This is a genomic window from Arcobacter sp. s6, from assembly GCF_040884245.1.
Taxonomy (GTDB): Bacteria; Campylobacterota; Campylobacteria; order Campylobacterales; family Arcobacteraceae; genus Aliarcobacter.
Genome location: NZ_JBEVTN010000002.1, coordinates 57,672 through 115,342, shown reverse-complemented (window position 1 = coordinate 115,342; position 57,671 = coordinate 57,672). Strand labels below are relative to the sequence as shown.

The 57,671-nt window shown below is 27.6% G+C and carries 66 protein-coding genes and 1 tRNA gene (2 of these 67 cut by a window edge); 34 read left to right on the top strand and 33 right to left on the bottom strand.

Features of this window, described 5'->3' with window-relative positions:
* Positions 1-612, bottom strand: the 5' portion of a protein-coding gene (locus ABVS04_RS01570) for a hypothetical protein (protein ID WP_368028901.1). 27 nt of this gene lie to the left of the window's left edge; only the first 612 of its 639 coding nucleotides appear in the window; its start codon is at positions 610-612; its stop codon lies beyond the left edge, outside the window.
* 143 nt (positions 613-755) lie between these two features.
* Here ABVS04_RS01570 and ABVS04_RS01565 point away from each other — a divergent pair, with 143 nt between their 5' ends.
* From ABVS04_RS01565 to hisIE, 4 genes are read left to right on the top strand one after another with little or no spacing between them, the layout of a single operon-like run.
* Positions 756-1,676, top strand: coding sequence for a branched-chain amino acid transaminase (locus tag ABVS04_RS01565; RefSeq protein ID WP_368028900.1), 921 nt, complete (start codon positions 756-758; stop codon positions 1,674-1,676).
* A 45-nt stretch (positions 1,677-1,721) separates the two neighbouring features.
* Positions 1,722-2,807, top strand: coding sequence for an SPFH domain-containing protein (locus tag ABVS04_RS01560; protein WP_368028899.1), 1,086 nt, complete (start codon positions 1,722-1,724; stop codon positions 2,805-2,807).
* A 45-nt stretch (positions 2,808-2,852) separates the two neighbouring features.
* Entirely contained in the window at positions 2,853-3,140 is a 288-nt protein-coding gene (locus ABVS04_RS01555) for a hypothetical protein (protein WP_368028898.1), read from the top strand.
* A gap of 12 nt (positions 3,141-3,152) precedes the next feature.
* Complete coding sequence (gene hisIE / locus ABVS04_RS01550) at positions 3,153-3,836, top strand: bifunctional phosphoribosyl-AMP cyclohydrolase/phosphoribosyl-ATP diphosphatase HisIE (RefSeq protein ID WP_368028897.1); 684 nt, start codon at positions 3,153-3,155, stop codon at positions 3,834-3,836.
* 59 nt (positions 3,837-3,895) lie between these two features.
* On the opposite strand, the gene ABVS04_RS01545 is transcribed toward hisIE, so the two are convergent.
* Together ABVS04_RS01545 and thiC are read right to left on the bottom strand one after the other, a co-directional pair.
* Positions 3,896-5,071 carry a P-loop NTPase gene (locus ABVS04_RS01545; RefSeq protein ID WP_368028896.1) on the bottom strand — a complete coding sequence of 392 codons (1,176 nt, stop codon included), beginning with the start codon at positions 5,069-5,071 and terminating at the stop codon, positions 3,896-3,898.
* Between the two features lie 195 nt (positions 5,072-5,266).
* Complete coding sequence (gene thiC, locus ABVS04_RS01540; protein WP_368028895.1) at positions 5,267-6,619, bottom strand: phosphomethylpyrimidine synthase ThiC; 1,353 nt, start codon at positions 6,617-6,619, stop codon at positions 5,267-5,269.
* A gap of 186 nt (positions 6,620-6,805) precedes the next feature.
* On the opposite strand from thiC, the gene ABVS04_RS01535 reads away from it, so the two are divergent.
* Genes ABVS04_RS01535 through ABVS04_RS01520 form a run of 4 tightly spaced genes read left to right on the top strand, consistent with a single transcriptional unit; the run spans position 6,806 to position 10,187 of the window.
* Entirely contained in the window at positions 6,806-7,627 is an 822-nt protein-coding gene (locus tag ABVS04_RS01535; protein ID WP_368028894.1) for an HDOD domain-containing protein, read from the top strand.
* A gap of 59 nt (positions 7,628-7,686) precedes the next feature.
* Positions 7,687-8,811: a bifunctional 2-C-methyl-D-erythritol 4-phosphate cytidylyltransferase/2-C-methyl-D-erythritol 2,4-cyclodiphosphate synthase gene (locus tag ABVS04_RS01530; RefSeq protein WP_368028893.1), complete on the top strand. Its 1,125-nt coding sequence runs from the start codon at positions 7,687-7,689 to the stop codon at positions 8,809-8,811.
* Positions 8,808-9,701, top strand: coding sequence for a DNA-binding response regulator (locus tag ABVS04_RS01525; RefSeq protein WP_368028892.1), 894 nt, complete (start codon positions 8,808-8,810; stop codon positions 9,699-9,701). Before ABVS04_RS01530 ends, ABVS04_RS01525 begins: the two co-directional genes overlap by 4 nt.
* A gap of 9 nt (positions 9,702-9,710) precedes the next feature.
* On the top strand, positions 9,711-10,187 hold the full coding sequence (locus tag ABVS04_RS01520) for a phosphatidylglycerophosphatase A (RefSeq protein WP_368028891.1): 477 nt from the start codon (positions 9,711-9,713) through the stop codon (positions 10,185-10,187).
* A gap of 59 nt (positions 10,188-10,246) precedes the next feature.
* Here ABVS04_RS01520 and carA read toward each other — a convergent pair whose 3' ends face one another.
* From carA to ABVS04_RS01495, 5 genes are read right to left on the bottom strand one after another with little or no spacing between them, the layout of a single operon-like run.
* On the bottom strand, positions 10,247-11,365 hold the full coding sequence (gene carA, locus ABVS04_RS01515; protein WP_368028890.1) for a glutamine-hydrolyzing carbamoyl-phosphate synthase small subunit: 1,119 nt from the start codon (positions 11,363-11,365) through the stop codon (positions 10,247-10,249).
* Complete coding sequence (locus ABVS04_RS01510) at positions 11,365-11,916, bottom strand: DUF507 family protein (RefSeq protein WP_368028889.1); 552 nt, start codon at positions 11,914-11,916, stop codon at positions 11,365-11,367. The genes carA and ABVS04_RS01510 overlap by 1 nt, the downstream gene beginning before the upstream one ends.
* 6 nt (positions 11,917-11,922) lie before the next feature.
* Positions 11,923-13,173, bottom strand: a complete 1,251-nt coding sequence (locus ABVS04_RS01505) for an adenylosuccinate synthase (protein WP_368028888.1) — start codon at positions 13,171-13,173, stop codon at positions 11,923-11,925.
* Positions 13,174-13,175: 2 nt separating this feature from the next.
* Positions 13,176-14,021 carry an ATP phosphoribosyltransferase regulatory subunit gene (locus ABVS04_RS01500; protein ID WP_368028887.1) on the bottom strand — a complete coding sequence of 282 codons (846 nt, stop codon included), beginning with the start codon at positions 14,019-14,021 and terminating at the stop codon, positions 13,176-13,178.
* Between the two features lie 4 nt (positions 14,022-14,025).
* Complete coding sequence (locus ABVS04_RS01495) at positions 14,026-15,132, bottom strand: alanine--glyoxylate aminotransferase family protein (RefSeq protein ID WP_368028886.1); 1,107 nt, start codon at positions 15,130-15,132, stop codon at positions 14,026-14,028.
* A gap of 205 nt (positions 15,133-15,337) precedes the next feature.
* On the opposite strand from ABVS04_RS01495, the gene ABVS04_RS01490 reads away from it, so the two are divergent.
* The 16 genes from ABVS04_RS01490 (at position 15,338) to ABVS04_RS01415 (ending at position 33,112) form a co-directional block, all read left to right on the top strand.
* Positions 15,338-15,523 (top strand): hypothetical protein, encoded by a 186-nt coding sequence (locus tag ABVS04_RS01490; RefSeq protein ID WP_368028885.1) that lies wholly within the window; start codon positions 15,338-15,340, stop codon positions 15,521-15,523.
* Between the two features lie 216 nt (positions 15,524-15,739).
* Positions 15,740-16,306: a YceI family protein gene (locus tag ABVS04_RS01485; protein WP_368028884.1), complete on the top strand. Its 567-nt coding sequence runs from the start codon at positions 15,740-15,742 to the stop codon at positions 16,304-16,306.
* Between the two features lie 263 nt (positions 16,307-16,569).
* On the top strand, positions 16,570-17,127 hold the full coding sequence (locus ABVS04_RS01480; RefSeq protein WP_368028883.1) for a hypothetical protein: 558 nt from the start codon (positions 16,570-16,572) through the stop codon (positions 17,125-17,127).
* A gap of 83 nt (positions 17,128-17,210) precedes the next feature.
* Complete coding sequence (locus ABVS04_RS01475) at positions 17,211-17,939, top strand: hypothetical protein (protein WP_368028882.1); 729 nt, start codon at positions 17,211-17,213, stop codon at positions 17,937-17,939.
* Positions 17,940-18,058: 119 nt separating this feature from the next.
* Positions 18,059-18,802 (top strand): hypothetical protein, encoded by a 744-nt coding sequence (locus ABVS04_RS01470; RefSeq protein ID WP_368028881.1) that lies wholly within the window; start codon positions 18,059-18,061, stop codon positions 18,800-18,802.
* The gene (locus ABVS04_RS01465; protein ID WP_368028880.1) at positions 18,799-19,524 is read left to right on the top strand and encodes a hypothetical protein; all 726 of its coding nucleotides are present in this window, start codon (positions 18,799-18,801) and stop codon (positions 19,522-19,524) included. Before ABVS04_RS01470 ends, ABVS04_RS01465 begins: the two co-directional genes overlap by 4 nt.
* A complete protein-coding gene (locus ABVS04_RS01460; protein ID WP_368028879.1) occupies positions 19,521-20,273 on the top strand; it encodes a hypothetical protein in 753 nt (250 codons plus the stop codon). Before ABVS04_RS01465 ends, ABVS04_RS01460 begins: the two co-directional genes overlap by 4 nt.
* Positions 20,274-23,111: an RCC1 domain-containing protein gene (locus ABVS04_RS01455; protein ID WP_368028878.1), complete on the top strand. Its 2,838-nt coding sequence runs from the start codon at positions 20,274-20,276 to the stop codon at positions 23,109-23,111.
* Between the two features lie 11 nt (positions 23,112-23,122).
* Positions 23,123-24,781 carry a hypothetical protein gene (locus ABVS04_RS01450; RefSeq protein WP_368028877.1) on the top strand — a complete coding sequence of 553 codons (1,659 nt, stop codon included), beginning with the start codon at positions 23,123-23,125 and terminating at the stop codon, positions 24,779-24,781.
* A gap of 2 nt (positions 24,782-24,783) precedes the next feature.
* The gene (locus ABVS04_RS01445; RefSeq protein WP_368028876.1) at positions 24,784-25,800 is read left to right on the top strand and encodes a hypothetical protein; all 1,017 of its coding nucleotides are present in this window, start codon (positions 24,784-24,786) and stop codon (positions 25,798-25,800) included.
* Positions 25,801-25,810: 10 nt separating this feature from the next.
* Entirely contained in the window at positions 25,811-27,496 is a 1,686-nt protein-coding gene (locus ABVS04_RS01440; RefSeq protein ID WP_368028875.1) for a GspE/PulE family protein, read from the top strand.
* Positions 27,484-28,233, top strand: a complete 750-nt coding sequence (locus tag ABVS04_RS01435; RefSeq protein ID WP_368028874.1) for a hypothetical protein — start codon at positions 27,484-27,486, stop codon at positions 28,231-28,233. The genes ABVS04_RS01440 and ABVS04_RS01435 overlap by 13 nt, the downstream gene beginning before the upstream one ends.
* On the top strand, positions 28,230-28,724 hold the full coding sequence (locus ABVS04_RS01430; protein ID WP_368028873.1) for a hypothetical protein: 495 nt from the start codon (positions 28,230-28,232) through the stop codon (positions 28,722-28,724). The genes ABVS04_RS01435 and ABVS04_RS01430 overlap by 4 nt, the downstream gene beginning before the upstream one ends.
* On the top strand, positions 28,721-30,973 hold the full coding sequence (locus ABVS04_RS01425; protein WP_368028872.1) for a hypothetical protein: 2,253 nt from the start codon (positions 28,721-28,723) through the stop codon (positions 30,971-30,973). Before ABVS04_RS01430 ends, ABVS04_RS01425 begins: the two co-directional genes overlap by 4 nt.
* Before the next feature lie 24 nt (positions 30,974-30,997).
* Positions 30,998-32,032, top strand: a complete 1,035-nt coding sequence (locus ABVS04_RS01420; RefSeq protein ID WP_368028871.1) for a hypothetical protein — start codon at positions 30,998-31,000, stop codon at positions 32,030-32,032.
* Between the two features lie 9 nt (positions 32,033-32,041).
* Positions 32,042-33,112: a hypothetical protein gene (locus tag ABVS04_RS01415; RefSeq protein ID WP_368028870.1), complete on the top strand. Its 1,071-nt coding sequence runs from the start codon at positions 32,042-32,044 to the stop codon at positions 33,110-33,112.
* 26 nt (positions 33,113-33,138) lie between these two features.
* Here the strand turns inward: ABVS04_RS01415 and purT are convergent, their stop codons facing one another.
* Genes purT through ABVS04_RS01390 form a run of 5 tightly spaced genes read right to left on the bottom strand, consistent with a single transcriptional unit; the run spans position 33,139 to position 37,015 of the window.
* Positions 33,139-34,308, bottom strand: a complete 1,170-nt coding sequence (gene purT / locus ABVS04_RS01410; RefSeq protein WP_368028869.1) for a formate-dependent phosphoribosylglycinamide formyltransferase — start codon at positions 34,306-34,308, stop codon at positions 33,139-33,141.
* 12 nt (positions 34,309-34,320) lie between these two features.
* Entirely contained in the window at positions 34,321-35,085 is a 765-nt protein-coding gene (locus ABVS04_RS01405; protein WP_368028868.1) for a glucosaminidase domain-containing protein, read from the bottom strand.
* A gap of 4 nt (positions 35,086-35,089) precedes the next feature.
* Positions 35,090-35,830 (bottom strand): diaminopimelate epimerase, encoded by a 741-nt coding sequence (gene dapF, locus ABVS04_RS01400; protein WP_368028867.1) that lies wholly within the window; start codon positions 35,828-35,830, stop codon positions 35,090-35,092.
* Entirely contained in the window at positions 35,827-36,417 is a 591-nt protein-coding gene (coaE, locus tag ABVS04_RS01395; RefSeq protein ID WP_368028866.1) for a dephospho-CoA kinase, read from the bottom strand. Before coaE ends, dapF begins: the two co-directional genes overlap by 4 nt.
* A gap of 49 nt (positions 36,418-36,466) precedes the next feature.
* Positions 36,467-37,015 carry a spermidine synthase gene (locus ABVS04_RS01390; RefSeq protein ID WP_368028865.1) on the bottom strand — a complete coding sequence of 183 codons (549 nt, stop codon included), beginning with the start codon at positions 37,013-37,015 and terminating at the stop codon, positions 36,467-36,469.
* Positions 37,016-37,113: 98 nt separating this feature from the next.
* Between ABVS04_RS01390 and purM the strand changes: the two genes are divergently transcribed.
* Entirely contained in the window at positions 37,114-38,109 is a 996-nt protein-coding gene (gene purM, locus ABVS04_RS01385; protein ID WP_368028864.1) for a phosphoribosylformylglycinamidine cyclo-ligase, read from the top strand.
* Positions 38,110-38,148: 39 nt separating this feature from the next.
* Here the strand turns inward: purM and ABVS04_RS01380 are convergent, their stop codons facing one another.
* The 4 genes from ABVS04_RS01380 to ABVS04_RS01365 all read right to left on the bottom strand — a co-directional run bounded on the left by ABVS04_RS01380 (position 38,149) and on the right by ABVS04_RS01365 (position 41,129).
* On the bottom strand, positions 38,149-39,180 hold the full coding sequence (locus ABVS04_RS01380; RefSeq protein ID WP_368028863.1) for a glyceraldehyde 3-phosphate dehydrogenase NAD-binding domain-containing protein: 1,032 nt from the start codon (positions 39,178-39,180) through the stop codon (positions 38,149-38,151).
* A 281-nt stretch (positions 39,181-39,461) separates the two neighbouring features.
* A complete protein-coding gene (locus tag ABVS04_RS01375; RefSeq protein WP_368028862.1) occupies positions 39,462-40,010 on the bottom strand; it encodes a hypothetical protein in 549 nt (182 codons plus the stop codon).
* On the bottom strand, positions 40,011-40,361 hold the full coding sequence (locus ABVS04_RS01370) for a hypothetical protein (RefSeq protein WP_368028861.1): 351 nt from the start codon (positions 40,359-40,361) through the stop codon (positions 40,011-40,013). It lies immediately after the preceding gene.
* Between the two features lie 12 nt (positions 40,362-40,373).
* Positions 40,374-41,129, bottom strand: coding sequence for a TIGR04255 family protein (locus ABVS04_RS01365; RefSeq protein WP_368028860.1), 756 nt, complete (start codon positions 41,127-41,129; stop codon positions 40,374-40,376).
* 271 nt (positions 41,130-41,400) lie between these two features.
* On the opposite strand from ABVS04_RS01365, the gene ABVS04_RS01360 reads away from it, so the two are divergent.
* Positions 41,401-41,919 carry a hypothetical protein gene (locus ABVS04_RS01360; protein ID WP_368028859.1) on the top strand — a complete coding sequence of 173 codons (519 nt, stop codon included), beginning with the start codon at positions 41,401-41,403 and terminating at the stop codon, positions 41,917-41,919.
* 71 nt (positions 41,920-41,990) lie between these two features.
* Here the strand turns inward: ABVS04_RS01360 and ABVS04_RS01355 are convergent, their stop codons facing one another.
* Together ABVS04_RS01355 and ABVS04_RS01350 are read right to left on the bottom strand one after the other, a co-directional pair.
* Positions 41,991-42,215, bottom strand: coding sequence for a hypothetical protein (locus ABVS04_RS01355; protein ID WP_368028858.1), 225 nt, complete (start codon positions 42,213-42,215; stop codon positions 41,991-41,993).
* 85 nt (positions 42,216-42,300) lie between these two features.
* On the bottom strand, positions 42,301-42,741 hold the full coding sequence (locus tag ABVS04_RS01350; protein WP_368028857.1) for a hypothetical protein: 441 nt from the start codon (positions 42,739-42,741) through the stop codon (positions 42,301-42,303).
* Positions 42,742-43,271: 530 nt separating this feature from the next.
* Here ABVS04_RS01350 and ABVS04_RS01345 point away from each other — a divergent pair.
* Entirely contained in the window at positions 43,272-43,499 is a 228-nt protein-coding gene (locus tag ABVS04_RS01345) for an XRE family transcriptional regulator (protein WP_368028856.1), read from the top strand.
* Between the two features lie 365 nt (positions 43,500-43,864).
* Here the strand turns inward: ABVS04_RS01345 and ABVS04_RS01340 are convergent, their stop codons facing one another.
* The 14 genes from ABVS04_RS01340 to mqnP all read right to left on the bottom strand — a co-directional run bounded on the left by ABVS04_RS01340 (position 43,865) and on the right by mqnP (position 53,728).
* Entirely contained in the window at positions 43,865-44,149 is a 285-nt protein-coding gene (locus tag ABVS04_RS01340) for a VRR-NUC domain-containing protein (protein WP_368028855.1), read from the bottom strand.
* On the bottom strand, positions 44,146-45,360 hold the full coding sequence (locus ABVS04_RS01335) for a DEAD/DEAH box helicase family protein (RefSeq protein WP_368028854.1): 1,215 nt from the start codon (positions 45,358-45,360) through the stop codon (positions 44,146-44,148). Before ABVS04_RS01335 ends, ABVS04_RS01340 begins: the two co-directional genes overlap by 4 nt.
* Entirely contained in the window at positions 45,347-46,162 is an 816-nt protein-coding gene (locus ABVS04_RS01330) for a replication protein (protein WP_368028853.1), read from the bottom strand. Before ABVS04_RS01330 ends, ABVS04_RS01335 begins: the two co-directional genes overlap by 14 nt.
* Positions 46,163-46,167: 5 nt before the next feature.
* Entirely contained in the window at positions 46,168-46,383 is a 216-nt protein-coding gene (locus ABVS04_RS01325) for a hypothetical protein (protein ID WP_368028852.1), read from the bottom strand.
* A gap of 8 nt (positions 46,384-46,391) precedes the next feature.
* The gene (locus tag ABVS04_RS01320; protein WP_368028851.1) at positions 46,392-46,667 is read right to left on the bottom strand and encodes a hypothetical protein; all 276 of its coding nucleotides are present in this window, start codon (positions 46,665-46,667) and stop codon (positions 46,392-46,394) included.
* A 14-nt stretch (positions 46,668-46,681) separates the two neighbouring features.
* The gene (locus tag ABVS04_RS01315) at positions 46,682-47,005 is read right to left on the bottom strand and encodes a hypothetical protein (protein WP_368028850.1); all 324 of its coding nucleotides are present in this window, start codon (positions 47,003-47,005) and stop codon (positions 46,682-46,684) included.
* Between the two features lie 9 nt (positions 47,006-47,014).
* Entirely contained in the window at positions 47,015-48,244 is a 1,230-nt protein-coding gene (locus ABVS04_RS01310) for a DUF1351 domain-containing protein (protein ID WP_368028849.1), read from the bottom strand.
* A complete protein-coding gene (locus ABVS04_RS01305) occupies positions 48,241-48,954 on the bottom strand; it encodes a DUF1071 domain-containing protein (protein ID WP_368028848.1) in 714 nt (237 codons plus the stop codon). Before ABVS04_RS01305 ends, ABVS04_RS01310 begins: the two co-directional genes overlap by 4 nt.
* A gap of 202 nt (positions 48,955-49,156) precedes the next feature.
* Positions 49,157-49,345 carry a DNA-binding protein gene (locus ABVS04_RS01300; protein WP_368028847.1) on the bottom strand — a complete coding sequence of 63 codons (189 nt, stop codon included), beginning with the start codon at positions 49,343-49,345 and terminating at the stop codon, positions 49,157-49,159.
* Positions 49,346-49,452: 107 nt separating this feature from the next.
* Positions 49,453-50,445, bottom strand: coding sequence for a hypothetical protein (locus ABVS04_RS01295; RefSeq protein WP_368028846.1), 993 nt, complete (start codon positions 50,443-50,445; stop codon positions 49,453-49,455).
* Entirely contained in the window at positions 50,445-51,677 is a 1,233-nt protein-coding gene (locus tag ABVS04_RS01290; protein WP_368028845.1) for a tyrosine-type recombinase/integrase, read from the bottom strand. Before ABVS04_RS01290 ends, ABVS04_RS01295 begins: the two co-directional genes overlap by 1 nt.
* 196 nt (positions 51,678-51,873) lie before the next feature.
* Positions 51,874-51,950 (bottom strand) — tRNA-Arg (locus tag ABVS04_RS01285).
* A 58-nt stretch (positions 51,951-52,008) separates the two neighbouring features.
* Positions 52,009-52,812, bottom strand: a complete 804-nt coding sequence (locus tag ABVS04_RS01280) for a GGDEF domain-containing protein (protein ID WP_368028844.1) — start codon at positions 52,810-52,812, stop codon at positions 52,009-52,011.
* Positions 52,813-52,855: 43 nt separating this feature from the next.
* Complete coding sequence (mqnP, locus tag ABVS04_RS01275; RefSeq protein ID WP_368028843.1) at positions 52,856-53,728, bottom strand: menaquinone biosynthesis prenyltransferase MqnP; 873 nt, start codon at positions 53,726-53,728, stop codon at positions 52,856-52,858.
* A 91-nt stretch (positions 53,729-53,819) separates the two neighbouring features.
* Between mqnP and ABVS04_RS01270 the strand changes: the two genes are divergently transcribed.
* The 7 genes from ABVS04_RS01270 to ABVS04_RS01240 form a co-directional block, all read left to right on the top strand.
* A complete protein-coding gene (locus ABVS04_RS01270) occupies positions 53,820-54,023 on the top strand; it encodes a hypothetical protein (RefSeq protein WP_368028842.1) in 204 nt (67 codons plus the stop codon).
* Positions 54,020-54,895, top strand: a complete 876-nt coding sequence (miaA, locus tag ABVS04_RS01265) for a tRNA (adenosine(37)-N6)-dimethylallyltransferase MiaA (RefSeq protein WP_368028841.1) — start codon at positions 54,020-54,022, stop codon at positions 54,893-54,895. Before ABVS04_RS01270 ends, miaA begins: the two co-directional genes overlap by 4 nt.
* A 79-nt stretch (positions 54,896-54,974) precedes the next feature.
* Positions 54,975-55,178, top strand: coding sequence for a 50S ribosomal protein L31 (rpmE, locus tag ABVS04_RS01260; RefSeq protein ID WP_172124054.1), 204 nt, complete (start codon positions 54,975-54,977; stop codon positions 55,176-55,178).
* 9 nt (positions 55,179-55,187) lie between these two features.
* Positions 55,188-56,000: a 16S rRNA (cytidine(1402)-2'-O)-methyltransferase gene (rsmI, locus tag ABVS04_RS01255; protein ID WP_368028840.1), complete on the top strand. Its 813-nt coding sequence runs from the start codon at positions 55,188-55,190 to the stop codon at positions 55,998-56,000.
* An 80-nt stretch (positions 56,001-56,080) separates the two neighbouring features.
* Positions 56,081-56,770 carry a 23S rRNA (guanosine(2251)-2'-O)-methyltransferase RlmB gene (rlmB, locus tag ABVS04_RS01250; protein WP_368028839.1) on the top strand — a complete coding sequence of 230 codons (690 nt, stop codon included), beginning with the start codon at positions 56,081-56,083 and terminating at the stop codon, positions 56,768-56,770.
* Positions 56,771-56,785: 15 nt separating this feature from the next.
* Positions 56,786-57,595 (top strand): hypothetical protein, encoded by an 810-nt coding sequence (locus ABVS04_RS01245; RefSeq protein ID WP_368028838.1) that lies wholly within the window; start codon positions 56,786-56,788, stop codon positions 57,593-57,595.
* A 4-nt stretch (positions 57,596-57,599) separates the two neighbouring features.
* Positions 57,600-57,671: the beginning of an LL-diaminopimelate aminotransferase gene (locus tag ABVS04_RS01240; protein WP_368028837.1), read on the top strand. 1,143 nt of this gene lie beyond the right edge of the window; the window shows 72 of its 1,215 coding nt (coding positions 1-72); its start codon is at positions 57,600-57,602; its stop codon lies beyond the right edge, outside the window.

Genomic DNA, 57,671 nt, shown 5'->3' with positions numbered 1-57,671 from the left:
ATCAATTAGTGTTATATACCATTGTTTGTTTATTTTTGTAATATAAAAAACCATATTATGGGAAATAATTACTTCATAGCTTGTCTTTTCTATAAAATCAACAATTTTCAAATCTTCTTCACTATATGTATTCATAGCAAGCAAATTTGTTTGTTTCATAATATCTGATAAATATGTTTTTGTATTAACACTTAAAAAAACACCCTCTTTATCCCAACCATAATATGAATCATCATATGGACTGCAATTAAAAACAGTCTCTTCTTGTTTTATTTCAAAGGAATCTATTTCAGTACTTATTTCTTCTATTTGTGATTTTTTATTAAAATATATTTTATTGTTTTCACTATTTTTATAAATTTCAAATAATCCATATTTTTCATTAATAAATCTATTATTCAATGTAATTAAGTCATCATTTTTCAATAAAAATAGAATATAATTAATATCACTTAATAACATATCATTTACAGATTCTCTTTCTAACTCTTTTTCTTTATTCAATACTTTTTTTTGAGCCTCAAGCTTATTGTTTTCTATATATTGCTTTGTTGTACATGATGTTATAAATAAAGATAATATAACTATTATTAACGCATTTTTTAATATCATTTTTCTTACACCTATAGAGTTATTTTTTTTTAATATACCATTTATTTTTATTAAAAGTCTAACAGTCATTTTCTTAAGAGTAAATTTTAATAATATCTTAGATAAAATAAAGACTTAAAATTTAATCATTAGGAATTAATAAAATGACTGAAGCAAAATATATATGGATGGATGGAGAATTTGTAGCTTGGCATGATGCTAAAGTGCATGTTTTAAGTCATACACTTCACTATGGAAATGGTGCTATTGAAGGTACTAAAGCTTATAAAACAGTAGATGGAAGATGTGCTATTTTTAAACTTAATGAACATACAAAAAGATTATTAAACTCTTCAAAAATGACACTTATGAATGTTCCTTTTACGGTTGAAGAATTAAACAAAGCACAAATAGAATTATTACAAAAAAATGAATTATTTGAAGGTGCCTATATTAGACCTTTAGTTTATTTAGGTTATGGAGTTATGGGATTATATCATAAAGAAGCACCTGTAAAAGTTTCTGTTTCTGCTTGGGAATGGGGAGCTTATTTAGGAGAAGAAGGTCTTAAAAAAGGTGTTAGAGTAAAAATATCATCAATGACAAGAACTCCAAATACTTCAGGTATGGGGAAAGCAAAAGCAGTTGCAAACTACTTAAACTCTCAAATGGCAAAATATGAAGCTGTTGAAGCTGGATATGATGAAGCATTACTAAGAGATGACCAAGGTTATATCGCTGAAGCTAGTGGTGCTTGTTTCTTTATTGTTAGAGATGGAGTATTAATTTCTCCACCAAATGACAACTCTTTAGAATCAATTACACAAGCAACAGTAATTGATTTAGCTAATGACATGGGAATTCCAGTTGTTAGAAGAAGAATTTCAAGAGAAGAAATTTATATTGCAGATGAAGCTTTCTTTACAGGAACTGCTGCTGAAATTACACCAATTAGAGATGTTGATGCAAGAATTATTGGATGTGGTTCAAGAGGGCCAATTACAGAAAAAATACAATCAGCGTACTTTGATGTAGTTGCTGGAAAAAATGAAAAATATATTAAGTATTTAACATACGTTAACTAATCTTTATTATTATTAGTTAAATAAACAATTAAATCAAGGGAAATTATGCCAATAGATAACGACTATTTTAAAAACAGACAACAGAACAACGGTGGTGGTGGAAACAATAATAATGGTGGAGGAGGAAACTTTCAACCTCCATTTGAAACACCAGAATTTTTTAAAAACTTTGGTAAAAAAGCAGGAATGTTATACGTAGTAATCATTATTATTGCTGCTTTATTTATATTTAAACCATTTGTGATTATAGAATCAGGTCAAGTTGGTATTAAAGCAACAACTGGTAAATATGATGAAATGCCTTTAAATCCAGGTTTTCACTTATATATTCCTGTTTTCCAAAAAGTTATTATAGTTGATACAAAAGTAAGATTATTAAACTATAGAAGTGTTGAAGAAATGAGTGGATTTGATTCAGGTATTAAAATTAATCCTGCAATTAATATCTTAGATGCAAGAGGATTACCTGTTTCTATAGAACTTACTGTTCAATATAGATTAACAGCATCAGGAGCACCTGCAACAATTGCAACATGGGGACTTTCATGGGAAGATAAAATCGTAAACCCAGTAGTTAGAAATGTTGTAAGAAATGTTGTTGGAGGATTTAACGCTGAAGAATTACCAACAAAAAGAAATGAAATTGCAACTTTAATCGAAAATGGTATTAGAGCAGAAATTGAAGCACTTGAAGGTAGACCTGTAAGTATTGAATCAGTTCAATTAAGAGAAATTGGACTTCCAGTAAAAATTAAAGAGCAAATTGAAAGAGTTCAAATAGCAAACCAAGAATCTGAGAGAGTTAGATATGAAGTTTTAAGAGCTAAACAAGAGGCTGAAAAAAGAGCTGCTCAAGCAACTGGAGAAGCAGAAGCAAAAAGAATTGAAGCTCAAGGAAAAGCAGATGCTGTAACTATTGAAGCAAAAGCACAATCAGAAGCAAATAAAGCAATTGCACAATCTTTAACTCCAAGTTTATTACATATGCAACAAATTGAAGTTCAAGGTAAATTCAATGAAGCACTTAGAGAAAACAAAGATGCTAAAATTTTCTTAACACCTGGTGGTTCTACTCCAAATATTTGGGTTGACACTAAAGATAAATCAAGAGACGCAGCTATAAATCAATAAAAAAAGAAGCAGGAAACTGCTTCTTTATGACAAAGTAAAAATAATATGAAAAAATATTCTATTTCATCTATTTTTGTTCTATTTCTTTTAAGTAATCTATCTTTAAATGCAATTGATAATTTTATAGAACAAGAAACAAATATAGATTCAATCCTAAAAATAAAACCTCCTATTAAATATGATGAAAATTTAAAATATCAAGAAATAAATAAATATAGTGAATCAAAAAATAAAGATTCAAAATCAACTTATGATTTTGGAGTTAATGTAGATGTCAATAAAGAATTGATGACAATCGATAGTTTAAAATTAGATATTGGTACAAACTTTTAAAAGGAAAAGATTATGGAACAAGTAAATAAAATTGATTGGGAAAAGATGGATGGATTAATTCCAGTTATTACTCAAGATGCCACTACAAACGAAGTTTTAATGTTAGCATATATGAATAAAGAAGCCTTAGAATTAACAATCAAAACAAACTATGCTCATTATTATAGTAGAAGTAAGCAAAGACTTTGGAAAAAAGGTGAAAGCTCAAATCACTTACAAGAAATTGTAAATATATTAGTAGATTGCGATAATGATACAATACTTTTAAAAGTAAATCAAGAAGGTGTTGCTTGTCATACAGGAAGAAAATCTTGTTTCTTTACTGATTTAAATACTAATCAAACTATTAGTGATATTGAAATTGATACAAGTAGTGCATATGGAGTAATAGATACTTTATATCATACTATCTTAGAAAAAAAGAATGATGATCCAAGTAAATCATATACTGCAAAACTTCTTCAAGGTAAACAAAATTCAATGCTTAAAAAAATTGTTGAAGAATCAGGAGAATTTACATTTGCAATAAAAGATGATGATACAGAAGAAATCATCTATGAAGCAGCGGATATTACATATCATGTTCTAGTTGCACTTGCATCTAAAAATATAAGCCCAGATAGAGTAAAACAAGAATTGGCAAGAAGATTTGGGATTTCAGGAATTGAAGAAAAAAACTCAAGAGTAGAAAAGTAAAACTTTTTTATCTTATTAAAATTTAGTAAAAAGCCTAAAGGCTTTTTATCTAAATACTATTAGTGGCAACCACATCCAGTACCACAACTTTCTCCCGAACTTTTAGGTTGTTCTTTTGGTTTAGCAGCAGCTGTTGAGCATGCACTAACGCCTGGAGGTGTTGTTGGTTGAATTGCAGAGTTATCAATGTTATCATCAATACTTGCTAAAAATTGAATTAACTTATCAGCAGCCATCATATATCTTTTTGCAGAGATTGATTCAGGAGCAAAATAAACTATTGGTTTACCAACATCTCCACCTTCTCTAATTGCAGGTTCGATTGGTAAGTTCGCTAACACTTGAGTATTATATTGAGTAGCTAATGCTTCGCAAGTTCCCATTCCAAAAATATCAGATTCTGTATTACACGATGGACAAATAAATCCACTCATATTTTCAACAATTCCAGCAACAGGAATATGAAGTTTTTTAAACATATCTAATGATCTTCTTGAATCATCAAGAGCTACGTGTTGAGGAGTTGTAACATTAATACCAGCACTTACAGGTACACTTTGAGCCAAAGTTAATTGAGCATCACCAGTTCCTGGAGGCATATCAATAAATAAGATATCTAACTCTTCCCATAAAATATCTCTTAATAATTGTTGGATTGCTTTCATAATCATAGCACCTCTCCAAATAAGAGCTTGACCTTCTTCCATTAACATACCCATAGACATAACATCAACACCAAATGCATTTAAAGGTTTTGCTTTATCTCCTACAACTTCAACTTCTTTCCCATTTAAACCCATCATACGAGGAATGTTTGGTCCATAAATATCAGCATCTAGAATACCTACTTTTTTACCTTGCATTGCTGCTGCAACTGCTAAGTTTACAGTTGTAGTTGATTTTCCAACTCCACCTTTACCAGAACTTACCATTACAATTTTTTTAATTTGAGGTGCAATGTTTTTTCCACTTACACTATTACTAGATTGTTTTTGTTCTTGTGGCTTATTGAAATTTAATGTAACATTCATTCCAATAGCGCTTAGACAGGCAGTTATTTCTTTTCTTAGTTGTGTTTCAACTTCTGCTGCTGTTGATGTAATATCAAGGACTACTAAACAATTAGCTCCATTTACTTGAACATCTTTTACAAATCCAAATTCAACAATTGATTTTGCAAACCCAGGATATTTAACTTTTTCTAATTCTTTTTTAATATCTTCTACATTTACCATGTAAAATTCCTTTAATTTTTTAAATTTTCATTATTATAATTAAAATAGGATAATTCTTGTCTTAATTGACGAGCATTAATTTAATTTGTAAGTATTTTAGCAAAAGAATAAAAAGAATAAAAGAATAAAAATCAAGAATAATGAAGAATTTAGAAAATAGTAGATACAAAAAGTATCTACTATAAAAGAAGAAAATTATCCAGCAATATCAATCATCGCTTGACCGTGTTCTTTAACGATTTTTTGAGTTATTTTATATGAACAAAATTTAGGTCCACACATTGAACAAAACTCTGCTTCTTTAAATACATCTTGAGGAAGAGTTTCATCATGATACTCTTTAGCTCTTTCTGGGTCTAAACAAAGTTCAAATTGTCTATTCCAGTCAAATCCATATCTAGCATCACTCATTTCATCATCAATATCCCTCGCACCTTTTCTACCACGTGCAATATCAGCACTATGAGCAGCAATTTTATATGCAATAATACCATTTCTAACATCTTCTGCATTTGGTAAACCTAAGTGTTCTTTTGGAGTAACATAACAAAGCATTGAAGCTCCATGCCATCCACCAACAGCAGCACCAATTGCAGATGAAATATGATCATAACCAGCAGCAATATCAGTAGTTAATGGTCCTAAGATATAAAATGGTGCTTCATGACAATACTCTTTTTCAAGTTTCATATTTCTTTCAATTTGATTTAAAGGAACGTGACCAGGACCTTCAATCATAACTTGAACATCTTTTTCCCAAGCTCTTAAAGTTAATTCTCCAAGAACTTTTAACTCTCTTAATTGTGCTTCATCAGACGCATCTGCTAAACATCCAGGTCTTAATGAATCTCCTAAAGATAAAGATACATCGTATTTTGCACAAATATCTAAAATCTCATCAAAAGCTTCATAAAATGGATTTTCTTTATGATAATGCATCATCCAAGCCGCCATTAAAGAACCACCTCGACTTACTATTCCCATTTTCCTTTTTGCAACATGAGGCATAAATTCAAGTAAGAATCCTGCGTGAATTGTAAAGTAAGAAACACCTTGTTGAGCTTGTTTTTCTAAAACTTTTAACATAACTTCAATAGATAAATCTTCGATTTTATCTTTACAGTCATGTAAGATTTGATAAATAGGCACAGTACCAATTGGCACAGTTGAGTGCTCTATTACAGCTGTTCTAATCATATCTAAGTCACCACCTGTACTCAAATCCATGATTGTATCAGCACCATATTTTAAACAAACATCAACTTTTTCTATCTCACCTTCAACATTTGAAGCAAGTGCAGAAGAACCAATATTTGCGTTTATTTTGCATGAAGATGCAATTCCAATTGACATTGGAACTAAATGTTTATGATTAACATTTGCTGGAATTATTAGTCTTCCTCTTTCAATCTCAGCCCTAATAAGCTCAGGATCAAGTTTTTCAATTTTTGCCACATATTCCATATCTGGCGTGATAATTCCCTGTTTTGCATAATACATTTGAGTTCTAATTTTGTCATTTTTATGATTGTCTAACCAGTTTCTCATTTTTAAATCCTATAATTTATTATATGTTGAATGTCTAAAGATTATAGCTAAAAATATTTAGAGAAGCTTAATTCAAGTAATTACTTTTAAATTATTAATCATATAAGTTTCTTTTCTATATAATTATTAACAAAATAATTAAAAAAGTTAAATTTTCAAATTTATTTATTTGCACTTAGGGGAAAAATGAAAAAACAAATAATACATGAGATAAATTCTCTTCCGCCTCTTCCATCAAGTGTTATTGAACTTGATGATTATAAGAATGCGGATAATATAGATATTGAAAAATTAATGGAAATTATAAAAAAAGATCCATTAATGGTTGCAAATATTTTAAAAGTAGCAAATTCAAGTATGTTTGGATTTAGAAGTAAAATTGAAACACTTAGTCGTGCGATAAACCTTTTAGGTGTTAAATTTACAGTCTCAATTGCAATTGGTTCAGCAGTTCAAAATACAATGAAATCTAATTTATTAGCATATGCTGTTTCTAATCAAGATTTTATTTATACAAGTTCATTAGCTACAAATATAGTAAATACTTGGATTTCTGCAATAGATTTTGATTTGAAAAATGAGCTTTTATTACCTGCATTTTTACAAGAGGTAGGTAAATTTATTATTTCTGAAGTTATTCAAAAAGAGAAAAGAACTGAAGAATTTTTACAAGAATTAAATGAAACAAAAGACATAAGTCTCTGTGAAGAAAAATATATGGGATTCACTTGTGGACGAATCACTGCAAATGTTTTTAAACATTGGAATTTAAGTCATAATATAATTTTTCCAATTGCTTATGCAGAAGATTTGGATTCATGTCCCCAATCTTTCAAACAAAAAGCACAAATTTTACATATCATAAAAATTTTATGTGATATTAGAGATCCATTAAGTGATAAAAATATTGAAAAAGCTTTAAAAAAAGTTGCTCTTTTCAATTTAGATGTTGAACAATTTTTAAATTCAATTGATGTGATTAAAGAAGTAATTAAACAAAACTCTTAACAAATGCATAAGTAACAATATACTATAATTTGTAACTTTTTTACACAAAGGGGTTTTTGTTGTTAGATGTTACTCTTATAGTTCTATGTGCTGGGAATTCCACGCGATTTGAACATAAAACCAAAAAACAATGGATTAGAATAGGAGATGAACCTTTATGGTTAAATGTTACCAAAAGACTAGCTTCATTTTCAACATTTTCTAAAGTAATTGTGGCTTCCCATGAAAATGAATTAACCTATATGAAAAACTTCACCGATGACTTTATTTTTGTAAAAGGTGGAAACACAAGACAACAATCAATCTTAAATTGCTTAAACGAAGTTACAACAAAATATGTAATGATTAGTGATGTTGCACGTGCTTGCATTCCTCAAAATGTTATTGAAACACTATTAAACGAAAAAGAAAATGCTGATTGTATAGTTCCTGTTTTAAATGTTACAGATACAGTTGTTTATGAAACAAATACAATAAATAGAGATAATGTAAAACTCATTCAAACCCCACAGCTATCAAACACTCAAACTCTAAAAATTGCTTTAAATACTACGATAGAATTTACAGATGAAAGTTCTGCTATTAAAAACATAAATGGATCTATTAAATATATTCAAGGTAGCATTGAGAGTAAAAAGCTAACACTTGGAAATGAATTAAATGAGCTGCCATGTTTAAAAAAACCTTCAAAAAACTTTTTTACAGGAACAGGAATTGATATTCATGCCTTTGAAGATAATAAAGAGATGTTTTTAGGTGGGATAAAACTTCCATATGATTTTGGTTTCAAAGCACATAGTGATGGAGATGTTTTAATTCACTCTGTTATTGATGCACTTTTAGGTGCTATTGGAGCAGGAGATATTGGAGAGTTCTTTCCTGATACTGATAACAAATATAAAGGAATCGACTCAAAAATCTTACTTGAGCATATAATCACATTTCTTTGTAATGTAGGTTATGAAATAGTAAATGTGGATCTTACAATAATTGCTCAAAAACCAAAAATTAATCCATTTAAAAATGAAATAAAAAGCTCTATGGCAAAATTAATGCATATTGACAAACAATTTATAAACATAAAAGCAACTACAGCAGAAAAAATGGGATTTATAGGAAGAGAAGAAGGAATTGCTGTGCAAAGTATAGCAACTGTTAAATATTATAATTGGAAAAATAAATGAATATACTAATAATAGAAAATGAAATTTACCTAGCTCAAAAAGTAGTATCGAGACTACTTGATGATGGACATAGTTGTGATTACATAGAATCACCAAATATAGATAATCTTACAAAAGAGTATGACACAATTCTATTATCAACATCATTACCATCGGCACTATGTAAAAATATAATCAAAAGATATAGTGAAAATGCAATTATTCTTTTATTAGTATCATATATATCAGATGAAACGGTTACCAATCCTATAAAAGATGGTGCAAAAGATTATATTATGAAACCATTTATTATGGATGAATTAGTTAGAAAAATCTACCATTATAAAGAGTGTAGAAGCATAAGAAGAGAACTCCAAACGCTAAGAGAATATTTTAGTTTTACAATGTCAGATATAGATACTACAGATGTATTGCTACCGCCATCATTTCCAACTTTAGTAGAAACAAATTCTCAAAAATGTGCAGATAAATTAGTTTTTGAATTATCAAGAAAAATGGATCTCCCAATTACATTTATATCTTTAACATCATCTTTATGGCAAAAACAGATTAATGCAATTCAAGGTAAAACTATAATTTATTTAACTGATTATCATACATTAAAGAAAAATGCTAAAGAAAATGTAATAAAAATCATTGAAGATAAAAACTGTATTGTTTCAACATTAGAACAAGAAAATGATTTTCCATATAGAAAGATTGAATTTAATAATGAAAATATTTTATTAGGGGGAGCATCTAATATTATGACAATAAATGATTATGTAAAAATGATGGTTTTATCTTATCAAAATAAATACCCTGATACTGAATTATCGAAAAAACTAGGAATTTCAAGAAAATCACTTTGGGAAAAAAGAAAAAAACTAGATATCGAAAAGAAAAAATAAGGAATTAAAGTGAACTTAAGAAGATTTTTTTTAACAGTAGGATTTAGTGGGCTAAGCCCAAAAGCCCCAGGAACTGTAGGTTCATTTGTATCACTTTTTTTAGGATTATTTTTATTAGAGTTTTTACATGTTTCAACACTTTTCTTACTTGCCCTACTAATTACAGTGATTGCAATAAAACAAATTGATATTTATGAAAATGAAACACAAACACATGATAACAGTGAAATCGTAATAGATGAACTAGCAGGAATGTGGATAACACTTGCAATCTGTGGAATAAATAGTGGAAATATGATTATCATGGCACCATTAGCATTTATCTTCTTTAGAATCTTTGACATCTGGAAACCATCTATCATAGCTAAAATTGATAGAGATGTAAAAGGTGGAATGGGAGTAATGGGCGATGATGTAGTTGCTGGATTTGCAGCAGGAGTTGCAACAGCGGGAACATATCAGTTAATTGAAAAATTTATTTTATAAAAAAACTTTACTAATTAAAAAAAGGGAACTTCATAGGAAGTTCCCTTTTTTTTATTCAGTTATTTTACGATATCAGAAAATTGTTTAAAGATATACTTTGACTCATGTGGTCCTGGACTAGCTTCTGGGTGATGTTGTACTGAGAAAATCTCTTTATTTTTATATTTAACACCTTCAATAGTATTATCAAATAAATTTATATGAGTGATTTCAGCGATTTCTACAATATTATCAGGAACATTATAGTTATGATTTTGTGCAGTAATTTCTACTACACCATTATTTGCAACGGGATGGTTACCACCGTGTTGACCAAATTTTAGTTTATATGTATCATAACCATGAGCAATAGAAAGCATTTGGTGACCTAAACAAATAGCAAACATTGGAATATTTGCATTTATAAGTTTTTGTACTTGTTCCTTTTCTGCTGTTAAAGTTAGAGGATCACCTGGTCCATTTGATAAGAAAATTCCACCAATTTCTTTAGCTTCAAATCTTGATATTAAATCATCAGCTTGAAAAGTTGAAGGAACTACTTCTACTTCTAAACCTGATTCAACTAATTCATTTAAAATATTTCTTTTAACTCCAAAGTCAATAACAATAACTTTTTTATCACTCATAACAGCTTTTTTATAAGCTTTAATACTATGATCCCAAGCTCCTGCTTTATGAATATAAGACTCTTTTGTAGATACTTGTTCAATATAGTTGATATCTTCAATTCTAGGGCTTGCTGCTAATTGTTTTGCTAATTCATCTTTGTCTGAAATTTCAGTTGAAGCTATCATCATCATAGCCCCCTCATCTCTTATCATTTTTGTTAAATATCTAGTATCAATATCACAAATTCCTAAAACACCATGCTCTTTTAGTAATGAATCTAAATTTCCTTGTGCTCTATAATTTGAGTAATCATTATGGTAGTTTCTAACTAATACACCTTTACAGTGACAATTTCTACTTTCCATATCATTATCATTTACACCAACATTACCAATTTCTGGCATTGTAAAAGTAATAAATTGTCCTGCATAAGAAGGATCAGAAATAATTTCTTGGTATCCAGTTAATGATGTATTAAAAACTATTTCTCCAACAGTTGTTCCTGTTGCACCAAAAGATTTCGCTTCTAAAAAAGTCCCATTTTCTAAATATATCCATACGTTTTGCATTAAATCAATCCTCTTTTTGTTAATTCCTCTTCATATAATCTATGATAAACTAAATCATAATCCTCAGTTCCAGGTATAAGTTTTCTTTTATAATTTCTTAATTTACCTAATACTTCAGCATCTGCTTTATCAAAACCTTTTATAAAATCATCTAACGAAGCAAATATTACATTTTTAATTTGATTATCAGAACATGTATAATGTATAAAATCTTCTTCCCATAAATAATCTAATATTTGATGTGCAATGTCTGAAAATCTATCTTCGTTATTTAAAATAACACCATAATCATTTGCCATTCTTTTTTTAGTCATCCAAAAAAGTTGTCTTCTATCTGCATTTAAATACTCAATTTCTTCTTCTTGTGCATCTAAAATTTCTTGAACTTTTTCATCTAAGCCAAACTCTTTTTCTATATCAGCATCTAAAATTCTTTCAATTTCAGCTTCAATACTATGTTTTTCTTTTCTAATCTCTACAAAGTCACAACTAGCTAAGTCTCTTGTAATTCTTCTTGAGACATATGGTGTATGATGTAATTTCATTCTCATGTGTTTCTACCCCCTTATAATTGTGTCGTCTCTTTCTGGAGAAGTTGAAACAATTCCAACTTTTACAGAAGTAACTTCTTCGATCTTTTCAATATATTTTTTAGCATTTTCAGGAAGTGCATCATAATCTCTAATTCCAACTACACTTTCCCATCCATCAATCTCTTCATAAATAGGTTTTACATCATCTAAACTTGAAGGAACAAAGTCAATTTTTTCTCCATTTAGTTCATAAGCTACACAAATTTTGATTTTTGCAAAGCCATCTAAAACATCAAGCTTCATAAGCGCTAATTGGTCACATCCATTTAATCTACCTGCATGTTTAACAGCAACTGCATCAAACCAACCACATCTTCTTTTTCTTCCTGTTGTTGTTCCAAATTCTTTACCAACAGCAGCCATAGTTTCACCTTCGTCACCAAAATCTTCTGATGGGAAAGGACCATTTCCAACTCTTGTACAGTATGCTTTTGTAATACCTGTTACAACTCCAATATCTTTTGGATTTACACCAAGACCAGTACACGCTCCTGCACTTACAGTTGAAGAAGAAGTTACATAAGGATATGTTCCATGATCAATATCAAGCATTGTTCCTTGAGCACCTTCTAATAAAATCTTTTTATTCTCATCAAGAGCTTTCCAAACCATATTTGTAGTATTTGTAATAAATGGAGCTAATTTATTTTTATATTCTGTTAATTCTGCCAATAGTTCAGCTTCATTTGGAGTTGCAATTTCTAAAACATCATATATAGCTCTATTTTGTTCAAAAGAGTCTAAAATAGATTTAGTTAATTTAGCAGGATCAAGTAATTCTCCAACTCTATGTCCTACTCTATTAATTTTGTCAGAGTAAGCAGGCCCAATACCTTTTCCAGTTGTACCAATAGCTTTTGCACCTTTTAATTTTTCTTTAGCTTGATCAATTAACGCATGATAATTTAGATTTAAGTGTGCTTTATCAGAGATAAACAATCTACCTTCTAAATTTTTAAATTGACTCATCTCTTTGATAATATTTTCAGGTGACAATACAACACCATTTCCAATAACATTTATTGCTTTTGGATTTAATACTCCTGAAGGAATTAAATGTAGTGCATACTTTACTCCATCAACCCAAATAGTATGACCTGCATTATGTCCGCCTTGACTTCTACAAACCATATCATAATTTTGAGCAAGCATATCAACTATCTTACCTTTACCTTCGTCTCCCCATTGAATACCAACTATTACATCTGCGCTCATTCTTAATCCTCTAAAATTTTTAATAAATTATCTGTATATAATGCAAAACCTAATGAACACATACCCTCACTTGAGTACATACCACCTTTGCATAAAGTTAAATTGTCATTTATCACTCTATAGTAAATACCATTATAATATCTTAAAGATCCATAATAAAGTGGAGCTATAATGATATTTGAATATTCTACTTCATTTGCTTTTTGAAGTAATTTTTCTAATTCACATTTAATTGATTCTGGTACTATTTGAATTACTTTTTCTAAACTTGTTGTATCTTTTACTTTTATAAGTTTATTTAACCAATCACAGTTTAGTTTAAATAGTGATGCTATTTCACCATTTTTAAATAAATCAATATTAACATTTAATTCACTTGCTACTAGTTTTGGAATATTTATATTTGATATTTGTAAAATCGGCTCTATGTTTAAAGCCTTTAATATTTTTGCTGTTAAATTCATTATATCAGCAATATTATCATGATCTATCCACTCACATCCAATTTGATATTCTTCTTTTGATGGATAAGTAAAAATAGGCTGAACATAAAACCATTTTTTATGAGTTGTTGTTCTTCCTAATCTTTTTGTAATTATTCTTACCACATCTAAAGTAGAATCGGCTCTTAAAGATACTTGTTCATTTTGCTCATCTGAAAATCTTATTAGTTTTTTTTCGTTTGCAATTGCTTGATGTTGAGAATATGAAAAGTTTGGAGTTAAAATCTCTTCAAACTCTTCATTATCTAAAATCTGACAAACTTTATTTTCTAATACTCTTTTAGCTTTTGCTCTTGCACCAAAGTATAATCGACTTCCATTTGGAATTTCGTGTTCAAAAATCATTAATCTATTTTCCTTTAAACATATTTGATGCAAAAACTCTGTTAGCTGTTCCATCAAATGTTCTAATACCTAAATCATCAAGTGCTAATTCAATAGCATTTACAGCCCACGAAGCTTCAAAATCTTCAACTAATCCCATATGATTAATTCTAAAAATCTTTCCTGCTAAATGATCTTGTCCACCTGCAATATTTACATTATATTTGTTTTCTAATATCTTTCTAATAGCACTTGATTGCTCTGTGTAAACAGTTGTCATAGCATCAGCTGGAGTTTTTGGATAAATTTCAAATCCTATAGCTTTTAAAGCTTCTCTTGTAGCATTTGCTCTTGCTGCTGTTTTAGTATATAAGTTTTCAAATCCATCAGATTTTAGTTTTTCTAAAATTGCACCTAAACCAATAATCAACGTTGTTGCAGCCGTCCATGCAGTTGTATTTTTTCTTTGATTTTTAATTTCAATTGCTAAGTTAAAGTAATAACCTTTTGGTTTTGATTCTATTTTTGCAACTGCTTCATTTGATAATCCAATCATTGCAAGACCAGGAGGTAACATAAGTGCTTTTTGGCTTCCTGTTACAACTGCATCAAGATTTGTAGTGTCGATTTTTTCAACACCAAGAGCTGTAATTCCATCAGCAATAATCATAATATCTTTATTAATTTTTTTAACTTCAGCGGCAATAAGTTCTACAGGATGTCTTAATCCTCCAGCACTTTCACAAATTTGAATAAATACAGCATCTATTGAAGGGTCAGCTTTAATAGCTTCTACAACTGCTTCAACACTAACTGGTGTATTCCATTCATTTTTTATTTCTGTATATTCTATGTTTTGTGCTGCACAGATTTTTCCAAATCTCTCACCAAACTTTCCTGAATTAACAGTTAGTGCTTTTTTGTGTGTTAAATTTATTACACATGCTTCCATAGCACCTGTACCACTTGAAGCTAACATTACAGCTTCTGGCATATCATATAATTCTAATAATAATTCTCTAGTATTTTTAAAAATAGCTTCAAACTCAACAGTTCTATGATGAATTGTAATATCAGACATTGCTTTTCTTACAAATTCTGGTACTGGAGTTGGACCTGGCGTCAATAGCATTATCGCATCCTTATTTTTTCATTCTTTTATAGCAAAACGAAATATTTTATCTAAATATAGTTTATTAAATGGTTAAGTATAAAAATCTTTTTCACGATAAAATAAGAAAGTTTTTTATTATTTGACATATATGGTATTTTTATGTACAATCTCTATATTATATTACTTTTTTGGTAATAATTAAATTTTAAAACAAGGAATTCAAATGGCTGAATTATTAAAAAAGAAAAAAGTTGCAAAGATTGCTACAAAAGCAGTAAAAAAAGTTGCAGATAAAAAAGATGTAAAAAAAATCGCTAAGAAAATTACAAAAAAAGTTTTAAAATTAGAACTTAAAAAAACAAAAAAAGTAAAAACTGCTGTTAAAAAAGCAGTTAAAAAAATAGCTTAATCTTAGAAATAGTAGAATCATTTTCTACTATTTCTAAATCACTTTAAATTCTCATTCTATACTAAAATACAAATATTTTTAAGAAATAATCATATTACTCTTGACAATCATTATCATTTATTAGTACAATTTTTGCAAAGTATCTAATCATAAAAATTATTTTTGATTTAGAAATAGTCACTTTTACAATTAACAATATAAAAAAGGATAATAAAAATGAAATTTTTAAAATTAACAATTGCTTCTCTTCTTACATCAAGTGCATTATTTGCAGGAACTTATAATATTGATGTTAGTCACTCAAATGTGGGATTTACAGTAAAACATATGATGATTACAAATGTAAGTGGAAAGTTTAATGACGTTGCTGGATCATTTGAATATGATGAAAAAACAAATACATTAACATCGTTAAGTGGAGAGATTATTGTAGCTTCAATAAACACTGCAAATGAAAAAAGAGATACTCACCTAAAAGCAGATGATATTTTTGATGCAGAGAAATTTCCAAAAATTGAATTTAAAACTACAAAAATAGAAGACAATGCTGTATATGGTGATTTTACTATGAAAGGTGTTACAAAAAACATCAAGCTTGAATTAGAAAATGGTGGAGTAATAACTGATCCAAAAGGAAACTTAAGAGCAGGTTTTGAACTTACTGGGAAAATCAATAGAAAAGATTTTGGTATTACTTGGAATAAAGTACTTGAAACAGGTGGAGTTACAGTTGGTGAAGAAGTAAAACTTCAAATATCAATGGAAGGTGTCTTAGCTAAATAATTAGTTTAGATTTCTAAATATTTAAATAAAATAACTTTAAAAATAGAATATTATAAATTATTTATAATATTCTAGATTTACACAATTCTAGAATATTAAACACCTATTCTTCAATATTTATCTAATCTTTTAACTCATTTAATTATGAAATAGTAAATTAATTCTCATAAAAATAATTTATTGATAACTCATTTAAGCTAGTATTTAACAACTCTTATGTTAAAATAACTTTAGAGTTAGAATATCTCTACTTAAGGATAAAAATGCCGTATCTTGTTTCTTCAATAATAGCAGTTGTCTCAGCTATGATTATACTTTTTACAAGATATGAGGCTGATGATAGTACTATCACAGCAGAATTAGAAAGAATGAAATCGATGTTTATAGCAGTCGATGGTTTTGTAAATACTTACATTGAATCAGGTGGAAGCCTGGAAAATGTAAATTTTGAAGAGCTTTATGATAATGGTATTTTATTGGGGAATATTAAAAGAACTTCTCCTGCAGAAGCAAGCGATAATGTCCTTGGAGATGAAGAAGCTTCAAAATTAACATTTCCTGGAAGTACAGTATCATGGCAACTAATACCAAATATAGGTGATAACAGTTCATATAAAGTATTAATTGATATGACAAAAAATTCAAGCTTGATGAGCAAAGCTATATTTGTAGAAAGTTTCTCAGGTAGAGAATATTGTGAAAAAATGTTATTTGGAACTTCGGAATTAGATCGAACTTCTTATGATACGGGAACGAAAAATTTTATAGGAACAAGTACAAATAAAAGTGATGGTCTTTTTGTTTGTATAGTTTATAAATAAAAAGTTTGGCACAACTTTATAAAAGTTGTAATATAATAATGACACAAAAGTAAAAAATTTAATTCAAAAAAAAGGATAGAAGAATGCCTCAGTTAATAGCAATGGTTATAGTAGTAGTAGGAGCAATGATTTACATGTTCCAAACATTTGGTGGAACAGGTGATAAGATTGAAGGTATCGCACAAAAAACAAGTATTATTACAGAGATTAATAATATTAGAAATGGTTTACAGTTAGCAGTTAGAGCTGGAGATATTGAAAAGTCAGTTACTGCCGTTGCTGCTCAAGCAGCCGTTGCTGCTGACCCTACAGCTAATCCTCCAGTTGAAGCAGTTCCAGCAAGAGCTGCTATACCTGCGGGGGATTCTACATTGATAGGATTAGCAGTTTTAGGGTACTTTGCTGATCAAATGAATGATGAAATTGGTGATAATGCAACAACTGTTGGTACATATAGTGCTACAAATAACACGGCAGGTCAACAAAATACATATTCTGCAATTTCTTTTGGTGGAGAAACTAACCCAGGTATGAACATAAGTATGGTTGTTGGTGATTCAGGTACTAGACCTGGTATTAGAGTTCAATTACTGAATGAATTAGCAGGTAATGCAGCATTTTTAGAGAGCCAAATTGCTACTGATTTAGCATCAGTTGCTTCAATTGATAGAACAACTGTTGATGGTACAGCAGTAACACTAGATGCAGATGGTGATGTTCCTGCTGCTAATGCTTCAACATCAAGTACCGCCGCTTCAGATGGTGTTTTTACAGTTTACTTCAAAGATATGCCTCAAAATATTGTAGACTAACATATAAAAAAAATTAACACTTAGGCTTTTAGCCTAAGTGTTTTTTCGTTTGAAAACAAAAACTAAGTCCTAACTCATAGCATTTAGTTTTTATTTTCACCCAAAAAGGCATCTTAATAATGATTGGAAATATATGGCTATCATCAGCTCTTATTATTACAGCTATATTTTCCTCATCTGCTTTATACAAATCATATAATGATATGCAAGAAGCAAAACAAATCCAAGAAAACTATGAAATAATTTCCAATATTAAAACCCTTTTAGCCAAGCAATATAACAAAAACCCAGAAGATGTAACAAGGGATGAAATTATAGCTCACTTACCAAGTGGTGGTAACTGGGAAAAAGTTTTATTATTAGATCGAAATGATTCTAGTACCTTATCAAACAAAGAACTTGTGAATTCGGAAGGAAAGTTTGAAATAAGTGAAGATCAAAAACTGAAACTTTTAGCCCTTAAAGCTAAGTTAAAAAATATCACAGATCTTAGCTCTATTTCGCCTGATACAAGTACAAAAAAGTATACTTTTGAAGTAGGGGATATTGAAAAGAATAGAGTTTTATTAGATAATGATTTAGAAAAAAGTATTACAAAAGCTATATTTTTTTTAACTGAAGATATTTTATATGCGACAGGGAGTGTTGATATAGAAGCTGTTTTAGAAAAAAATATAGAAGATTTTACTCCATATGATTCTCTTTATCAAGATTTCAGAACAACAGGCGAAACTTCAATCTCAGAAACAGAATTAAAAACTAGAAAACAAGAATTTTTTAAATCAAAAATAAAAGAAAAATTAATTCTTAATGAAACGGCGATGGAAACAAGATTGTATTTAAAATTGGAAGATGAACTATGATTAAAAACTTTTTTATACTTATATTTAGCTTTCAAATACTTTTTTCTGCATCATTAGATGATTTTGATTATAGACAAAAAATACTTCTAGATGTAAAAAGAGTTATACAAAATGAAGAATCAATTGCAAGGGCATATGAACAATATTTATTAACAAATTATGCTGTTCCTACAAGTATTACGACTTTATATACAAGTGATTATTTAGGTACAAGTACAGAATTTATTGAAGGTATTTCAAATTTTGCAACAAATTTTAACACATTTTCTATATCTGGAAATACTATATCTTATGGTTTAAAAACTACTATAAGTGAAGATCCTAATATAAAAGCACTTTATGAAAGTGATACTTTTAGAAAAAAAACCTATTATAGAGATGAAAAAGTTTATTTTACACTTGAAGATGCTTTTGCTAGACATTTATATGATTTAATAAAAGCAACTGGAGCACTTGTTCCTTGTGCATCTGTTGCAAATCAAAACTGTATTTTAAATAGTCATATTTATATTAAACCTACTTATACTTCAGGACTTATCACTGATTATCTAATGGCTTATCATATAGATAAATTTAAAACAGGCCCAATTATAATCACAAGCAATACCTCTTTACAAATTTCAAGTGATGAGTTTGACACTATTCCAAGAGGCGCATTACTTTATGATACAACAGGATCAAAGTATGTTAAAACAACTTCTGGGATTGAGGTATTAAAATGATTAAATATCTTTTATTTATACTTATTTTTACCTTATCTTTAAAAGCTGAAGATAGTTTAAATGCTCAAAAACAAAATGCTTTATATGTTCAAAACATGATTGAAATAGAAGAAAATATAGCAAAAATGTTTGAAAAATATCTTTTGACAGAATTCAAAATTCCAACATTAGATAACTTAAAAACAGATGATTATCTTGGGAGTAATTTTTCAAGCACAAATAAAATGGGCTCAGACATTGCATTTGAAAGCACAAGCGATTTAAAAATAAAATATGCAATTACAAATGACCTATATCGAAATGAAAAAACAAGTGGTATTGATAATTATATAGTAAAACTTTATAATAGAGATTTATATAGAAACTATACCTCAGCATATGAAGATAGCTCAGATTTAACCAAATCATACATAGAAATCATTTTTCAATCTGATGAAGCAAAAACAATTTTTACATTATTAAAAGCAGAAAATACTATTGCAAAAACTTGTACTTCAATATTAACAAGTACATATTGCAATAACAATAACAAAACCATTAGATGGTATAACGCCTCATCACAATGGATAGAATATGATAAAATAAATTTTAACAATGCAAATATTACTGTTAGTAGTATAAATTTATTAAGTGATAGTAAACTAAATGATTTAGCAGTAGGTTCATATATTTTTGTTGAAAACTTATATAAATATGTAAAACTAACTGATACATCATCTGGTAGTTTACAAATTTTGAAGGTGGAGTAAATGAAGATTATTTTTACAATATTAATTTTTATAAATCTACTTTATGCAGATAGTGAAAATATCTCTATGATGAATAATATAAAAAATGTAATCCAAAAAGAAGAATATATTGCACTTGCTATAAATAAATATATTTTACAAACAGCAACTATACCCAAAGATGATGATAATAATCTAGACTGGGATAAGCTAGTTACAAAAGAATATTTAGGAACAAACTTCAATAAAATAAATCCTCTTACAAATGAAGATATGGAAATTACTTTTGATACAAATAATACTGCTTATATAAAAGGTGTTATAAAAGAAGAGAGTGAGTATAAAGAAGATAATAAATATCTATATAATTTTTATATAAATAAATTATTTAGAGTAAATACTATTGCCCCATTCGATACAACAAAAGAGAAACTCACTATTGGTTCACAAATACTTTATTCAGATATACAAAAAGAAATAGTTTCATTAATCAATGAAAATGATGCTAACAAAAGAATCAAACTTTCAAATCAAGAGTGTGTAAGTAATCTATATTTTTATGAGCTAAATAATGGCAAGTTAATTTATAAATACTGTAAATCAGCAAGTTCATCCATAGAAGTTTATCAGGAATCTCCTATTTATTTAGAAGATTGGGAAGATTTACAATATATAAAAGCTAATATTGGAGACAAAGCTTATGTGAAAAAAAATGGTACTTGGTATGAATACTATTATCAAGGTGATGCTTCAATAAAATGGATAGCAGCAGGAATTGGTGATGCACTAACAGCTACGGATGACAGTCTTGATTTAGAAGACAGAATTTTATCATATATTCCTGATTCAAAAGATTTAGTTTTTAGACGAGATGGTGGTTGTATGCTAGCAAATGGAGATATTTTTTGCTGGGGTAATAATTCATACAAAAAAGCTGGAATAGAAACTTATGGACAATTAGATCAAACACTAAGTCCTGATTATGTAAATACTCCTGTTATGTTAAAAGTACAAATAAGTGATACTGAACAAAAATCAATAAATTGGTATAACAATCCATATAGAATTAAATTTGAAAAAATGTCATTAAATAGTACAAATGTTTGTGGTATTTCACCCATTTTTGATTATTTTGATGGAGTACAAAAAAAATTTGGAGGAGATTTATACTGTAATGGATTAGTTACTTCAAGTTATTTTGAAGATATAGAAGAATCTAAAAATAGTACTTCTATCTTAAAACGTAATATATTTTTCTATACTGGTAAATCAGATGAATTAGAAAATGCATCTGAAATATACTTAACTGATATAGTAATGGTAGAAGACGTAATTGCTGTACTTTCAGATGCTGGTAAAATTTACACTTTTGGTAGAAACTATAATGGTGCGTTAGGAATAGGAAGTGATGATAAATTTATAATTCAAAATTCTCCAACAGAAGTAAAAAATTCTGGTCAAGTTTTTAAAAAGATATTTGCACTAAGAGATATAAAAGGATTTGGGGCTATTGACAGTAATAATTTGTTTTATATTTGGGGAGAGAGACCAAATGGAACTATCTATACAGAACCTACACTTTTAAATAATTCTATTCAATTTAATCCTGATGCTATTTTTACAAATAGTAAAGATTTTATTTTAAAAGGTGCTAATGATGTTTTTTATAGAACATATGGAGATAACAGCTTTAGAGCATTAAGTCAAATACCAAGTAGTGCTATTAGTGCATCTATATATGAAAAAAATGGTTCTGAATTATATTTATATGCAGATAAAAACTTGACAATTTCAGGCAGTAATGATTTTATTACTTGCCAAGATACTGATGGTGGAACTTGTAAATCATCTGAACAAAGTATTTTCAATAGTGCTTTAAGTGAACTAAATACAGCATCAAACCTAATAAATGGTACAAATTATGCGAATTTCTCAAATATCTCTATTTTTCAATTAGATAATGTAATTAGTGAGTTTTTTGAAGATTTTGAAGATGGACTTTCCACAGAATGGAAGGGAAGTGATATTAATAAAGATAGTTCTGGAAATATTAGAGTTACTTCTGTAACTGATGATGGTACAGATCAAATACCTGTTACTAAATTTCTAGGAAATTTTAATATAGAAGAAGTTTTTTACACAAAGCAACCATCAGTAGATTATGTAAATAAACCATCCTACATAGAAAAAACATATTCTTTCAATAGTGCTTATGCAAATAATGAAGTTGAAGTTGAATTTGACTTCTACGAAATAGATACTTGGGATTTTGAAAGATTCACTGTAACATTAAATGATGAGATTTTTGTTGAAGATAATTTTATTCATGATGATCATCCATATTTGAAAGATGTTAATGACACAGGAGAAGCTTTACAAAATGTTGCTTCTTCTGGTAGTGTAAATAATGATAATGATGAAAGGTATCACTATAAATTAAAAACAAAACTAGATTCTTCAGCAAAACTAAAAGTTAAATTTAGTACCAGAGGTCTTTTACCTTCAGATGATGGATATAATGGATGGTCTTTCGCACAAAGACTTACTGATGAATCATGGGGGATAGATAATGTTCATATCAAACTAAAAGAGACAAATAAAACTTTTGTTTGTGCTATGACTGGATTAGGAAGTGCTTCTCAAATGTATTGTTGGGGCGATGTTGCTAGAACAATACCTATTTTAAGTACTTCTTTATATGATGTGAGTAAAATTAGTACAATAAATAAATTATTTATCACTCAAGAGGCTGAAAAAAAGAACCAAATGTCATATAATAACTATTATTATGATGGCAAATTTTTTCTGAAATTTCCTACATATATTGGCGGATTTGATTATGCATTTTATTTTAAATAAGGAACTATATATTGAAAAACTTTAAGATTTTAATCCCATTTACGGTTTTTTCACTACTTTTTATTGGATGTAGTGAAAAAAGTTATCATGATGAGATGATTAACAAAACCAAGCAATCTTTTGATAAAAAAGAGTATAACGATATAAAAAAATCTTACTCAGACACTCTTGTAGATGAAAAGTTTAAAAATAAAGAATTTATTTCTATTATTGAAGACAAATCTTTAGGTGATATTCTAAAAGAAATGGAATTAATTGATGGAAATTTCTATTATCTAAAAAGTAGTGATATTTTAATTCCAAAAAGTAGAATCAAAATACATAATATCCAAGAATTAAATGAGTATTTAAATGCTGTTTTAGATGAAGAACTATCAATCAAAAAAACTGGTTCTATTTATCTTGTAAAACTTTTAAGTACAAGTGAGACTAGAAAACAATCAATTGAAAATCTTCCCTTTGCACTTGAAGGTCAAATTTCAGTAGAAGAATTAATTAAACTAATAACAGCACAATCAGGATATGAAGTAAATATCGGAAATTATATAGAAAATAGAAGTGATTTTCAAAATAGTATTGTAACTATTAGTTCAAAAAATTTAAAAGACGTATTAAATTCATTATCTCATGCAAAAGATGTATTTATAGATATTGATTATGATACAGAAGCTATAAATATCAAAAGATATAAAGATGTTGTTATAGAGTTAAATATTCCTTTATTAGAAATGAAATCAAGTAGCCAAACATCTACACAAGAGACAACAGGTGAGAGCAAGGTAGAAAATACTTCATCAATAGTTTTATATGATGAGCTTGATAAAATGTTAAAAAATATAATTTCAACTGATAAAATCTCAACATATCATATTGATAAATCAAGTGGATTAATATTCTTAAAATCTACAAAATCAGTAGAAGCTACAGTTAGAAATATTGCAAAAGCCTATGAATCTTCATTTGCAAAAGAGGCTGTAATTGAGTTTGAAAGAATTGAATTAGTTTTAAATAAAAGCAGAGAATATGGAATAGCTTCTTTTTCAGATGATAGACAAACAAATTCAGGAACTGGAGTTATTCGAGAAATTGGTGAAAGTGGAGCCTTGGCATTTACAAGTGATAGTGCTACAAGATTACTTAACATAACTGCAACTGCAAATAATGAAATAGGAAAAGTTTTAAACTACAGTAAAAATGTATTGGTTCTAAAAAACAATATCCCAACTGTTCAATCAATTACAGATAATACAGATTATGTTGAAAAAATTGAAACTACTACTGATGCTGACACAAACACAACAACATCAGATGTTACTGTTAATACTTTAAAAGAAGGAACATCAATAACAGCTATGGCAAAAATATCAAGGGATAAGATATTTTTAAATATAACACCAAGTATTAAAAAACTTATTCAGTTTGATGAAGTAAGTGTAGATGGAACAACAATTAAACTTCCAGAATACAATGACCAAAACTATAATATCTCAAGGGAAGTAAATCTTGGGGAGACTTCAATTGTTGGTTCAATAATTGTTCATGATGATTCAAAAGATTATCAAGGTATATTACCAATAGAAGATTTTGCAATTGGTGGTACAGATTCTAAATCTTATGTAAGAAGAGAAATTGTTTATATAGTAACTCTTAAAAATATTAAAGGCTTTTAATAATGAGTTTTTTTTCCGATCCATATGAATCTTTTTTATTAGATTATTTGGTTACAAAACTTGAAAATGGTTCAAATACAAGAAGGGCATTACTTTTGTATAGTGAGCAAATTACGAGAGAAACCAAATTTAAGAAAAGACTTATGGGTGCCATAAAAGATATGGAAATGGGAAAACATAAACTTGAAGCCATACTTCATAAACATAAATTTTTAAATAGCTTTCAATATAGTTTAGTTGTAAATAGTACAAATACTATTGATGGACTAAAACTTGTATTATCTTTTAAAAAAGCAAATTCTAATTTATTATTAAAAATGATAAATCCAATATTTGTACCCATGAGTATTATTATATTTACTTTTTATGGACTTATAATGTATTTAGATTTATTACAAAAAGATGTAGCTCAATTAAAGAAATTAAATCCAGATGTTGAACAATTTCTAGGAATTCCAAAATATTTTACTTATGATATTGCATATTCAGGCTTAGGTATTTCAATATTTATAACAGCATTACTATTTTTTGGATATATTTATACAGAACAAGCCAAACCTGCGTGGCTTTATAAAGTATTTAAAACACAAGCTTTTTCAGATGGAAGGTTTATGTTTAGAATTCTTAATGGAATGCTAAGCGCTGGTATTTCATTTCATAAAGCTTCATTGATATTATCAAAGGATTATTTTAAACCAGGGCTTAGACCTTTTTTCAAAGATTTGGCTGAATTAATCAATAAAAATAAGAAGTTATTTGTTGCTTTTGAAAAATATAATTTTCCTACGATTATAACAGCTGATATAAAACTATCAGAATTAAGCAAAACCAGTTTTTCTGATGTTACTAGGGCGTTATATCAGACATGTGACACAATGTATGAGAAAAATATTGTGTATATGGTTTTACAATGGAGATTTATGTTTTGGATGATTGCTATGTTAGTTACTGTTATTATAGGTTCAGATGTTATTAACTTAGTTATTAGTACATTTACCTTTAAAACACTATATCATTAAAAGACAGCATATGATAAAAAAAATAATTGCAAATTTTAAACGAGTACCAAAAGCCCAATTTATAAAAAAAGTTGAGACTAAGAATAAAACAAATTTTCTAAAAAAGATTGATTTTAATTCAATTCTTGAAAAACAAAAAAATTCATTTCTTCAATTTATAAATAAAAATGATGATTCAGATACACACTTATCTACAATTATTGAAGATGTTATTAAAGAAAAATTCCAACTAAGAGGTGGATATGGGGATTTAATAGCAAATGAAGAAAAATATGAAGAGTTTGTTCGTACTTTAGGATATGAATATTATGCAACATACAGTGATTTATCTAAACTTTATCAAGATACTTCATTTCAATTAGATGAAAAGAAACTTGAATTTTGTACAAGTATGTATATTATTACCCTTGAAGATAAAAAAAATAAAAACAAAGTTTTAGGTATTAGAGATGTTGTAAATCTTGATTTCCATGTTCTAAGTAAATTTTATTTTACAAAAATAGTTGTTTTAGGAGAAGGCGTTTTATCATCAGTATTTGGTGAAGATAGAGAGATTATTTTTGGTTCGAACAATGATACAGACAATGATAATGAAATAAATAAATACTTTGATAAAATGATGGGTCAAGCTATATTACTTGGGGCTTCAGATATACATATCCAAAAAACAAGTAGATATGCAACTTTATGGTTTAGAATTGATGGTATAAAAGTTGATATGGGAACTATGCCTATTACTATTGCTAAAACATTAAAAAGAAGACTTGTAACAATGGCTGATCAAGAAGATTCAGATTATGAATCAATTAATGGTGTTATAAACTATGAATATGGTAAAAAAAATATCAAATTCAGACTTGGTCTTATAAACTCAAAATTAAACTTCTCTTTAGTTATGAGGATGATTGGTGGACGAGGAGTTGTTGCTCATAATTTAAGAGGATTAAACTATCCACAAGAAACTGTTGATATTTTATCTAATCTTACAAAATATGCAAATGGAATGATATTAATCACAGGACAAGTAGGATCCGGAAAAACACACTTAATGTATGCACTTTTACAACAACTTGCAAAACAACAACAATATGTAATTACTATTGAAGATCCTGTTGAATATGTTGATGAATCATTTTTCCAAATTGATTTATCTGAGTTTGCGAGTGCTAGTGAAGAGTTTAAATATGGCTACCCTGAAGCTGTTGTTGATATCTTAAGACAAGATTCAAATATTATCTTAATTGGGGAAACAAGGGAGCCTCAAACAGCATCTCAGCTTGTAAATGCATCAAACTTAGGTCAGTTAGTATTCTCAACAATGCATACCAACTCAGCACCTGCTACTGTATCTAGGATGACTAGTTCATTAGGTATTAATGAGGGGGATATTATAGATAACTTAAGAGGAATTGTATCCCAAAGACTTGTTAGAAAATTATGTAAATATTGTAAAGAGCCTGATGATGAAGGTGGATTTAAAAAAGTTGGATGCGAAGAGTGTAATCATACTGGATTTAAAGACAGGGTTCCAATTGCGGAAGTTGTAAGATTTAAAATAGGACATGGTGGAGATTTTGAAAATCCTGCTGAGTATATGACTGTTGAAAAAGCTTGTATGTCACAATATCATGAAGGACTTATTACAAAACAAGATGCAATTGCAATTATTAGAGGGGAGGAACTATGGTACGATTAGTACGAACAGATTTTGATACAAAAGAAGATAGTGAGTATTTTTATATTGCAGATGAATTTGATGCATCACAAAATATGTTCACATATAGTTCTTTCAAGAAATATAGTGTATATCTTTCAAAATATACAAATGATGAAATTTATTCACTAAATATTCTATCAAAAAAATATTTGCAAAAAAATCAATTTTTAATACATATTTCAGATAGTGATTATGTAATTTTATTTAATCATAAAACAGTTTATTCTGCAAAAATAAATCAAAACTTTATTACAGATGATATGATTAAATCTATTTTGATTACTAAACATATTGCTATGCTTTCAAGTGGTGGAGATATTGAAAATATTTATTATGTAATAAATTCAAAATATAAAAGTGCAGTTGAAAATATTTTAAAACAAAACACAAAAAATGATAAAAATCATGTTGTTGCTAAATCTCTTGGTGAAACATGGGATTTAGTAAAACCTTTAAATGAATTAGATACATATAAATCACATATTTCAAAGCTTACCTATGCAACATTTTTAATAGCAGGTTCTATTTGGGCTATGGCATTTGGTTTAAATATGCTTGCTGATAAAATTTTACAAATAGAATCTTTAGATAATTTAAAAAAAGAGATTAAAGTTGAAGAACAACTAATTAAAAGACAAAATATTCTTTTAAATACTAGTGAAAAAAAATATAAAGAAATTACAGCTTGTCTAAGTACACCTGAGGTAAAAAAATGATAAGTATTAGCAATAAAAGAATATCTTTAATTAGTAAAATAACCATCTCAGTACTAATATTATACATTTTAGCTTTTTTTTCACATAGAGTTGTAACTTACTATAAAGTTTATTTTGAAAAAGAAGCTTTGACAAACGATTTACAGCTAAAAATGAATGAAACAAATAGTTTAAAAAGACTTGTTGAGAATTCAAAGAAAAAAATAGAAAATATTGAAAAATCATATATCACAAAAGAAGAACTTGAACCAAAAGTAAAAGAAATTTTTCAAAGAATGTCAATCTTGGACTATAATTTAAAATATATTGATGCACAAAAAATGTGTTTGGATAGATTTATTATCGTTTCACAAGTAAGTGCTCAAAGTGAAGATGGTTTAAAAGCAGCTGAGGGAATATTAGGATACATAGGAAACATTAAAAAAAGTGATAATAATGCTACAATTTATTTTGTAGATTATATTTCAAAACCTAAGGGAGTAAATCCATGATATTTTTCAAAATATTCATTTGTATTTTTCTTTCTTTAAATATTTTTGCTGCAGAAAAGTATATTGATTCTATTACATTAACAAAAGTTAAAAAACTAATAGAAAAAGAAGAAGAAGTTGCACTTGCATATAAAAAATATCTACTAGCTAAAGGCCAAATTCCAACGGAAGTACAAACTTTAATAGATAATAATTATTTGCCAAAAGGATTTAATACAATAAATCCTTTTGGAAGAGAAATTATATTTACATCTTCAACTTCATATTCTACAAATGATTCTTTACCTGATAATGTAGAAGTCAAAACAAATTTATTTGATTATTATTATTCAAATAAATATAGACATTATACAAAAGCACCTATTAGTGTAAATAATAATAAAGTTGAAATTAACCTATCTACAAAAGAAAAGTTTATTTATACTAATAGAGAAAAAATCACAACTACAAAAAGTGATGCTAGAAATAAATATTATTTAGATACAAAGGGTGTTTTACATTGGTATACTATTAATGGTGTTTATAAGTTTTCAGTAGATAAAGACTTGATCGTAGATTCAAGTGTTACTATCTTAAATTCAGATGGAAGTATAAGTACTGAATTTTCAGATTTAATGGAAGATAAAAATGTTACTTTTGCTGGACAAACTATTTTTCATAATAAAGATGGTCTAGCGTTAGAATATATTTATCTTGGTGCAAATGTAGGAATAGTAAAAGTAAATTCAACAACAAGAGATGTAGGGAAAACTATTATTCAGTTTTCAAGAAGAGCTGGAGGAATGATTGTAAATGGAGATATTTATACATGGGGAAATAATGCTAATAATATTACTGGTATAAATAATAAAACTTTTAAAGATTCTGCATATACAAAAGAAAATGGTTCATCTGGATCATCAAATAGATATCCTGTAATCACTGGTATGGTAAGAGTTAAAGCAAAAATTTATGATGATGATACAAGTGATAATAATAATTTAAGTGAATTTTATAGCAACAATTATTATTCTTCACCTTTGAGACCTAAATTTATAGATTTCTTTAGTACAGTTTTTCATAGTACTTGTGGAATTTCCATAGAAGGTGGATTATATTGCGGAGGAAGTAAAGGAGAAGCTTATTCATTTGGGAATAATTTTACTCACACAGACCAAACAAGTGTTGATACTGGTGAATTACTATATAGAAGTACTTTTTTTAATGGCATTACAAATAAAGCTGCAAAAATATTTGCCAATAATCAGTTATGGTTAATCTTATCACAAGATGGGGATATTTATAGATGGGGATATGATTGGAGTGGATTTTCAGGCAATGGAAGTAGTACCTATAATTATACAAACAGAAAGTACAATTTAAATCCAGAGAAGTTTACAATAATAGATTCAAGTACAAATGTAAAATTTACTGATATTACTTATTTATTAACTATTGGATATAGAAAAATGGGAGCACTTTCTACTACTGGAGACATTTATATTTGGGGAATAGAAACTGAAATTGCAAACGGAGCTTGCAATGTATCCAACTGGGACAATTTAAGTTTTAATTTATGTACACCAACAAAGGTAACTAAAGATAACTCTACCCTTAGCAGTAATATTACATTTCAATCTATTTATGGAGGCTTGGAAGCTTTTGTTGCATTGTCAACAGATGGTAAATATTATAAAATCCATCAACCAAAAAATAAAAAGATCCAAGTAGAATTAATAAACGATACTATAAAAACCTATTCCACTTATGTAGAAGCAGATGATACAAATCTATTATCTGTTGATTTTTCAAGTAAACTTAGTGGTTCAGCTTTAAAAGTAAATGAAGGAATTGTTTGGGTTAATGAGAAAAATGAATTAAAAGGTGATTACTTTACTGCTGATAATGTAAGTGATAATATGTTTATAAATGCTATAAAAAAAATAAAATGGAAAAAAATAAAAGTTATTGCAGATGATAATGGTATGTGTGGAATTGATACAAATAATCAAATGTATTGCTGGGGGATTCAATCATTTTATAGAAATGTTGCTACTACAAATGATGATATAGGAAATACTTTTATGATACCTGTATTTAATACAAACTTATTTGATTTAGATAAAGATTATTTAGTTGCAGAAGGTGGAAGGACTGGGTATTTAACAAATATGACATCATTTGAATGGAAAAGAACTAGTGATGGTGCATTTTTCATAAAATATCCTACATATATCGGTGGATTTAACTATGAATTTACATTTAAATAAAATTAATAAAAAAAAAGGGAAAAAATGAAGAAAATAAGGCTAATTGCATTTTTATTTTTTATAGTACTTAATTTACAAGCTGAAGAGCCAATCCAAGCTCAAATGGAAAATATTGATAAACTAGATGTTTTAGATAAGCAATCAAAAGAATTTTTTAATGCCATAACAGGTCTTGAAAAAAACTATCTAGAAGAACAGGTAAACGCCATAAAAAATAAAAAAGATGAATCCGGGCAAAACATTAATCCTAATCAGCCTAATAAAGGAATGAAAGAGGAGGTTAAACTTTCACAAGAAGATTATGAAAAGAATGTATTTACTCATCAAAATGATATGGCAAGATTAACTACAGATTTTACAAGAACAAAAAAATTAAAAGATCTAAAAATTAAAAGTATGTACTCTTTTAATGGAAAAGATTATGTAGTTTTAGAACTTGTTGATGAAACAACTAAAAGTGTAAAAACAAGTGAATTAAGTGGAAATATTGAAGGAAGATATATAGAAGGTGATGATATTTTAGGTCATAAAATTATGGATATAAATACACGAACAAAAAGTGTTCTACTATACAAAAAACTTGATGAAGAGTATGGATATACAATTTATCTAAGTAATTATGGAATATCAGTTAGTGATCTTACAAAAATTCCAAAAACGGAAACACCTAAAAAAGCTGAGGCAAATAAGAAAATAGAGGAAGATAAACTTACTAATAAAAAGGTGAAAGAAGATTCTATTAAAAATGCATTTGAAAATATTAAAACTGCAAATCCTGAAAAAGTTGAAAAGTTGTCTAAAGAGCAAATTTCTAACTGCTTATATACTGTTAAATATGAGAATCTAAATGTGAGAAATGAAAGCAATATCGAAAGTAAGATATTAAGAATTTTAAAAAGAGATGATCAATTCACAATAAAACAAAAAAACAACCAATGGGTTCAAATTGATGTTATTTATAAAAAAATATCAGGTGATGTAATGGATGTTTCTACCCAAAATAATTGGGTTCAAATTGTTAATGGTAATGTAGCTACACCTAATAAAGATTGTATGTAGGATAAGACATTGGATAATATGAACAACATAAATTCACTTTCATTTGATACACAAAATATATTAAATGAACTTCAAATACTAATTCCACAATTTAATAAGTTTTTTAATATAAACGATATCTTTTCAAGTGAAATAGGAGGAAAAACTAGACTTCATAGACAAATTTTCAATGAAAATAATGAATCAATACAAGAGTCTATTTCTAGATTAAATATTCAATTTGATGACTTTTTATCCCTAATACGTCAAGAAATGAGAAATATTTTAGCTAAGTATGGTGAATATGAAAAATCTGAGCTTACTGATTTGATTTTTGATGATAAGAATTTTATTGAAATACTAGAATTAAACCTTGATACAAAAGGTATCACAAGAGATACAAAACAAAAATGTCTAAAAGATATAAAAAAGTTAATACACCTAAAAAACAAAATCTTCAATCTAAAATATCTTGTTTATATGTTTGACACATCTATTTTTGATAAATATATAAATAAATTAGGAGTAGAAGATTTAATAAACAGTACTATAATATTTGAAGTTATTGATTCTTATGCTTTACAATTTGAAGAGCTTATGAAGTTTGATCAAGAGATTAGAAATATAGATAATATGAACTATAAAACAACTAATTTTAATAATTTTAACCTTTTATTTGAACTACATAAAAGAAGAGTAGATAACTTTACATACGCAAATGTAAGATACAAAATATTTATTGATTATGATATAAATGTAGATCTGAATAAAGCTATAAATTTGAATAGCATATATTTAGAAAATATTCTTTCTTGTTTTATTGAACAATCTTGTATGGACCTAGTAAAAAAAGAATTAAAAAGAGGGAAAATACAAAAACATATTGATATAAAAATGAGTTTAAAGAAAAATATTTTAGAAGTAATTGTTAAAAATAATGGCTTTGAAATTAAAAATATTTATAATTTATTTTTGTCAGATATAGATAATAAATATACATTAGAAGCAAAAAATCTAGCAAATATGCTTAATGGAAAGTTAGAAATAAATGCAATAGAAAATGAAGGTATGCAATATAGTTTAACTATCAAAATCAAATAATTAGAAGCAAAAGCTTCTAACTACTATTATTGATCTTTAAAATTTCCAATAATCTCTTTAGCCTTTTGTAAAGCTCTATCACTCGAATCTCTATCAAAAGTAAGAGCAACCGCCATTCTTCTTCCAACATGAGACTGAGGTTTTCCAAATACTCTAATAATTGAGTCTTTTGTAAATGAAGAATCAAAGATATCAATTACTGGATTAAAGCTATCACCTTTTGCTTTAAAAGCAGCACTAGCACCACATCCATAATCAATATACTCCAAAGGTAATCCCAATACAGCTCGTACATGAAGTGCAAATTCACTTTGAGATTGTGTAATCATAGTAACCATTCCTGTATCATGTGGTCTTGGACTAACTTCACTAAAATAAACCTCATCACCTTTTACAAATAGCTCTACACCAAAAATACCACGTCCACCTAATCCATCTGTGATTTTTTTTGCGATTTCTTGTGATTTTTGTTTTGCTACTTCACTCATATTCATAGGTTGCCATGAAAAAATATAATCACCATCTTGTTGAATATGTCCAATTGGTTCACAAAATACTGTATCTTTTCCATTTCTAGCTGTTAACATAGTAATTTCATAATCAAATGTGATAAATTCTTCAACAATTAGTTCACTAGCATCTCCTCTAGCTTCTTTTGCTAATTCCCAAGATTTCGGTAAATCACCAGTAGTTTTAGCAATACTTTGTCCATGACCAGAAGAACTCATAACAGGTTTAATAACACAAGGGAAACCTATATTTAGAGCTGCTTTTTCTAAAGCTTCAAAAGTTGTTACAAACTCATATTTACTTGTTGGTAATCCCATTTCAACAGCAGCAAATTCTCTAATATTTTTTCTATTCATAGTTTTATTTACAGCATCTGCATTTGGAATTACATGAAAACCTTCAGCTTCAGCTGTAAAAAGTGCTTTTATATTTATAGCTTCAACTTCAGGAAGTATATAAGTTGGCTTTTCTCTTCTTATAACATCAAGTATTTCATTTTCATTTTTCATATTGATTGTATAAGATTTATTAGCAACTAATTGTGCAGGAGCGTTATTATAACTATCAACAGCTATTGTTTCAATTCCAAGTCTTTGAGCTTCTATAATAACTTCTTTCCCTAATTCTCCGCTTCCTAGAAGCATAATTTTAATTGAGTCTGATTTTAATGGTGCAGTAAATTTCATATTTTTCCTTATTTAGTGATTTTGTTGATAATATCTATTGTCATATTCTTGCAGATTATTTAGTAAAATTAAATCTTTTAAGATTACTAAATATTCATGTGCAATACCAGAGTAGTTTAGCATAGTTTGAGAAAGAGTTAAGCCATCTGGTTGTTTACTATTAAGTCTTTGTTCATATCTTTTTTCTTGAAAAGACTTGTATGCTAAATTTCTATTCAAATTCAAAATATAAGCACTTGTTGAGTCCCTTAAATTCGAGAAGACTCTAATAAAATGAGAAGAATTAATACTTCTTCTTTTTGGAATAATTCCTATTTCTTCGTTATAAGTCCAATGTCCAAAAATATTACTTGCCTCTTTTACAAACCTACTTTTACCCCATGCACTTTCGACTGCAGCTTGTGCGATTGCCAAAGATGGAGGAACTATATCTATTTTTTTTTGATATTCATGAAGTGTATAGATATTTTTGATTTTATATTTTTGTTTTATTGAAAGAAGTTTATGAAAAGAAGCAGAATCAAAATCTATATTTAAAATACTTGTGCCTAATATTTCTTCAACAAATCTCCTTTCACTTTTTACTCTATTATTTTCTTTTGCAACTATTTCATACATATGATTAAAAAAGTAATTTTTTGATTCATTAATATCATTTATTTCATAATACTCTTTAGGAAAGCCCTTTGAATAACTTTGTGCTTGTAAAGAACCAAATAAACAAAGCCCAAGAAGTAATTTCTTAGAGTTACTAATTAAGAATTTAAAAAAGAACATATGATTAAATGGTTGTTACAAAAACTTTTTTCACAGCACCTTTGAAATAAATAGTGCCATCTTTTCTTGAAAGAGTTAATTGCTCATCACTTTTTGGGTAAACAAAAGTACTATCTTCTACAAGATTTAAATCATTTGCCCTTAGAAAACAAGCAGCCATTCCCGTACCACAAGCCAAAGTTTCACCTTCAACTCCTCTTTCATAGGTTCTTACTTTTATAATCCCATTTTCTACTTTTGCGAAATTTACATTTGTATTATATTTATATCTCATTTTTGCACATAAATCATGATTATAAACTTCTAAATCATCAACAATAGTTACTAAATGAGGAACTCCTGTATCTACTAAATACCAAGTAAATCCATCTTCTTCAAACTCTTCTTTTATAACTTTAGGAGCTGTTAATTGAGTCTCTACAATATTCCCATCAACACATGATTTTATAAGTCCAGCACCTGTTAAAAACTGCATTTCATTTGAACTTACTAAATTATTTGTAAAAGCATAATGAGAAACTGCTCTTGTAGCATTTCCACACATTGCAGCATCACTCCCATCACTATTATAAAATAACCATTTAAAATCAGCTTGAGTACTTGGAATAATTACCACAAAGCCATCAGCGCCAATTCCTTCTGTTCTATTACATAGTTTTATAGCATCACTTGAATAATCTTTTTCAATAATTGAGTGAGTAATAATAAAGTCATTTCCACTTGCACTATATTTAGTATATGTCATATAATTTCTCCGATGATTCTTTCTACTTCTTCTTGTAAATGTTTTAGATTTTGGGAATTGTCTATTACCATATCTGCTAATTTTCTTTTCTCTTCTATATCCATTTGATTTGAGATTTTTAATTTTGCTTCATTTTCATCAATATTATCTCTTTTCATAAGTCTTTGAATTTGTATATCTTTTGGTGTATAAATTACTAAAGATTTTGAAATTGGATAGTGCATTTTCTCAAAAAACAGAGGAATATCTACAAAATATGGTTTATTTTGACTTTCAAATATTTTTGATTCTTTAATGATTTCTTCTTTGATTAATGGATGAAGAAGGGCTTCTAATTTTAATTTATTCTCTTCATTTGAGAATATAATTTTCCCCAACTCTTTTCTTAAAACTTTTCCGTTTTGTACATATTTCTCACCAAACATAGAAGCTATTTTACTAGAATTTTCATCCAATAATCTATGTGCTATCGCATCGGCGTCAATTGTTAAAAAACCATGAAGTTTAAATAGGTTACAAACAGTACTTTTACCTGTTGAAATTCCGCCTGTAAGAGCGATTGCGTTTTTAAATAAATCATTACTCATAGATGGGATTTTACAATAATAATGATTTATTTATATTTAATAGCTAAAATTATCTTTTAGCTATACCAGTTAGAGCTCTATGTTCAGCAGCAGGGAACACAAAAGAAGCATTGTGAATTTCAGCAGAATAGTAATTTAAACCATCTAATAAATCAGCTCTTTGTAGATTTATATCAGCAGTTGGGTGATATCTTTTTGAAGCAATAATTGAAGTGTTATGACCAAATTTAAATGGCATTGCAATCCAGAATTTTGTTCCAACTAGTTTTAAATCTGCAAATAATTGATCTTCATCTTTAGAAAATGCTTTTGAAGCAAATGCAATTAAACCATCTTCTTTCAAAATTCTTTCAATATTTGCTAACAATAGTTCATCAATTTTAACATCAGTTAAAACTACAACATCTATATTTTTTTCATTTTTTGAAGTTAATAGATATAAATCTCCAAACTCAATATTTGAAACTTTACTATGCTTTGCAGCTTGAGCTTTCATATCTTCATTATTTGAACCAATAATTAATACATTTGAAGCTTCTTTATGTGTGCATAGTGGTAAATGTACCATCATTTCATTAAATGCGTTAGTATCTTTCATTATATATAATCCTTAATATTTATAAACATTTTGCTATAATACCAAAAAAAATTTAATTAATCGTAAGAATTAGAAATTAGAATAAAAAAAGGTGAATAATGGCAACAGTTAGTTACAAAGATGCTGGGGTTGATATTGATGCTGGAAATCAGTTTGTAGAAAATATCAAACCTTATGTAAAATCAACAATGATTCCAGGAGTTTTAGGAGGAATTGGTTCATTTGCAGGTGCATTTGAATTACCAACAGGTTATAAACAACCAGTAATACTTTCAGGAACAGATGGAGTTGGAACAAAACTAAAACTTGCAATTGATGCAAAGAAATTTGATACAGTTGGAATTGACTTAGTTGCTATGTGTTCAAATGATTTATTATGTAACTTTGGAGAACCATTATTTTTCCTAGATTATTATGCAACTGCAAAACTTGATGTAAATGAAGCAACTCAAGTAGTTAAAGGAATTGCAGAAGGATGTATTAGATCTGAGTGTGCACTTGTTGGTGGTGAAACAGCTGAAATGCCAGGGATGTATAAAGAGGGTGATTTTGATTTAGCTGGTTTTTGTGTTGGAATTGCAGAAAAAGAAGAGTTAAATAGAATTGATAAAATCAAAGCTGGTGATACTTTAATCGCATTACCATCTTCTGGTGTTCACTCTAATGGTTTTTCACTTGTTAGAAAATTACTTTTAGAAAAATTGGGAATGTCTTTAGATGATGATTTCCAAGGAAAAGCATTAAAAGATGTTTTATTAGAACCAACTAGAATTTATGTAAAAGAGTTCAAAGCTAATAAAGATAAAATCAACGCATTAGCACATATTACAGGTGGTGGAATTACAGAAAACTTACCAAGAGTTTTACCTGATAATTTAAAAGCTGTTGTAAAAAGAGCAGATGTTAGAGTTTTACCAATATTCCAATTTATGGCTGAGCATGTAGAACTTGAAGAAATGTACAGAACATTCAATATGGGTGTGGGTATGGTTTTAGTAGTTAGTTCTGAAAATGTTGACGCTGTTTTAGCTAATACTGATGGTTATGTGATAGGTCATATAGCTGAGGGTTCTAAAGGTGTTGAATTTATCTAATATTTTTTAGATAAATAAAAAGGCTAAGTTCAATTGAATTTAGCCTTTTTTTATGTCAGTATAATACTTCAAAATATCCACCACTTTTGAAGCATATCCCCACTCATTATCATACCAAAGTAAAAGCTTTATCATATGATTATTTTTTACCTCAGTATATCTGTGATCTACAATAGTGGTACTATGCTCTTTTTTAAAATCACTTGATACTAAAGGTTCAATATTATTTAATACTATTGGAAATTCTTGAGTTTTTTCATACTCTACAAATAGCTTAATAATCTCATCTTTTGAACACTCTTTTTTAGTCATTAAAGTTACATTTATTGCCCCAACAGTATCAGTTGGTACGCGAAGTGAACTTGATGAGATTAAATCTGAATTAATACTTGATTGAACGTAAGAGCATGCTTCTATGGTGGTTGTTTTATTTGGAATAATATTTTGAGTAGAAGATCTTCCAAACTCGAAATTACAATCTACATTTCTAGTTTGACTTTCTACAAAATGTCCATCAAGAACTCTTTGATGATTTAAAAGTGGATGAACAGTAAGAATATCTCCACACAAAATCTCTTTTTGCTTATCTATTAATTTTAAGGCTGGTAATAATGCCGTTGCATTACATGAGCTTGTAGAAATAACTTTATGTATATTTATATCAATAGCATCTTCATTTACACCTAAAATTACATTTATATCAGCATCTTTGTTTGGATGAGTTAAAAATACAGCTTTTACCGGAAGAGTTTTTAATTTAGAAATATCTTCTTTTTTACCACTTGCATCAATAATTATATCAATACCTTCTAAATCAATATCAAATAAAGAACTATGATTTAAAACTTTGATTATTGAATACTTATTTTCAATATAATTATCTTCAATTATTTTAAATTTACTAGAAATATTTCCATAAGTAGAATCGTGGTTTATAGAGTAAACAATATTTTCAAGATAGGGATTGATTTCATTTATTGCTACTATCTCAAACTTTTCATTTTTCATTAGAATTTTTAAAATAGCTTTGCCTATACGACCAACACCATTTATTAGTATTTTTATTTTCATAACTTTAAGACCTAAATAATTTATTTTCTAAAGTGTATCAATTTGTAGTTTTTATATTCATTTAAACTTAAAAAGCCCGATTTAATCACTGCTTACAGTGCTTAAATCGGGCTTTTAATGGCCCCAGGTATGTATCGAATAAATACTAACAAAGACCATAATATAGGTATCTTTAATAGTTAATATAAATCAAATGACCCAATTTATGACCCAATAATTTAATTTACATAATAATAATATTAAACTATGATTATTTATTGTATTACCATTTAATGCCTTAGTTAATCATTTCTTCCATCATCTCTCACCAAATATCTTAATAAGCATGCATGAAATAAAACCCAAGAGGAATAAGTTAATTCTTTTATTTTAATAGATTTTACATCTTTTAATAAATACTCTTTTGAAATTGTCATAATTTTCGTAAAATCAATGAAATACTTATTCATATCATCAGAAAATGGAGGTACATACATACTTTTATAATTTTGAAAACTTTTAATTCCTGAAAAAATTCTTTCAGGTACACTATCATCAAATTTTAAAATAGGGATAACATTACTAAATGGAATATCTTCTAAATTTCTAGCAATATCACATGTATTACCTAAAACAATCCAATAATTAGTATAATCTTCAGCACTATAGGCTCCATTATTATCAAGATATAGAAATTTCTTTTCAATATGTACTATATCTCCTTGAAACAATTCATTATTTTTTGGAGTTAAAGAATAGAATCCTATAGTATAATTATTTTTAACAATTTCTTTAATTTGTGTTTCTAATTCTTTAAAATCATATACTGTTGGCCATCGATCTTTAATCATCTAAAATTCTAAAATCTCTTTATTCTTTCCTGAATAAGAGCTAATATATTTATTTATATCATTATTAAGATCTTCATCAACATCTAAAAAATCAAACTGTGCATTTTCAATATGAGAAAGACTATTTTTAACAAAATCCAATAACTCAATATTTCCTTTTTCTGAAGTTAATTCACTTACCGATGGAATAAAACTACTTTGACTCTTAATATAAATATTCTTACCTACTTTTGCATGCTCACTAATGTTTCCCTGTACGGTAGAAGTACTTAGTAGTCCTAATAAAATCATATGGTATAGGTAATTTGTAGATTGTACTGAATCATAGGTTTTATAATTATTGTAACTCATATTTTCCCTTTCTTAATATATAGGATTTAAACTATCAATAAAATCTTTTTTAAGCATTTTATAAAAGAATTCTTTATTAGTTTCATGGCAATTATTAAGATACTTTTCATAATTCTTGCTAAAATCATCTTTTATATCTGTTGTAAATGAATCTATATCAATCATTGACCCACTAGTTATTATTCCATTAGCAATAAAATTAGAATTATTTGACACAACAACATTGTGTACAAAACCATTTTTTTCAATTGTTTGTATTATTTGCGTTTTTTCAAGATCTTTTCTATTGTGTTCACTATCTAAAATATTATATTCCGTATGATTAAAAATATTTCTATCTTCGAAAAAATCATTACATCTAATTCCTAATCTAGTTACTTTTGAAATAATATTTAATGAAAATAAGATTGAATACAATTTTTTTAATTCTATACTTAAACTATCTGTCCAACCAGGATAATCTTCTGATGAATTTAAATCTTCTTTTGCATAAAGAAAAACAAATAGTTTAGGTCCTAATAGAATACTCAAAGAACTATTTTTTTTGAAAAGTCTATAATGAGGTTGATCAATTAAACCATCTTGAATTCTAATTTGCTCAGGAATAGTTGATATAGGTAAAGGTTCATGTTCATTATATTCAGTTCTCAATGCATTAAACACTATACCAAAAACAGCATCTAATGGACAATTTACATCAAATCTAATTTCTATTGACGCTGATATTATTGGTGTGGGTGTTATTGATTTAGGAAATGGCTTTTCCATAATAATTATATTCCTTTTCAATAATCAAAAAACCTCAATCAATGATGAGGCTTCATTTTTTGCTGATATTTGCTCAGCTACATAATATACTTTTAATTATTATACCAAATAATTAACTTTTATAACAAAAAAATTTGAATACTTGAACTTTTTATCTATCTGATGTGTAGTAAAGTAAAATATTCTAATTTAAATTAACTGTGTTATCTACTAAAAAGTATCATAATAATATTATTGTATTATTCCAAAATATATTATCAAAAGGCAAAAGATGACTGAACAAGCATACTTATTAATAATTGGTGCAATAATTGGTTTTCTGAGTGCTACACTTAAAGATTTTATTAACCATTATTTAAAATCTAAAAAAGAAAAAGATACATTAGCATTAAAAAGACTTGAAGAATCTTTTATTTATTTATCTAAAAGTTATTCTTATTGTACAAAAATTTTTACTAAAAATATTGACTATAGTAGAAATAACAACATAGAAGAGAATACTGATTCAATTAAATTAGCTTTTCAAATTAGAACGTATTTCCCTGAATTAATGAAAGAATTTAATAATTTCTCTACTTCTTACAATGATTTTGCATCATTCCAAATTAGTAAGGCAATAGAATTTAATCAAACTATTAAAAGTCAAGGATATTCTGAAAAGCTGTTTGATGAACTATTTAAGAATTATTATTCTGATAAAGAATATTTTAAATTGTATGAATCTTTTATAATAGATTATAAAAATTTATGTGATGCAATAATTAAAGAAACAAAGAAATATAATAAGTAATCTTAAAAACCTCATCAAATTTATATAACATTGATGAGGTAAGATAATTAAATATTTTCCCGCGGGAAATTCTAGTAACTTAAATCATATAATGCTTTTTTAATAACACCATCTTTCAAATATAAACAAAACTCCCCTATATCTTTTTTTCCGTTATGCAGCTGCTTATTAGATTCTAGATCTACAATATCAAAATCCTCGAATGATAAACCATCTTCTTTTTTCCAATATTGAAAACTTTCATTGTTTTCTAACTGTTGCTTTAACTCATTTATTTTTTGTTCTGTTAGTATCATTTTACACTCTCTTTATTTTAAATTAATTTTGCTTATTTTAATCGTAGCTCTATGAGTCCATATCTCATAGAACTTACGAGTACCTTTATTTTATATTTAATTGTTTTTTTAATTCTAAAATTTCTGAATCTTTATCTTCAAAAATCTTTCTAAAATCATTTTGCATTTCCTTTAGCATTGAAGTAACAAAACCCAATCTAATAACCGTCATAGAAGGGTATATTTTTTGTGAATCTTCTGACTTTTCCAAAGCCTTTAAATTTAATTCACTTAATAAAAATTCACCATTAACCGACAACTCACACATAAAAGAACATGTAGGGTCTAAAAGTTCCTGGATAGTCTGTAATATGTCGTTAATCTCATCAGGTGTAACATTTGGATTAAAACCACCATGAACATTGATTAATGATTCTTTTGCTAAATTAATAAAAGAAGCTGCTTTTCTAATATTTGAATAATGTCTATCAAATGTTTTTTCTATTATCTCTATTTGTGTTTCCGTAAATGCTTCTATTTTTTTCATAATATATACTCCCATCTTTCGTATTTATTTGCTATTTTTTTAACATCATCTGTAACTAAGACACCTATTATTTTAAAATCACCATTTTCTAAATATGCTTTTATTCTCATCTTTCGTACTCCTTTTTATTAAAATACATTTGTATTTCTATTTAGAGAATTATATATACTTAATTATTAATTTAAACTTAATCAAATATACATATATATTCCCTATTGTTATTATTTAAATACATATGTATTTAATTAGTATTGAAAAGCACTCTTTTCAATACAATAGAATCACCTTTTTTTTATCAATTTTCTAAGTTTTTTTATAGTTAAATTTATTTATTCACCTATGAAGTTAAAACAAAACCCTATTTGTAGGACTTCTTTTATTATTGATATGTGAATAACTTTTATATTATAAAATTGCCTTTTTTTTAGTATTGAAAACTAGATTTTTTACTATGTGAATAAGTCATCATATGTATTTATTAAATGTAATTATGTTACACTTTTGTATATAAAATATAAAGGTATTAATAAATGAATCTATCTAATGAAGACTTTAAACAATTACTAAAAAATGCTGAATTATCAAAACTAAGTTTCTCGGAACTTTTGGGAACTTCTTACCAGGGTGTAAATAACTGGGGAACTAATGGACGGGATTATCCTTATTGGGTTAAGTCATGGCTTGAAAATTACATCAAGGCAAAAACTTACGATAATATAAAAGATAAAGTATTTGAAATTGAGGGTTTAGAAAAATAAATAAAAACTACTTCTCTAAATATTCTACTACTATCTTTTTACTATTACAACTAAAGATAAAAAATCACAACCAACTTTTAAAAATTAATTCCCCGCGATAATCGGGGCTTGCACTACCCTCAATGATAAAACATATCCAGGAAGTACCTTTTTTTATTTGGCTTACTATTTCCAAAGCTATTGGAAACAATGGAAATTATCTTAAGAATAAATAGCTACATACTCCACTAAATACAACTTAGTCGCATTAAATCATCTTTAAATCTTTTGTATAGCCCCACCCCTCAAAATTCTATTCTGTAAAAATTTGACTAAAGGGTCGGTAGGTGAATAATCGAACTTGTAGAAAATCAACATACCCTATCTTATATATTTTCATATGGTAGGTCATCTATAATTTTCTTTACATCGTCAACACTTCGGACTACTGCAGCAACTCCACCACTATTTTTAATTAGTTTTATATTATGCTCTTGTAGTTGTGATACTGTTCCTTTTTCTGCTTTCACTTCTAAAGCTACATATCTGCCCTTTAAACAACAAATAACATCAGGGCAACCATTCCTATTGGTTACAATGGTTTTGATTGAATAAGCACCTATTCCGTTAAGATACTTAATGATTTTGTTTTGTATCTGTGATTCTTTCATCTGCAATTTTTATAGTAACTGTTTGTAAAGTTCATCTTATTACTTACTGCTTGGTAGATATGTTCATCTATTCCACCTTTTGTAAATAGGTAATGAACTACAATAGGCTTAGTTCTTTTCTTATTTGCTAATCTTTCTTTTGATTGTAGGTAAGTTGTTGCACTAAAATTCAAAGAATATATAATCATACTATCAGCATAAGAGAAATCAACTCCCTCGCTAAATGTTTTAATATGTCCTATAAAGTATTTAAAGCTCTCACTCTTAAACTTCTCAACCTCATCAGTACTATTTGCTAATCTAGTAAGTAATAGATCTCTTTCTTTGATGTAGTTGCAAAGTATTACTATCTTTTCATCATTACCTAAATTCTCTTTTATGTAATTGACTTTATGATTCGAAACTATCAAGGATAATTTATCATCTACTTTTATAGTTCCACCATTTAACTGGTGTAGCTTATTTAGTGCACTCGCTGAGGTTTCAGCTACTATCTCATTTTCATCTATCGTAATGATTCTATTATTTCTAAAATAGTCTAAAGCATTTAAATAATTCTCATTCACTTCCACCTGGTGTATTTTCTCATTAACAAATACATCAAAGTTCGCTTTCTCTTTAGTCATAGTTACGATTAAATGATTTATCATATCCATAATCATTTCACCATGACTTGCTTTATACTGCTTAATAAACATTCCATTTATGAAGATTGAATCATCTTCACCATAATTTTTATACCATTGATAAAAACTCTTTTCTTCAAAAGGTGTAAAACTACTTACCCATAATTGATGAAATATTTGACTATATGTTTCAGCACTTGGGGTTGCGCTTAGATAAACTATACTTTTATCTTTTGCCATTTCTTTTAATTGTTTAGCTCTTTGGCTTGGTTTTGGATAACTTCCAATACTATGTGCTTCATCTAAAACAATTACATCATATTCTTTACTATCCATCTTGTGTATAGATTCGTAATTGATAACATCAAAGTTTTTTACCTTTGATAATTTTATATCACTATTCCAACTACTAAGGGCTTTCTTTTTTGTAACTACCAATATCTTTTTAAAATCATCTTTTAATAGGTGAATAGCTGCTAAGGTTTTACCCGTTCTAGTTTCTGCAGCTATATACACCATCTTATATTTTTCTAATATTGGTTTTGCTTGTTTTATTAGTTCTTCCTGGTGTTCATATAATTCCATCTGTTACCCTCTTTAATGTTTTGTATAATTCATTTCTATCCTCAAAATTTTCTGAATAACCTTCTTTAGTTTTAGTATCAATAAGCCACATTGTAAATTTATTACTAGGGTCATACATTTTGGAATTAAAATAAGGATAAATACTATCTATCAAATAACCATCTAAATACTTACCACTATATTTATTTTCTAATTCTTCACATGTTTTACTTAGATACCATTTTTCAAAATCTTTTAATTGTTCTTCATCACCTTTAGATAATTGCTTTCTGATTTTTAATTCAAAACCTTTTTGATTTTTTATATATTCAGATTCATATATTAAATTCTGTATGTAACTATCTATTTCTTTTAATTGTTCTTTTTCAGATAAAGAGAAAAATATATATCCTTCTCTCTCTCTTCTTTTGTCTATTTTCTTTTGTTCTATTTTCTTTTGTATGTCTTTCTCACAGACTAGCCCTAGTCTTTCTGACGTACTACCCTTGTCTTTCTGACGTACTAGGTAGTCTTTGTCAAGTACTAGGGGTGTATATCTATTAAAAGACTTCCCGCCATTCTTTAAAGTCTGTTTTTGAACACTAATAAATTTGTTTTTTTGTAGATTTTCCAAAGATTTTATAACCTTATCTTTACTTATTCCAGTAAATTTAATAAATTGACTAAGACTAATCCCATCACTTTTTTTATTGAAACCTATTGTTTTTCTCAAAATCAAAATTAATATTCTAAACTCATAAACATCTAAGCCCTCAAAGTCTAAAATAGAATTTGGAACTTTCGTATAAGGGCTTTCTTCCATAACTGCTATCCTTGATAATTTTTAGAGTTAATTGTTTCTAATATGTTTCTAAATAATTCTTGTTCATTTCTTGAAGTCATATATCTAAATGGATTTTCAATAAATTTTTTGAACTGTTCCAGGGAATAACTATCATCTTGCATATTAGATAATTTTATAAATGTTTCATAATTTAATTGATTATCGCAAAACTTTTGAATTTTATTAATTTCATTAAACATCACTATCCTTAGTAATTATCATATTTATTTGGATTATAATTGCCAGGTGTATTATGTGGGTTTTGATTATTTTGCCCTTGTTGTTGTGGCTGCTGCTCAAACATTCCTACTATAAGCATATCTTTTCCAATTTCCCGAGGGAAACCCGCTAAATTGATTGTTGGGTCCAATAACATATATTCTTTCCCGTCTGCTGTTGTGTTAATAGTTCCAATAGTTACCCATCTTGTTTTTTCAACACCATCTTTTATATATTTCCCGTTTGCTATTGCTAATTTTTTCATATTAAAATTTTCCTTTATTCATATAATTTACAAATTCTTTCCCATTCTTCTTGGTCGCATTTCCACTCAAAACCGTTTGAATTCGCCCACACCTTAAACCTCTTAATACACTCTAATAACTCTTTTGGCTCTATATCTTTAAAAGATACTCTTTGATTGTTATTCAAAGGAAATAAGGCTATTTCCTTGAATATCTCACGTATTGTTTTAAAACCATAATTACATGGTTTAAACCTTAGTTCTTGTGAATCAACACTTACACACATTTCAATATTTGAGTTATTAAACTCTTTTATAAATGCGTTTATGTATCTATTAAATACAGGTGTAATATTCATTATCTAGCACTAAAATTGATTTATTTCTTCAACACTTAAAAGAGAATTAAAATGTTCATTAAGTTTTTCTCTAAAACCTTCAATTACTGTTTTATTATCTAAAGATACATTAACTTCAACCTCAAAAATTGCACTAACTCTTACAGTTTTTTTACCTGACTTTCTTTCTTCTTCAATCTTTATTTTTTCGGCTAATTCTCTTTGATGCTGTTCTTCTTTTGTTTTTCTTTCAATCTCTTGTATTCTTTGATTTTCTTTTACTATTGCTTCATCTTTAACTGCTTGGATAGCTTCTTGCTTCTCTCTTTCAACCCTTTCAAGTTCTGCAATTCTAAAAGCTTCTCTTTGCTCTCTTTCTTGTTTTTCTTTTTCTCTTTCTTGAAGTCTTGCAAGTTCTAAAGCTTCTTGTTTTTCTTTTTCAACTCTTTCAAATTCTGCAATTCTTTTTTCTTCATCTGCTTTTGCTTGCGCTTTCATTTTCTCTTGAACTGCTAATCTGTTTTCAATCATTCCATTTAATAGATCTTGATAATTGTCTTCTTGGATGATGTGCTGAACTTCATTTATTTCAATTGGAAAAGATAGCCCACTTCTAGTACAAATCATTTCCAGTTGTAGCTCTCTAATTGTTACGGCATCTTCTAAAGCTTTTACTTTTCTTACCATACTTTCCAACGTTTCAAGTGCTGCTTTTGATAGTTTTGTTTTTGATAAACTTGTCTCTTTAATTAATGGTTTTATATCTACTACTTGGTATTTATCTGATACATTTTGAGATACATATAATAAATCTAGTTCCTGGTTTAAAAGAGTTTCAATAAGAAGCATTCTTTTACTTTTAAATACCTCAACTTTTTCAAGAATATCTATCCTTTTTTCTTGTACTAATGCTATTAGTTCATCAATACTATCTTTCAGTTCATCAGCTGGTCTTTTAATAAGCTTTGATACTTCTAGTCTTTTTGAATTTAAATCTTTTGCTAATTTATTTAATTCAGTTGCTTGTTTTGAAGCATCTTTCTCTGTTTCTTCTGTTACTTCAATATCATATTTTTCTAAGTGAATAATCAATTCTCTTTTTAATTGCTCCGTATTAGTTTTAATATGAGTTCCACCATTACAAACAATATCAGGAAGATTATCTTCTATTATTTCGACTTCTACTTGTTCAACTTCATTAATTAATTCACCCGTTTCAGCATTATATTTTTCGCCGTTATGTTCAATTATTTCTATCATTTTGAATCACCTTTAATCTTTTCTATTTTTTGTTTTAATGATTTAATAGCAACTGCGAAATTATTCATTGGCATATCTTCTAATTTTTTAATCTCAAAAGCTATTAAAAACCTATTTCTATCTGCAGCTGCTTTTATAATTAACTCTTCAAGCTGTGAAACCATTTCATCTGTAATTGTTTTAATTGGTTCGGGAATAACTTCCGGCATATCTTCTTTATTGTAGATATATAATCCTAGTCCAAACATAGCAAGGCATTTAGTTAAGCACCTCATAACTGTTTTATTAATATCAAACATTGTATAGGCTTCGACTGTTTTATCTATCGTGTTTCCAGTTGGTATATTTCTTCTTTGATTCTGGTCGTAAACGTATTCTTTTACTTGATATGTGTAAGGTTCTTTTTTCATAGATTTATTAGCCCCGTCCATAACTGGCAACCACATTTCGTGAGTTAAACCATTTGCAGTTACTCTCACATAAACCATAGCACCCGCTCCATCTTCAAAATATGGAAGATTATTTTCATTTTTAATAATTTCATATATCGCACCTGGATAAACTTTTACAAATTCGGTCCAGGCTTCACTCCATGATAAATATTTAAGGGCATTGTTTCCAGTTCCTTTAGTTTCTGTTTTTGCATTTACATTTAATTGTAAAAGTGTTTCAAAACCTTTGAGTAATTCATCTCTTTTTATTTCACTCATTTTTTACCTTTTTATAGATTGAGTTTTATTCTCCCCAAATTAAGGGGCAACAAATTTTTAAATTTACTTTGATTGATTGTTTTATATGAGATTTTTGTTAGTTTTTTGATAGAATTATGCAGCTAAACAATATCCTACCTCATCAACTTAATTAATCTCTATTGATGAGGTTATTATCCAGTATCTATTTTATATAGTTTATTCACGCTGTCGCACCGTTAAAAAATTGCTCTAATTCTGCAGTATCTAAAACAGTTACTTTTTCACTTATTTTTGCAGCTGTTAATTTGCCTTGTTTGATATATAGCCATATTGTAGATAATCCCACACCATAATTTTCTGCTGCTTGTTTTGGTCTTTGTTTTCTTGGTAGTTGTTTTGTTACTTCCATAATGTACACCTTATTTTAATTTAGATTGTCTCGTACGATTATGAAAGTTTATAGGATTGTGTTAGATAAGTGAAGCGAAAAAAACCACCATTTTTTTGGTGGAGAAATTAGAAATTTAAGTAATTTACAATTCTTATTATTTTTTTTGCTCTATAAATTGGGGTTTTAGCATGATTAATAAGCTGATAATATAATAGTTCTTTACAACCTTTTAATCTATCTTGTAAATTTCTTGTGTTTTTTTCTGTTTTTTTAAAGTTTATTTCATTTTTTATGATATTTGCTTCATCATCTAAACCCAATTCTTTTAATACATTTATAAATTGATTTTTTTTATTAATGAATTTCCCTTGTCTTTTTCTTGATTCATGATTAGGGTCTTTTTTTGGTAAGTTCTTCATTTGTATTGCATTTTCCAAAAATATTAAAATTAAATCAAATTCAATATATGTATTTATTTCATAAAATATATCAAATAAATCATCTTTGTTTATTTCTATTATTTTACTTATTTCATTCTCGAAAAAAAATCTATCTTTATTATCATCTTCTAATTTTGTAAAATATTTAACATTATCTAATTTATTTATTTTATGTTCAAATTCTTTCTTTTGTATTTTCTTTATACATTTTTGATATGACTTTTCAACCATATCATTTAATACATTTTTATATGATGCTGAATATTTTTTATATAGTTCCTCATTAATTTCCAATAATGCTCTTTCAATATTTATAATTTCAGATAAGGTTTTATTTTGATTTTTCAAACCGATACTCACTAGCTTATTAGCCCAGTCGATAAAATTACCTATTTTTAAATTATTTGTATGATTATCTAAAAACATATTATGTAATTCTTCAACAAAAAAGTAAATATTTTCACTTGATTCTAAAATTTTTTTTTCTTTCTCGTTTATTTCTAGATTAAGAATTTCAACTTTATTTTTATAAAAAATAAATTTCTTTTCTTTAAAATCGTAAATATATGCAACTTGTAAGAATATATCAATAATATCAAATATCCTTATTAGTTCATCATTGAAAAATATAGAATTTAATTCTCTTTCTTCTTCAGTATAATCTCTTTCAAATCTCATTATTCACTCAAACCCATTACATAAGCACTCCAAAAATTCATCAAAGAAATAAACTGTTTATAAAAATCTGCCTTATGATTGTAAGCTCTTGCCGTTTCATTCTTTTCGTGATGGTCCAAAGCTCTTTCTTTTAAATCAAAACTAAATTTATTATCAATATCTAAAGTATCAATTAAGCTCCTAAAAGTACCTCTAAAGCCATGAAGTCTAATTTTACGACCCTTACTATCATCATTAAAGCCCATACGCTGTAATGCTCTATTTGGACTTTCATTGTTTATTGAATCCCTATTATTAGTTCCTAGAAATACATACGCCTGGTGTGATGTAAAAAGATATTGTTCTTTTAATATATTAATAACTTCATCTGTTAAAGGTAATTTAAAATCATCTAAATTACTATCTTTGATTTTCATTTCTTTTCTTGGAACTATTAAGCTTTTTTCTTCAAAATCTATATATTCCCATTTCATAGAACATAAATTTTCAGCCCTTAGAGGTACATGTAAAACAAATTTTAAAGCATTTCTTAGGGAATGACTACCCGTATAATTATAAATTGATTCTCTTAACTCATATAAGATTTTTGGGTCTGTGATTTTTGAAAAATGTTTAACTTTTTTGGGTCTTAAAATATCTGATTTTCTAATATCAGCTAAAATGTTTCTATCGCAATACCTTTTTAATACTGCATATCTAAAAAGATTATCTAAATAATTAAAAATCTTTGAAGCAACCTCATGTGCTTGTAGCTGCTTAATTTCAATTACTTTTATAATATCATTGATAACAATATCTTTAATGTGTTTATTCTTGAAGAATGGATAAATATCATTTTCAAATACTCTTATTTTCCCCTCATGAGTACTATTCATAGTTCTTGCAGATTCTTTATCTAGCCACTCACTAGCAACATTTAAAAACATTCCATTTATATCTATGATATTTTCTTCTTTTATTTGTTTAGCATTATCAATTGGATCTATTCCACTATTTATTAATGTTTGATAATCTTGTCTTTTAGTTCTTGCTTCTTTTAAAGATACAGTAGGATAAGTTTTAAATGATGTTTTCTTTCTTTTGCCATGAAGTGTATATCTAAATTGCCATACCTTTTTACCATCGGGGAAAATTGATAACCTCAATCCTCCACCATCGTTTAAGAAGTATTCTTTCTCTTGTGGTTTAGCTTTTTTTATTTGTATATCTTGTAATAGGTCCATTTTAGGCATATTGTTAACCTTTTGATTTTTAAATGGGTCATATTTCTTCAATAAATGGGTCTTTTTTATGAAATGACCCAAAATAAGACCCAAATTTTATTGGATTTGTTTGAATTAGATTAGCATAAGTTAGATTAATATTTGTTTTAAAGTTCGATTTTATAGAGGTTTCATAGGTTGATTTGGATTAGTTTAGATTATAAAATGGCACGCCAGGTAGGATTCGAACCCACAACCGCCGGGGCCGAAACCCAGTGCTCTATCCAGTTGAGCCACTGACGCGTTTGTTTTAGGATGGGAATATTAGCATAGATAAGCTTAATATAAATTTTAATATAGCTTATCTATTTTTTTGTTTATTCTCATACATTAATGCATCAGCTTTTGTAAGAACATTTGTTATATTTTCATCTTTTTTATAATCTAATAAACCATAAGAAAATGAAAATTGAAGATTATCAATTTTTGCAGATTTTAATTTCTGATTTGAAAGCTTTTCTTGCACATCTTTCATCTTATCTTCAACATTTATTTCTCTAAACACTTCTTCACCAAAAAGAATTAAAAACTCATCTCCTGCGTATCTAACCACATAAATAGAGGGGAAATTTAATTGTGATTGTAAAAACTTCACAAGATACTTTAATACTTGATCTCCAATCAAATGACCATAAGTATCATTTATAGTTTTAAATTTATTTATATCAAGAAAAACTAACTTACCATTTTCTGGAAATTTTTCTTCTTTTAAATAATAATCATTAAGCCATTTTCTATTATAAGCTTTTGTTAAAGCATCTGAAAATAACTCTTTTTGTAAAAAACTAATTTGCTCTTGCATATCTAATATTTCACGACTTATATGAGAAAGAGAGACATCATCTTTATCCAAAATAGCCTTTTGCGCTTTTTCTGTACTTGAGTGTATTTCTGTTAAACTTTTACTTGTTTTATCAACAATTTTATTTATTTGATCAGTACTATAACGTAGCTCTTTTTGCATAACTTTATCATCTTGCAAATCGATATCTAATGTTTTAGCAATTTGGTCAAATACTTTAGAATAATCTCCTGGAAGAATTATTTCATTGTTTTTCAAGTTTTTTATTGTTAAAAAAGTTATTTCTTTTAGTTTTGCAGTCATATAATCTTTCACTTTCCTAATTTATTTTATTATACATAAAGATTTAAAAAATATTATCAATTATGATAAGAATTAAAAATATTATCCCTAAATATCCATTAACTGTAAAAAAAGCCCTATCAATTTTTTTAAAATCTTTATTCACTAAATAATGCTCATAAGATAACATTAAAGCACTTATTATTACAGCAAGATATGCAAAAAATGAGCTAGCTGAAGTTATCGCAAATAAAAGCCAAAAAAATACTGCTAACATATGAAATACTTTTGATATTTTCATTGTTTTTTCAGCACCAAATTTTGAGGGAATCGAGTGAAGCCCTAATTCCTTATCTACATCTATATCTTGAAGCGAATAAAGTAAATCAAATCCAGCAACCCAAAACATAACACCAATACTTAATGCTATTGACCAAAAAGGGATAGTTTCACTTACTGCTACAACTCCTGCGATTGGAGCTAATGCTAGAGAAATTCCTAAAATAATATGAGCTAAATAGGAGAATCTTTTAAAATAAGAATAAGAACCAATTATAAATAGTATTGGAATAGATAATTTTAAGGCTAAGTCATTTATAAAAAATGCTACAACAACAAATCCAAGGGCATTTGCAAGAGTGAATACAAGCATTTGAGAAGCTGATATTCTTCCATCTACATTTGGTCTATTTATTGTTCTTGGATTTAGAGCATCAATATCTCTATCCATATATCTATTAAATCCCATTGCAAAGTTTCTTGCAGTTAGTGCTGCTAGAATTCCTAATACAAAAAGTTTTAATCCAAACCAAGCACTACCATTTAGCTGCCCTGATGAAACCACCATTGCTATAAATATAAAAGGTAATGAAAAAATAGAGTGTTTGAACATTACAAGTTCATTAAAGTCATTTAGTTTTTTTATAAGCTTATTCATAAAAGGGATTGTATCGAAGATAATATTAAAAATATAAATATAAACTTTTTCTAGTTATAATCTTGCATATTTTATACAAAGAAAGAGTTCAATGAAAAAAATTACACTACTAATAATTAGCTTATTTACAATATTTTTATTAAATGGTTGTACTTCAAAAGCGCAAACAGATGTTATTGATTCAAATTCAAAAGATATATCTGAACTATTAAAAACTCTAATTCAAAAAGAAAAAGAAATAAATGAATTAAATAAAAAATTAGAATTATGTAAAGAGCAAAAGACTAAAAAATGAAAGAAATAGCTATCATTGGCTCAACAGCTTCTGGAAAAACTGCCTTATCTCTACAAATCGCGCATAAGACAAATTCTGTAATTTTATCCCTTGATTCACTTTGTGTTTACAAAGATATAGAAATTGCATCTGCAAAACCTAGTATTGAAGAAAGAGGAGATATTATTCATTTTGGAATAGATGAAGTCTATCCAAATGAAGAATTTGATGTTATTAAATTTATAGAACTTTATAAAAAAACAAAAGAGTATTGTCTTGTAAATAGCAAGAATTTAATCATAGTTGGTGGTACAGGATTTTATTTAAAAGCCTTAACTGAAGGTTTATCTCAAGGAGTTGATTCAAAAATTAAACTTGATCTTCCAGTTAATGAAGCCTATGATTTACTCTATAATTTAGATAAAGAGTATATGCAAAAAATAGAAAAGAATGATAGATATAGAATAGAAAAAGCTTATGCTATCTATAAACAAACTGGCCTCTGCCCTACTTCTTATTTTGAAAAGAACCCAAAAGTTCCTGTGGCGAAAGATTTAAAAATATTTGAAATTCTTTGGCCTAAAGAAGAGTTAAAAAAAAGAATTGCTAAAAGAACAAAAATTATGATTAAATCTGGATTAGTTGATGAAGTAATTTTTCTCGAAAGAACTTATTCAAGAGAACCTAATTGTATGGCTTCTATTGGTATTGTTGAAACGCTAGAGTATTTGGATGGAAAGCTTACAAAACAAGAACTTGAAGAAAAAATTTCATCAAATACAATTAAACTTGCTAAAAGACAAAATACTTTTAATAAATCTCAATTTACAAATAAAACTTCAAATATAATAGAAGACTTAAATTCAGATATTATTAAGTATTTTTCGTTATAATTGCGCCCCTAAGAGTTAGATAAAGGGCTTGCATGGACTCGACCTTTTATTTAACAATAATTACAATTAAGGAAATGGAATGAAAAAAGATATTCATCCAGATTATAAAGTTTGTACAATTTCTTGTGCATGTGGTAACGAGTTTCAAACTAAGTCAAATGTTGAATCATTAAGAATTGATATTTGTTCTTCTTGTCACCCATTCTTTACTGGAGAGCAAAAACTTGTTGATGCTGCTGGTAGAGTTGAGAAATTCAAAAACAAATATAACATGGCTAAATAGTACGCTATTGTGCTGTGCTTAGTTCCCACTCCAATAGGAAATCTTGAAGATATTTCTCAAAGATCTTTGAGAATTCTTATTGAAGCGGAACTTATTTTTTGTGAAGATACAAGAGTAACAAAAAAACTTCTAAACCTTCTAGGTGAAAAAAATAACCTAGACTTTTCAAATAAAGAGTACAAATCCTTTCACTCTCATAATGAAGATCAAATATTAAAATCTTTAGATAAAGAAACTTTTACTAAAAATGTTGTTTACGTAAGCGATGCTGGAATGCCTTGTGTTAGTGATCCAGGTGCTACTCTTGTGGATTTTTGTATAAAAAATAATATAGCTTATGATGTACTTCCAGGGGCAAATGCAATTTTAACGGCATATGCAATGAGTGGATTTAGCACTACAACTTTTTCATTTTATGGATTTTTAGATCATAAAGGTGTTAGCCGTGCTTCAAAACTTGATGATATTTTAAATGATAACAAATTATCTATCTTATATGAATCACCACATAGACTTCTAAAACTATTAGAAGAACTAAGCCTTAAAGAACCTACAAGAACAATATTTTTAGCAAAAGAGATTACAAAACTACACCAAAAAACTTATAAAAATAGTGCATTAGAATTATTTAAAGAATTTGAAAATATAAATATTAGAGGTGAATGGGTAGTAGTCATTGAAGCAAAAAAAACAATAGGTTATAACCTTGATTTATCAGATATTCAAAACTTAGATATAGCACCTAAAATAAAAGCAAAACTTATTGCAAAAATGACAGGACAATCTATAAAAGATGTTTATCAAAAACTTTTAGAAAACTAGAGTATCAAAACTTCTTTTTTTAACTAATAATTATTAAAAAACAAAGAACTTTATTAACAATATTTAGATATAATCCGCCTATGATAATATATGGAAAACAAATCGTACTTTATGTACTTGATAAACACCCTCATTTAATAGAAGAAGTTTTTCTTTCAAAAGAAATAGATAAAAAACTTTTTACAAGATTTGCAAAACTTGATAAAAAAATCCATAAAGTGGATAATCAAAAAGCTCAAGCATTAGCAAAAGGCGGGAACCACCAAGGTTTCATTTTAAAACTTACACATGCTGAATACACAGATATCAAAGAATTCAAAAAAATGAATTTTATTCTTGTTTTAGATGGAGTAACTGATGTTGGTAATATTGGAGCAATAGCTCGAACTGCTTATTCTTTAGGAATTGAAGGATTAATTGCAGCTGATATTAAAACTGTAAATGATTCAGGAATTCTAAGAACAAGTTCAGGTGCTTTACTTGATTTACCTTTTGCAATTCACCCAAGATCTGTTGATCTAGCAAGTGAATTAATTGATGCAGGATTTACACTAATTGGTGCAACAACAGATGGTGTTGACCTTAAAAAATATGGAAAAATTGAAAAAACTGATAAAGTTGCCCTATTTTTAGGAAGTGAAGGAACAGGAATTTCTCCAAAAGTTACTAAAAAACTAGATTTAAAAGTATCAATTGCAATGGAACATGAGTTTGATTCATTAAATGTTTCAGTTGCTGCTGGTATTTTAATATATAATTTAAAAAGATAATAAAGAAGAAAAGTCGTGATAAAAAAATTTATTTTAATAGCTACTCTTTCTGTATTTGCAAATGCAGACTTGAATGAAAAGATACAAAACTTGCTTGGATATTCAGATTATAATACCCATAAAAATTTAATCAATCATCAGTTTGGTAATCAAGATGCATACTACTCAAATGGTTATGTAAATTATGCACGACTTACTCAAGAGCTAGAAAATAATGGCTTATTAAAATTAAATTTTGGTTCAACTCAAAATATTGATGTAACATTTAATATTCAAGGTAATACTAAAAAATCAATAAAAAATTTAACAGATATATTAAAAGTTTTAGGACACCAATATTTCATAACACAAGATGAAACAGTTGTAAATAATACTTTTAAATGGACTATCAAAGTGAAAACAGCAGCCGCCATAAGCCCTCTCAGGTTATCTCAAGAATTACAATCAATAAATTGTAATATCGTAGATATTAAAAGAGAGGGAAATTATAAATGGGATTACTCAATAGATATGAGAAATTCTACAATTTATAAAGCGGAAGATTTAATTGGAAACAATCAATTATCTTTGAAAAAACCATCAAAACCATATATGGTAATGATTGGAAATAGCTCAAGAATTTTTATAAATTCAAATGCAGGTAATTCTTGGTATCCAAGTGTAGTTTTCTATGACAGTGATTTCAATATGATTGAAATTCATGAAGAAGATAGTTTGCATAATAGTTTAAAACTTAACGTGCCTAATAATACTAAATATATTAAAATTGATGATTTATACTCTCTTGCTAATTTAAAGCGAGGGATTACTATTACTAAGGAGTAAAGAAATGTTCCCAGAAATTGAATTTGAAAGAATGAAGAGACTTCCAAACTATGTGTTTGCAGAAGTAAACAATATT

Excerpts from the sequence above, each read along its gene's own strand:
- ABVS04_RS01565 (WP_368028900.1), top strand. The coding sequence starts at position 756 with ATGACTGAAGCAAAATATATATGGATGGATGGAGAATTTGTAGCTTGG.
- ABVS04_RS01560 (WP_368028899.1), top strand. The coding sequence starts at position 1,722 with ATGCCAATAGATAACGACTATTTTAAAAACAGACAACAGAACAACGGT.
- ABVS04_RS01555 (WP_368028898.1), top strand. The coding sequence starts at position 2,853 with ATGAAAAAATATTCTATTTCATCTATTTTTGTTCTATTTCTTTTAAGT.
- hisIE (WP_368028897.1), top strand. The coding sequence starts at position 3,153 with ATGGAACAAGTAAATAAAATTGATTGGGAAAAGATGGATGGATTAATT.
- ABVS04_RS01545 (WP_368028896.1), bottom strand. The coding sequence starts at position 5,071 with ATGGTAAATGTAGAAGATATTAAAAAAGAATTAGAAAAAGTTAAATAT.
- thiC (WP_368028895.1), bottom strand. The coding sequence starts at position 6,619 with ATGAGAAACTGGTTAGACAATCATAAAAATGACAAAATTAGAACTCAA.
- ABVS04_RS01535 (WP_368028894.1), top strand. The coding sequence starts at position 6,806 with ATGAAAAAACAAATAATACATGAGATAAATTCTCTTCCGCCTCTTCCA.
- ABVS04_RS01525 (WP_368028892.1), top strand. The coding sequence starts at position 8,808 with ATGAATATACTAATAATAGAAAATGAAATTTACCTAGCTCAAAAAGTA.
- carA (WP_368028890.1), bottom strand. The coding sequence starts at position 11,365 with ATGCAAAACGTATGGATATATTTAGAAAATGGGACTTTTTTAGAAGCG.
- ABVS04_RS01510 (WP_368028889.1), bottom strand. The coding sequence starts at position 11,916 with ATGAGAATGAAATTACATCATACACCATATGTCTCAAGAAGAATTACA.
- ABVS04_RS01505 (WP_368028888.1), bottom strand. The coding sequence starts at position 13,173 with ATGAGCGCAGATGTAATAGTTGGTATTCAATGGGGAGACGAAGGTAAA.
- ABVS04_RS01500 (WP_368028887.1), bottom strand. The coding sequence starts at position 14,021 with ATGATTTTTGAACACGAAATTCCAAATGGAAGTCGATTATACTTTGGT.
- ABVS04_RS01495 (WP_368028886.1), bottom strand. The coding sequence starts at position 15,132 with ATGCTATTGACGCCAGGTCCAACTCCAGTACCAGAATTTGTAAGAAAA.
- ABVS04_RS01490 (WP_368028885.1), top strand. The coding sequence starts at position 15,338 with ATGGCTGAATTATTAAAAAAGAAAAAAGTTGCAAAGATTGCTACAAAA.
- ABVS04_RS01485 (WP_368028884.1), top strand. The coding sequence starts at position 15,740 with ATGAAATTTTTAAAATTAACAATTGCTTCTCTTCTTACATCAAGTGCA.
- ABVS04_RS01480 (WP_368028883.1), top strand. The coding sequence starts at position 16,570 with ATGCCGTATCTTGTTTCTTCAATAATAGCAGTTGTCTCAGCTATGATT.
- ABVS04_RS01475 (WP_368028882.1), top strand. The coding sequence starts at position 17,211 with ATGCCTCAGTTAATAGCAATGGTTATAGTAGTAGTAGGAGCAATGATT.
- ABVS04_RS01470 (WP_368028881.1), top strand. The coding sequence starts at position 18,059 with ATGATTGGAAATATATGGCTATCATCAGCTCTTATTATTACAGCTATA.
- ABVS04_RS01465 (WP_368028880.1), top strand. The coding sequence starts at position 18,799 with ATGATTAAAAACTTTTTTATACTTATATTTAGCTTTCAAATACTTTTT.
- ABVS04_RS01460 (WP_368028879.1), top strand. The coding sequence starts at position 19,521 with ATGATTAAATATCTTTTATTTATACTTATTTTTACCTTATCTTTAAAA.
- ABVS04_RS01455 (WP_368028878.1), top strand. The coding sequence starts at position 20,274 with ATGAAGATTATTTTTACAATATTAATTTTTATAAATCTACTTTATGCA.
- ABVS04_RS01445 (WP_368028876.1), top strand. The coding sequence starts at position 24,784 with ATGAGTTTTTTTTCCGATCCATATGAATCTTTTTTATTAGATTATTTG.
- ABVS04_RS01440 (WP_368028875.1), top strand. The coding sequence starts at position 25,811 with ATGATAAAAAAAATAATTGCAAATTTTAAACGAGTACCAAAAGCCCAA.
- ABVS04_RS01435 (WP_368028874.1), top strand. The coding sequence starts at position 27,484 with ATGGTACGATTAGTACGAACAGATTTTGATACAAAAGAAGATAGTGAG.
- ABVS04_RS01430 (WP_368028873.1), top strand. The coding sequence starts at position 28,230 with ATGATAAGTATTAGCAATAAAAGAATATCTTTAATTAGTAAAATAACC.
- ABVS04_RS01425 (WP_368028872.1), top strand. The coding sequence starts at position 28,721 with ATGATATTTTTCAAAATATTCATTTGTATTTTTCTTTCTTTAAATATT.
- ABVS04_RS01420 (WP_368028871.1), top strand. The coding sequence starts at position 30,998 with ATGAAGAAAATAAGGCTAATTGCATTTTTATTTTTTATAGTACTTAAT.
- purT (WP_368028869.1), bottom strand. The coding sequence starts at position 34,308 with ATGAAATTTACTGCACCATTAAAATCAGACTCAATTAAAATTATGCTT.
- ABVS04_RS01405 (WP_368028868.1), bottom strand. The coding sequence starts at position 35,085 with ATGTTCTTTTTTAAATTCTTAATTAGTAACTCTAAGAAATTACTTCTT.
- dapF (WP_368028867.1), bottom strand. The coding sequence starts at position 35,830 with ATGACATATACTAAATATAGTGCAAGTGGAAATGACTTTATTATTACT.
- coaE (WP_368028866.1), bottom strand. The coding sequence starts at position 36,417 with ATGAGTAATGATTTATTTAAAAACGCAATCGCTCTTACAGGCGGAATT.
- ABVS04_RS01390 (WP_368028865.1), bottom strand. The coding sequence starts at position 37,015 with ATGAAAGATACTAACGCATTTAATGAAATGATGGTACATTTACCACTA.
- purM (WP_368028864.1), top strand. The coding sequence starts at position 37,114 with ATGGCAACAGTTAGTTACAAAGATGCTGGGGTTGATATTGATGCTGGA.
- ABVS04_RS01380 (WP_368028863.1), bottom strand. The coding sequence starts at position 39,180 with ATGAAAATAAAAATACTAATAAATGGTGTTGGTCGTATAGGCAAAGCT.
- ABVS04_RS01375 (WP_368028862.1), bottom strand. The coding sequence starts at position 40,010 with ATGATTAAAGATCGATGGCCAACAGTATATGATTTTAAAGAATTAGAA.
- ABVS04_RS01370 (WP_368028861.1), bottom strand. The coding sequence starts at position 40,361 with ATGAGTTACAATAATTATAAAACCTATGATTCAGTACAATCTACAAAT.
- ABVS04_RS01365 (WP_368028860.1), bottom strand. The coding sequence starts at position 41,129 with ATGGAAAAGCCATTTCCTAAATCAATAACACCCACACCAATAATATCA.
- ABVS04_RS01360 (WP_368028859.1), top strand. The coding sequence starts at position 41,401 with ATGACTGAACAAGCATACTTATTAATAATTGGTGCAATAATTGGTTTT.
- ABVS04_RS01355 (WP_368028858.1), bottom strand. The coding sequence starts at position 42,215 with ATGATACTAACAGAACAAAAAATAAATGAGTTAAAGCAACAGTTAGAA.
- ABVS04_RS01350 (WP_368028857.1), bottom strand. The coding sequence starts at position 42,741 with ATGAAAAAAATAGAAGCATTTACGGAAACACAAATAGAGATAATAGAA.
- ABVS04_RS01345 (WP_368028856.1), top strand. The coding sequence starts at position 43,272 with ATGAATCTATCTAATGAAGACTTTAAACAATTACTAAAAAATGCTGAA.
- ABVS04_RS01340 (WP_368028855.1), bottom strand. The coding sequence starts at position 44,149 with ATGAAAGAATCACAGATACAAAACAAAATCATTAAGTATCTTAACGGA.
- ABVS04_RS01335 (WP_368028854.1), bottom strand. The coding sequence starts at position 45,360 with ATGGAATTATATGAACACCAGGAAGAACTAATAAAACAAGCAAAACCA.
- ABVS04_RS01330 (WP_368028853.1), bottom strand. The coding sequence starts at position 46,162 with ATGGAAGAAAGCCCTTATACGAAAGTTCCAAATTCTATTTTAGACTTT.
- ABVS04_RS01325 (WP_368028852.1), bottom strand. The coding sequence starts at position 46,383 with ATGTTTAATGAAATTAATAAAATTCAAAAGTTTTGCGATAATCAATTA.
- ABVS04_RS01320 (WP_368028851.1), bottom strand. The coding sequence starts at position 46,667 with ATGAAAAAATTAGCAATAGCAAACGGGAAATATATAAAAGATGGTGTT.
- ABVS04_RS01315 (WP_368028850.1), bottom strand. The coding sequence starts at position 47,005 with ATGAATATTACACCTGTATTTAATAGATACATAAACGCATTTATAAAA.
- ABVS04_RS01310 (WP_368028849.1), bottom strand. The coding sequence starts at position 48,244 with ATGATAGAAATAATTGAACATAACGGCGAAAAATATAATGCTGAAACG.
- ABVS04_RS01305 (WP_368028848.1), bottom strand. The coding sequence starts at position 48,954 with ATGAGTGAAATAAAAAGAGATGAATTACTCAAAGGTTTTGAAACACTT.
- ABVS04_RS01300 (WP_368028847.1), bottom strand. The coding sequence starts at position 49,345 with ATGGAAGTAACAAAACAACTACCAAGAAAACAAAGACCAAAACAAGCA.
- ABVS04_RS01295 (WP_368028846.1), bottom strand. The coding sequence starts at position 50,445 with ATGAGATTTGAAAGAGATTATACTGAAGAAGAAAGAGAATTAAATTCT.
- ABVS04_RS01290 (WP_368028845.1), bottom strand. The coding sequence starts at position 51,677 with ATGCCTAAAATGGACCTATTACAAGATATACAAATAAAAAAAGCTAAA.
- ABVS04_RS01280 (WP_368028844.1), bottom strand. The coding sequence starts at position 52,812 with ATGACTGCAAAACTAAAAGAAATAACTTTTTTAACAATAAAAAACTTG.
- mqnP (WP_368028843.1), bottom strand. The coding sequence starts at position 53,728 with ATGAATAAGCTTATAAAAAAACTAAATGACTTTAATGAACTTGTAATG.
- ABVS04_RS01270 (WP_368028842.1), top strand. The coding sequence starts at position 53,820 with ATGAAAAAAATTACACTACTAATAATTAGCTTATTTACAATATTTTTA.
- miaA (WP_368028841.1), top strand. The coding sequence starts at position 54,020 with ATGAAAGAAATAGCTATCATTGGCTCAACAGCTTCTGGAAAAACTGCC.
- rpmE (WP_172124054.1), top strand. The coding sequence starts at position 54,975 with ATGAAAAAAGATATTCATCCAGATTATAAAGTTTGTACAATTTCTTGT.
- rlmB (WP_368028839.1), top strand. The coding sequence starts at position 56,081 with ATGATAATATATGGAAAACAAATCGTACTTTATGTACTTGATAAACAC.